This is a genomic window from Conyzicola nivalis, assembly GCF_040548875.1.
Taxonomy (GTDB): Bacteria; Actinomycetota; Actinomycetes; order Actinomycetales; family Microbacteriaceae; genus Conyzicola; species Conyzicola nivalis_A.
This window is the reverse complement of the sequence record NZ_JBEPSJ010000005.1, coordinates 1-54,799: the sequence shown is the minus strand read 5'-3', so window position 1 is coordinate 54,799 and position 54,799 is coordinate 1. Positions and strand designations below refer to the sequence as shown.

At 65.7% G+C, this 54,799-nt stretch carries 58 protein-coding genes and 1 tRNA gene (1 of these 59 cut by a window edge); 23 read left to right on the top strand and 36 right to left on the bottom strand.

Going from position 1 to position 54,799, the window contains the following annotated elements; all coding sequences use genetic code 11:
* From pknB to ABIE21_RS16460, 7 genes are all read right to left on the bottom strand, one after another.
* Nucleotides 1-650, bottom strand: the 5' end (the start) of a protein-coding gene (pknB, locus tag ABIE21_RS16490; RefSeq protein ID WP_354025946.1) for a Stk1 family PASTA domain-containing Ser/Thr kinase. It extends 1,063 nt beyond the left edge of the window; the window shows 650 of its 1,713 coding nt (coding positions 1-650); the start codon lies at nt 648-650; its stop codon lies beyond the left edge, outside the window.
* Between the two features lie 63 nt (nt 651-713).
* On the bottom strand, nt 714-2,396 hold the full coding sequence (locus ABIE21_RS16485) for a protein kinase domain-containing protein (protein WP_354025945.1): 1,683 nt from the start codon (nt 2,394-2,396) through the stop codon (nt 714-716).
* Nucleotides 2,393-3,847 carry a peptidoglycan D,D-transpeptidase FtsI family protein gene (locus tag ABIE21_RS16480; RefSeq protein WP_354025944.1) on the bottom strand — a complete coding sequence of 485 codons (1,455 nt, stop codon included), beginning with the start codon at nt 3,845-3,847 and terminating at the stop codon, nt 2,393-2,395. The genes ABIE21_RS16485 and ABIE21_RS16480 overlap by 4 nt, the downstream gene beginning before the upstream one ends.
* The gene (locus ABIE21_RS16475) at nt 3,844-5,277 is read right to left on the bottom strand and encodes an FtsW/RodA/SpoVE family cell cycle protein (RefSeq protein ID WP_354025943.1); all 1,434 of its coding nucleotides are present in this window, start codon (nt 5,275-5,277) and stop codon (nt 3,844-3,846) included. The genes ABIE21_RS16480 and ABIE21_RS16475 overlap by 4 nt, the downstream gene beginning before the upstream one ends.
* Complete coding sequence (locus ABIE21_RS16470; RefSeq protein WP_354025942.1) at nt 5,261-6,502, bottom strand: Stp1/IreP family PP2C-type Ser/Thr phosphatase; 1,242 nt, start codon at nt 6,500-6,502, stop codon at nt 5,261-5,263. Before ABIE21_RS16470 ends, ABIE21_RS16475 begins: the two co-directional genes overlap by 17 nt.
* Before the next feature lie 4 nt (nt 6,503-6,506).
* Entirely contained in the window at nt 6,507-7,025 is a 519-nt protein-coding gene (locus ABIE21_RS16465; RefSeq protein WP_354025941.1) for an FHA domain-containing protein FhaB/FipA, read from the bottom strand.
* On the bottom strand, nt 7,022-7,738 hold the full coding sequence (locus ABIE21_RS16460; RefSeq protein ID WP_354025940.1) for a DUF3662 and FHA domain-containing protein: 717 nt from the start codon (nt 7,736-7,738) through the stop codon (nt 7,022-7,024). Before ABIE21_RS16460 ends, ABIE21_RS16465 begins: the two co-directional genes overlap by 4 nt.
* Before the next feature lie 164 nt (nt 7,739-7,902).
* Between ABIE21_RS16460 and ABIE21_RS16455 the strand changes: the two genes are divergently transcribed.
* A tRNA-Leu gene (locus ABIE21_RS16455) sits at nt 7,903-7,986 on the top strand.
* Between the two features lie 231 nt (nt 7,987-8,217).
* Here the strand turns inward: ABIE21_RS16455 and ABIE21_RS16450 are convergent.
* On the bottom strand, nt 8,218-10,170 hold the full coding sequence (locus ABIE21_RS16450) for a hypothetical protein (RefSeq protein WP_354025939.1): 1,953 nt from the start codon (nt 10,168-10,170) through the stop codon (nt 8,218-8,220).
* Nucleotides 10,167-11,147, bottom strand: coding sequence for a hypothetical protein (locus ABIE21_RS16445; RefSeq protein WP_354025938.1), 981 nt, complete (start codon nt 11,145-11,147; stop codon nt 10,167-10,169). The genes ABIE21_RS16450 and ABIE21_RS16445 overlap by 4 nt, the downstream gene beginning before the upstream one ends.
* A gap of 38 nt (nt 11,148-11,185) precedes the next feature.
* On the opposite strand from ABIE21_RS16445, the gene ABIE21_RS16440 reads away from it, so the two are divergent.
* The gene (locus ABIE21_RS16440; RefSeq protein ID WP_354025937.1) at nt 11,186-11,467 is read left to right on the top strand and encodes a helix-turn-helix domain-containing protein; all 282 of its coding nucleotides are present in this window, start codon (nt 11,186-11,188) and stop codon (nt 11,465-11,467) included.
* Nucleotides 11,468-11,683: 216 nt separating this feature from the next.
* Complete coding sequence (locus ABIE21_RS16435) at nt 11,684-12,040, top strand: hypothetical protein (RefSeq protein ID WP_354025936.1); 357 nt, start codon at nt 11,684-11,686, stop codon at nt 12,038-12,040.
* A 173-nt stretch (nt 12,041-12,213) separates the two neighbouring features.
* Here ABIE21_RS16435 and ABIE21_RS16430 read toward each other — a convergent pair whose 3' ends face one another.
* Nucleotides 12,214-12,723, bottom strand: a complete 510-nt coding sequence (locus tag ABIE21_RS16430; protein WP_354025935.1) for a hypothetical protein — start codon at nt 12,721-12,723, stop codon at nt 12,214-12,216.
* 198 nt (nt 12,724-12,921) lie between these two features.
* Complete coding sequence (locus ABIE21_RS16425; protein ID WP_354025934.1) at nt 12,922-13,824, bottom strand: hypothetical protein; 903 nt, start codon at nt 13,822-13,824, stop codon at nt 12,922-12,924.
* Between the two features lie 404 nt (nt 13,825-14,228).
* Between ABIE21_RS16425 and ABIE21_RS16420 the strand changes: the two genes are divergently transcribed.
* On the top strand, nt 14,229-15,554 hold the full coding sequence (locus ABIE21_RS16420; RefSeq protein ID WP_354025933.1) for a hypothetical protein: 1,326 nt from the start codon (nt 14,229-14,231) through the stop codon (nt 15,552-15,554).
* Between the two features lie 255 nt (nt 15,555-15,809).
* Here ABIE21_RS16420 and ABIE21_RS16415 read toward each other — a convergent pair whose 3' ends face one another.
* Entirely contained in the window at nt 15,810-16,646 is an 837-nt protein-coding gene (locus ABIE21_RS16415; protein ID WP_354025932.1) for a hypothetical protein, read from the bottom strand.
* Between the two features lie 147 nt (nt 16,647-16,793).
* On the opposite strand from ABIE21_RS16415, the gene ABIE21_RS16410 reads away from it, so the two are divergent.
* The 5 genes from ABIE21_RS16410 (at nt 16,794) to ABIE21_RS16390 (ending at nt 18,915) form a co-directional block, all read left to right on the top strand.
* Nucleotides 16,794-17,273, top strand: a complete 480-nt coding sequence (locus ABIE21_RS16410) for a hypothetical protein (protein ID WP_354025931.1) — start codon at nt 16,794-16,796, stop codon at nt 17,271-17,273.
* Nucleotides 17,274-17,361: 88 nt separating this feature from the next.
* Nucleotides 17,362-17,751: a helix-turn-helix domain-containing protein gene (locus ABIE21_RS16405; protein ID WP_354025930.1), complete on the top strand. Its 390-nt coding sequence runs from the start codon at nt 17,362-17,364 to the stop codon at nt 17,749-17,751.
* The gene (locus tag ABIE21_RS16400) at nt 17,748-18,197 is read left to right on the top strand and encodes a metallophosphoesterase (RefSeq protein ID WP_354025929.1); all 450 of its coding nucleotides are present in this window, start codon (nt 17,748-17,750) and stop codon (nt 18,195-18,197) included. Before ABIE21_RS16405 ends, ABIE21_RS16400 begins: the two co-directional genes overlap by 4 nt.
* A gap of 5 nt (nt 18,198-18,202) precedes the next feature.
* Complete coding sequence (locus ABIE21_RS16395) at nt 18,203-18,532, top strand: hypothetical protein (RefSeq protein ID WP_354025928.1); 330 nt, start codon at nt 18,203-18,205, stop codon at nt 18,530-18,532.
* Between the two features lie 17 nt (nt 18,533-18,549).
* On the top strand, nt 18,550-18,915 hold the full coding sequence (locus ABIE21_RS16390) for a hypothetical protein (protein WP_354025927.1): 366 nt from the start codon (nt 18,550-18,552) through the stop codon (nt 18,913-18,915).
* A 14-nt stretch (nt 18,916-18,929) separates the two neighbouring features.
* Here the strand turns inward: ABIE21_RS16390 and ABIE21_RS16385 are convergent, their stop codons facing one another.
* The 5 genes from ABIE21_RS16385 to ABIE21_RS16365 form a co-directional block, all read right to left on the bottom strand.
* Nucleotides 18,930-19,634 carry a hypothetical protein gene (locus ABIE21_RS16385; protein ID WP_354025926.1) on the bottom strand — a complete coding sequence of 235 codons (705 nt, stop codon included), beginning with the start codon at nt 19,632-19,634 and terminating at the stop codon, nt 18,930-18,932.
* Between the two features lie 224 nt (nt 19,635-19,858).
* Nucleotides 19,859-20,554: a hypothetical protein gene (locus tag ABIE21_RS16380; protein ID WP_354025925.1), complete on the bottom strand. Its 696-nt coding sequence runs from the start codon at nt 20,552-20,554 to the stop codon at nt 19,859-19,861.
* A gap of 1,369 nt (nt 20,555-21,923) precedes the next feature.
* Complete coding sequence (locus ABIE21_RS16375) at nt 21,924-22,379, bottom strand: hypothetical protein (RefSeq protein WP_354025924.1); 456 nt, start codon at nt 22,377-22,379, stop codon at nt 21,924-21,926.
* Nucleotides 22,380-22,910 (bottom strand): hypothetical protein, encoded by a 531-nt coding sequence (locus tag ABIE21_RS16370; protein WP_354025923.1) that lies wholly within the window; start codon nt 22,908-22,910, stop codon nt 22,380-22,382. It lies immediately after the preceding gene.
* A gap of 375 nt (nt 22,911-23,285) precedes the next feature.
* Complete coding sequence (locus ABIE21_RS16365; protein WP_354025922.1) at nt 23,286-23,738, bottom strand: hypothetical protein; 453 nt, start codon at nt 23,736-23,738, stop codon at nt 23,286-23,288.
* A gap of 329 nt (nt 23,739-24,067) precedes the next feature.
* Between ABIE21_RS16365 and ABIE21_RS16360 the strand changes: the two genes are divergently transcribed.
* The 3 genes from ABIE21_RS16360 (at nt 24,068) to ABIE21_RS16350 (ending at nt 28,312) form a co-directional block, all read left to right on the top strand.
* The gene (locus ABIE21_RS16360; RefSeq protein ID WP_354025921.1) at nt 24,068-25,111 is read left to right on the top strand and encodes a hypothetical protein; all 1,044 of its coding nucleotides are present in this window, start codon (nt 24,068-24,070) and stop codon (nt 25,109-25,111) included.
* A gap of 108 nt (nt 25,112-25,219) precedes the next feature.
* Nucleotides 25,220-27,565, top strand: a complete 2,346-nt coding sequence (locus ABIE21_RS16355; RefSeq protein WP_354025920.1) for a glycoside hydrolase domain-containing protein — start codon at nt 25,220-25,222, stop codon at nt 27,563-27,565.
* A gap of 132 nt (nt 27,566-27,697) precedes the next feature.
* The gene (locus ABIE21_RS16350) at nt 27,698-28,312 is read left to right on the top strand and encodes a hypothetical protein (protein ID WP_354025919.1); all 615 of its coding nucleotides are present in this window, start codon (nt 27,698-27,700) and stop codon (nt 28,310-28,312) included.
* A gap of 343 nt (nt 28,313-28,655) precedes the next feature.
* Here ABIE21_RS16350 and ABIE21_RS16345 read toward each other — a convergent pair whose 3' ends face one another.
* The 5 genes from ABIE21_RS16345 to ABIE21_RS16325 all read right to left on the bottom strand — a co-directional run bounded on the left by ABIE21_RS16345 (nt 28,656) and on the right by ABIE21_RS16325 (nt 32,916).
* Complete coding sequence (locus ABIE21_RS16345; RefSeq protein WP_354025918.1) at nt 28,656-29,171, bottom strand: hypothetical protein; 516 nt, start codon at nt 29,169-29,171, stop codon at nt 28,656-28,658.
* A gap of 270 nt (nt 29,172-29,441) precedes the next feature.
* Entirely contained in the window at nt 29,442-29,756 is a 315-nt protein-coding gene (locus ABIE21_RS16340) for a hypothetical protein (protein ID WP_354025917.1), read from the bottom strand.
* A 338-nt stretch (nt 29,757-30,094) separates the two neighbouring features.
* Complete coding sequence (locus tag ABIE21_RS16335; RefSeq protein ID WP_354025916.1) at nt 30,095-30,499, bottom strand: hypothetical protein; 405 nt, start codon at nt 30,497-30,499, stop codon at nt 30,095-30,097.
* Between the two features lie 282 nt (nt 30,500-30,781).
* Nucleotides 30,782-31,366, bottom strand: coding sequence for a DUF7255 family protein (locus tag ABIE21_RS16330; RefSeq protein ID WP_354025915.1), 585 nt, complete (start codon nt 31,364-31,366; stop codon nt 30,782-30,784).
* A gap of 41 nt (nt 31,367-31,407) precedes the next feature.
* Nucleotides 31,408-32,916, bottom strand: coding sequence for a 5-methylcytosine restriction system specificity protein McrC (locus tag ABIE21_RS16325; protein WP_354025914.1), 1,509 nt, complete (start codon nt 32,914-32,916; stop codon nt 31,408-31,410).
* Between ABIE21_RS16325 and ABIE21_RS16320 the strand changes: the two genes are divergently transcribed.
* Both ABIE21_RS16320 and ABIE21_RS16315 read left to right on the top strand, forming a co-directional pair.
* The gene (locus ABIE21_RS16320) at nt 32,889-33,155 is read left to right on the top strand and encodes a hypothetical protein (protein ID WP_354025913.1); all 267 of its coding nucleotides are present in this window, start codon (nt 32,889-32,891) and stop codon (nt 33,153-33,155) included. The two genes, ABIE21_RS16325 and ABIE21_RS16320, sit on opposite strands and share 28 nt — an antisense overlap.
* 301 nt (nt 33,156-33,456) lie before the next feature.
* Nucleotides 33,457-34,092, top strand: coding sequence for a ScbR family autoregulator-binding transcription factor (locus ABIE21_RS16315; RefSeq protein ID WP_354025912.1), 636 nt, complete (start codon nt 33,457-33,459; stop codon nt 34,090-34,092).
* A gap of 14 nt (nt 34,093-34,106) precedes the next feature.
* Here ABIE21_RS16315 and ABIE21_RS16310 read toward each other — a convergent pair whose 3' ends face one another.
* The 3 genes from ABIE21_RS16310 to ABIE21_RS16300 form a co-directional block, all read right to left on the bottom strand.
* Nucleotides 34,107-34,430, bottom strand: coding sequence for a zf-TFIIB domain-containing protein (locus ABIE21_RS16310; protein WP_354025911.1), 324 nt, complete (start codon nt 34,428-34,430; stop codon nt 34,107-34,109).
* 74 nt (nt 34,431-34,504) lie between these two features.
* Nucleotides 34,505-34,825, bottom strand: a complete 321-nt coding sequence (locus ABIE21_RS16305) for a DMT family transporter (RefSeq protein WP_354025910.1) — start codon at nt 34,823-34,825, stop codon at nt 34,505-34,507.
* The gene (locus tag ABIE21_RS16300) at nt 34,825-35,181 is read right to left on the bottom strand and encodes a DMT family transporter (RefSeq protein ID WP_354025909.1); all 357 of its coding nucleotides are present in this window, start codon (nt 35,179-35,181) and stop codon (nt 34,825-34,827) included. The genes ABIE21_RS16305 and ABIE21_RS16300 overlap by 1 nt, the downstream gene beginning before the upstream one ends.
* A gap of 91 nt (nt 35,182-35,272) precedes the next feature.
* On the opposite strand from ABIE21_RS16300, the gene ABIE21_RS16295 reads away from it, so the two are divergent.
* Complete coding sequence (locus tag ABIE21_RS16295) at nt 35,273-35,914, top strand: ScbR family autoregulator-binding transcription factor (protein ID WP_354025908.1); 642 nt, start codon at nt 35,273-35,275, stop codon at nt 35,912-35,914.
* Between the two features lies 1 nt (nt 35,915).
* Here the strand turns inward: ABIE21_RS16295 and ABIE21_RS16290 are convergent, their stop codons facing one another.
* Both ABIE21_RS16290 and ABIE21_RS16285 read right to left on the bottom strand, forming a co-directional pair.
* Entirely contained in the window at nt 35,916-36,947 is a 1,032-nt protein-coding gene (locus ABIE21_RS16290; RefSeq protein ID WP_354025907.1) for an NADPH:quinone reductase, read from the bottom strand.
* 35 nt (nt 36,948-36,982) lie between these two features.
* Nucleotides 36,983-39,013 (bottom strand): transglycosylase domain-containing protein, encoded by a 2,031-nt coding sequence (locus tag ABIE21_RS16285; RefSeq protein ID WP_354025906.1) that lies wholly within the window; start codon nt 39,011-39,013, stop codon nt 36,983-36,985.
* A gap of 134 nt (nt 39,014-39,147) precedes the next feature.
* Between ABIE21_RS16285 and ABIE21_RS16280 the strand changes: the two genes are divergently transcribed.
* Nucleotides 39,148-40,395 carry an APC family permease gene (locus ABIE21_RS16280; RefSeq protein WP_354025905.1) on the top strand — a complete coding sequence of 416 codons (1,248 nt, stop codon included), beginning with the start codon at nt 39,148-39,150 and terminating at the stop codon, nt 40,393-40,395.
* On the opposite strand, the gene ABIE21_RS16275 is transcribed toward ABIE21_RS16280, so the two are convergent.
* The 4 genes from ABIE21_RS16275 to ABIE21_RS16260 all read right to left on the bottom strand — a co-directional run bounded on the left by ABIE21_RS16275 (nt 40,392) and on the right by ABIE21_RS16260 (nt 45,531).
* Nucleotides 40,392-41,816, bottom strand: a complete 1,425-nt coding sequence (locus tag ABIE21_RS16275; RefSeq protein WP_354025904.1) for a flavin-containing monooxygenase — start codon at nt 41,814-41,816, stop codon at nt 40,392-40,394. The genes ABIE21_RS16280 and ABIE21_RS16275 overlap by 4 nt on opposite strands.
* Entirely contained in the window at nt 41,813-42,220 is a 408-nt protein-coding gene (locus ABIE21_RS16270) for a hypothetical protein (protein ID WP_354025903.1), read from the bottom strand. The genes ABIE21_RS16275 and ABIE21_RS16270 overlap by 4 nt, the downstream gene beginning before the upstream one ends.
* Nucleotides 42,217-44,628 (bottom strand): 7,8-didemethyl-8-hydroxy-5-deazariboflavin synthase CofG, encoded by a 2,412-nt coding sequence (cofG, locus tag ABIE21_RS16265; RefSeq protein ID WP_354025902.1) that lies wholly within the window; start codon nt 44,626-44,628, stop codon nt 42,217-42,219. Before cofG ends, ABIE21_RS16270 begins: the two co-directional genes overlap by 4 nt.
* A 177-nt stretch (nt 44,629-44,805) precedes the next feature.
* Nucleotides 44,806-45,531, bottom strand: a complete 726-nt coding sequence (locus tag ABIE21_RS16260) for a GNAT family N-acetyltransferase (RefSeq protein WP_354025901.1) — start codon at nt 45,529-45,531, stop codon at nt 44,806-44,808.
* A 335-nt stretch (nt 45,532-45,866) separates the two neighbouring features.
* On the opposite strand from ABIE21_RS16260, the gene ABIE21_RS16255 reads away from it, so the two are divergent.
* The 5 genes from ABIE21_RS16255 to ABIE21_RS16235 are packed head-to-tail and all read left to right on the top strand — an operon-like array spanning nt 45,867 to nt 49,476.
* On the top strand, nt 45,867-46,514 hold the full coding sequence (locus tag ABIE21_RS16255) for a hypothetical protein (protein ID WP_354025900.1): 648 nt from the start codon (nt 45,867-45,869) through the stop codon (nt 46,512-46,514).
* 53 nt (nt 46,515-46,567) lie between these two features.
* Nucleotides 46,568-46,831: a hypothetical protein gene (locus ABIE21_RS16250; RefSeq protein WP_354025899.1), complete on the top strand. Its 264-nt coding sequence runs from the start codon at nt 46,568-46,570 to the stop codon at nt 46,829-46,831.
* Between the two features lie 31 nt (nt 46,832-46,862).
* The gene (locus ABIE21_RS16245) at nt 46,863-47,924 is read left to right on the top strand and encodes a type III polyketide synthase (protein ID WP_354025898.1); all 1,062 of its coding nucleotides are present in this window, start codon (nt 46,863-46,865) and stop codon (nt 47,922-47,924) included.
* Nucleotides 47,912-48,445, top strand: coding sequence for an isoprenylcysteine carboxyl methyltransferase family protein (locus ABIE21_RS16240; protein WP_436232358.1), 534 nt, complete (start codon nt 47,912-47,914; stop codon nt 48,443-48,445). Before ABIE21_RS16245 ends, ABIE21_RS16240 begins: the two co-directional genes overlap by 13 nt.
* The gene (locus ABIE21_RS16235) at nt 48,442-49,476 is read left to right on the top strand and encodes an NAD(P)/FAD-dependent oxidoreductase (RefSeq protein ID WP_354025896.1); all 1,035 of its coding nucleotides are present in this window, start codon (nt 48,442-48,444) and stop codon (nt 49,474-49,476) included. Before ABIE21_RS16240 ends, ABIE21_RS16235 begins: the two co-directional genes overlap by 4 nt.
* 3 nt (nt 49,477-49,479) lie before the next feature.
* Here the strand turns inward: ABIE21_RS16235 and ABIE21_RS16230 are convergent, their stop codons facing one another.
* Nucleotides 49,480-49,926: a MarR family winged helix-turn-helix transcriptional regulator gene (locus tag ABIE21_RS16230; RefSeq protein WP_354025895.1), complete on the bottom strand. Its 447-nt coding sequence runs from the start codon at nt 49,924-49,926 to the stop codon at nt 49,480-49,482.
* Nucleotides 49,927-49,979: 53 nt separating this feature from the next.
* Here ABIE21_RS16230 and ABIE21_RS16225 point away from each other — a divergent pair, with 53 nt between their 5' ends.
* Nucleotides 49,980-50,195 carry a hypothetical protein gene (locus ABIE21_RS16225; RefSeq protein ID WP_354025894.1) on the top strand — a complete coding sequence of 72 codons (216 nt, stop codon included), beginning with the start codon at nt 49,980-49,982 and terminating at the stop codon, nt 50,193-50,195.
* Between the two features lie 16 nt (nt 50,196-50,211).
* On the opposite strand, the gene ABIE21_RS16220 is transcribed toward ABIE21_RS16225, so the two are convergent.
* From ABIE21_RS16220 to ABIE21_RS16205, 4 genes are all read right to left on the bottom strand, one after another.
* A complete protein-coding gene (locus tag ABIE21_RS16220) occupies nt 50,212-50,868 on the bottom strand; it encodes an HAD hydrolase-like protein (protein ID WP_354025893.1) in 657 nt (218 codons plus the stop codon).
* A gap of 29 nt (nt 50,869-50,897) precedes the next feature.
* A complete protein-coding gene (locus tag ABIE21_RS16215; RefSeq protein ID WP_354025892.1) occupies nt 50,898-51,290 on the bottom strand; it encodes a winged helix-turn-helix transcriptional regulator in 393 nt (130 codons plus the stop codon).
* Nucleotides 51,291-51,541: 251 nt separating this feature from the next.
* Complete coding sequence (gene nucS / locus ABIE21_RS16210) at nt 51,542-52,237, bottom strand: endonuclease NucS (protein ID WP_354025891.1); 696 nt, start codon at nt 52,235-52,237, stop codon at nt 51,542-51,544.
* A gap of 72 nt (nt 52,238-52,309) precedes the next feature.
* A complete protein-coding gene (locus ABIE21_RS16205; RefSeq protein ID WP_354025890.1) occupies nt 52,310-53,569 on the bottom strand; it encodes an MFS transporter in 1,260 nt (419 codons plus the stop codon).
* A 70-nt stretch (nt 53,570-53,639) separates the two neighbouring features.
* On the opposite strand from ABIE21_RS16205, the gene ABIE21_RS16200 reads away from it, so the two are divergent.
* Nucleotides 53,640-54,704, top strand: coding sequence for a LacI family DNA-binding transcriptional regulator (locus ABIE21_RS16200; protein WP_354025889.1), 1,065 nt, complete (start codon nt 53,640-53,642; stop codon nt 54,702-54,704).
* Nucleotides 54,705-54,799: the final 95 nt, after the last annotated feature.

Here is a 54,799-nt window from a genome sequence, read left to right as displayed (position 1 = left end):
TCGAAGAGCACGATGCCGGTGGAGTACAGGTCGGTGCGGGCGTCGACTGCCTCGCCGCGCGCCTGCTCCGGGGAGAAATACTGCGCCGTGCCGACGATGGTGCTGGTCTCGGCGATGCTCGCCGAGGAGTCGGAGATCGCGCGTGCGATGCCGAAGTCCATGACCTTCACCTGGCCGTTGGAGGTCACCATGATGTTGCCAGGCTTGACGTCGCGGTGCACGACTCCTGCACGATGCGAGTACTCGAGGGCGGTGAGCACCTGCGAGATGATGCGCACGGCTTCGGCGGGGTCGAGCGGCCCCTCGGCGATCATGTCCTTGAGCAGTCGGCCGTCGACGAACTCCATGATGATGAACGGAACCTGCACCTCGGCACCGTCGTCTTCGACGACGGTCTCCTCGCCGGCGTCGAAGATTCGGACGATGGTCGGATGCGCCATCTTGGCCGCTTCCTGCGCCTCGCGTCGGAAGCGGCTGCGGAAGGCGGGGTCGGTGGCGAGCGTGGGCTTGAGGAGCTTGATCGCCACGCGCCGACCGAGACGGGAGTCGGTGCCGACGTGCACGTCGGCCATGCCGCCGCGGCCGATGAGGTCGCCGACCTGATACCTGCCTGCGAGCAGGCGTACAGTCTGGGCTACGCCTTCAGTCACGAACTATCTCCCGGTTGGCTAATTTTCTCTGTCAGTGTATCCGCTGGAACCTTGGCAACCGCCCTACGGTGCGGCTACGACCGTGATGTTCGTGGCGGCCGACGGGGGCGACTGGATGTCGCTGCACTGGACGAAGTAGCTGACGGTCACGGTGCCCGGGTTGTCGGGCAGCTTGATCGACATCGCGGTCACGCCGGCACCGACCGGGTTGGCCGGAGGGCTGACCATCGTTCCGCCGCCGCCCACCGTGAAGGTATATCCGGTGAGGTTGTGACCGGCGGGGCATCCCGCGTACTGCGACCACGAGACGTTCACCGTCGTGCCGGCGACCTGGTCGCCCTGCGGGCCGGCGACGGGCGACGGCTGCGGGGCGGTGGGCGGTGCGGCGACCGGACCGTAGAAGGTGACGGCGACGGTGGACTTTGCGGGCACCGGTCCGGTCGGGCTTACGGCGTAGGAGAGTCCGACCTCCGAGGCCGACGGTGCGGCGTCGCCGAGTCGGGTCTCGAGCAGGAGTCCGACGGCGGTGAGACGCTCGCGCACCTGCGACTCGGTGGCGCCGATGAGGTCTGCCTCGTTCACGACGACGGGCGGCGCGGCGGAAGGGGTGGTGGGAGCAGCCGACGTCGGAGGAGCGCTCGACGATGTCTTCGTCTGCGTCTCGACCGGCTTCTCGTCGTCGGGGCTCGCGACGAGGGAGATGATCACGGCGATGAGCGCGACGGCGAGCACCGACACGATGATGATGAGCGGCCACATCCATGGGTTGCGCTTGGAGCTCTGCTCCGGGATGGCGGCGGTCGTCGCCGGGTCTGTCGCATCGAGCAGACGGGTGGTCGCCTGCGTCTGGCCGTAGTTGGCGCCCGCGGTCGCGGCGAGAGATCCGCTGCCCAGGATGCCGGGCACGGCGACGGCGGCCGCCGACACGTCGCCGCGGCGCAGCGCCGTGGCGGCGCGTGCGAGATGCGCGGCCGAGGAGGGACGGTCGGCGGGGTTCTTCGCGATGCACGAGTACACGAGGTTGCGCACCGGCTCGGAGATGGTCACCGGCAGCTCGGGGGGCGTCTCGTTGATCTGCGCCATCGCGATCGCCACCTGCGACTCGCCCGTGAACGGACGTCGGCCGGCGAGGGCCTCGTAGGCGACGATGCCGAGCGAGTAGATGTCGGTGGTGGGAGACGCGGAGCGGCCGCTCGCCTGTTCGGGCGAGAGGTACTGCACGGTGCCCATGACCTGACCGGTCGCGGTGAGCGGCACCTGGTCGGCGATGCGCGCGATTCCGAAGTCGGTGATCTTGACGCGGCCGTCGGGTGTGATGAGCAGGTTGCCCGGCTTGATGTCGCGGTGCACGAGCCCCGCTGCGTGGGCGGCGGAGAGTGCAGAGGAGGTCTGCGCGACGATGTCGAGAACGCGGTCGGTCGACAGCACGCGCTCGCGCTCGAGGATCGCGCTGAGCGCCTCGCCGGGGACGAGCTCCATCACGAGGTAGGCGCTGCCCTCCTCTTCGCCGTAGTCGAAGACATTGGCGATGCCCTCGTGGTTGACGAGGGCGGCGTGGCGCGCCTCGGCGCGGAAGCGCTCGAGGAACCCGGGGTCGCCGAGGTACTCGTCCTTGAGGATCTTGATCGCGACGGTACGTCCGATGACGAGGTCGGTCGCCTGCCAGACTTCGCCCATACCGCCGATCGCAACGCGACTCGACAGTTGGTATCTGCCCCCGAAAGTGAGGCCACTGGTGGGTCTCATTTGTTTAGCACCGCCTCTAGTACTTTCTTTGCGATTGGAGCTGCGACCGAATTTCCGAACCCGGACTGGCCGAGGCCACCACCGTTCTCGACGACCACCGCGACGACGACTTCTGGATCTTCCGCTGGCGCAAACCCTGTGAACCAGAGGGTGTACGGCTCGCCCGGACCGGTCTCTGCTGTGCCGGTCTTGCCTGCAACGTTGACTCCGCTAATTCTTGCATTTCCGCCGACACCGTTGGACACCGCACTGGTCATCATCTGCGTCATAGTTTCCGCCGTTTCGCTCGTCATCGGAGTGTTGTAGACAGTGGGCTGCAGGGTCTCTTTGACTGTCAGGTCGGGAGCAAGGATGCTCTCGATCAGCGTGGGCTGCATCAGCGCCCCGTCGTTCGCGATCGCGGCGGAGACCATGGCGATCTGCAGCGGCGTCACGCGCACGCTGGCCTGTCCGAACGACGACAGCATCAGCTGGGCGTCGCTCTCGGTCTGCGGGTAGACGCTGGGGGTGGTGCTCATCGGCACGTCCATGCTCGAGCCGAAGCCGAACAGGGCCGCCTGCTTCTCGATCGCGTCGTAGCCGAGTGCCAGGCCGAGCTCGGCGAAGGGGATGTTGCAGGAGAGCCGGAACGCGGTCGCGATCGTCACCGTCGGCGCGCCGCCGCAGGCGCCGCCCTCGGAGTTGGTGATGACCGAGCTGCTGCCGGGCAGGGTGAGGCTGGGCGGGTTCGGGAACTCGCTGTCGGCCGTGTAGCTGCCGCTCGCGAGGGCGGCGGATGCCACGACGAGCTTGAACACGGATCCGGGCGTGTAGAGGTCGCCGGCTATCGCGCGGTTGGCGAGGGGCTTGGCCGGGTCTGCGGTGAGGGCGTCGTAGGTCTCGAGCACCTGCGGCGTGTTGTGCACGGCGAGCAGGTTGGGGTCGAACGACGGCTTCGACACCATGGCGAGGATCGCGCCGGTCTTCGGGTCGAGGGCGACGACCGAGCCGGCGTTCTCGCCGAGCGCGTCCCACGCCACCTGCTGGAGGCCGCCGTCGATGGTGAGCTCGACCGCGTCGCCGGTGGGCGTCGCCCCGGTGAAGAGCCGGTTGATCTGGTCGAAGAACTGCGCGTTGGAGGTTCCGCTCAGGGTGTCGTTGAGGGCGCCCTCGATGCCGGTGGTGCCCTGGTTCAGGGTGAAGTACCCGGTGACGGGCGCGTACAGCGGCCCGTTGGAGTAGACGCGCTGGTATGGCACGTCGCCGTCGACCGGGTCGGACTGGGCGATCGGCACTCCGTCGACGAGGATCGGCCCGCGCTTGGTCGAGAAGCTGTCGAGCGTCGTGCGGGTGTTGCGGGCGTCGGCCCGCAGCTCGTCTGCCGCGACGACCTGGATGACACTGCTCGAGGTGAACAGCGCGACGAACATCAGCAGCACGACGATGCTGACGCGTTTGAGTTCCTTGTTCATTCTTCGATCACCGCCCTCGGTTGGTTTCGTACAGTGTCGGACAGCCGCAGCAGCAGCGCGGCGATGATCCAGTTGGCGACCAGCGACGATCCGCCGGCCGCGAGGAACGGCGTTGTCAGTCCCGTCAGCGGGATCACCCGCGTGACACCGCCCACGACGATGAACACCTGCAGGGCGATGACGAACGAGAGCCCGATGCCGAGAAGGCGACCGAAGTCGTCCTGACCGGCGAACCCGATGCGGAAGCCGCGCGAGACGAACAGCAGGTACATCGCGAGAATCGCGAAGAGCCCGATGAGGCCGAGCTCCTCACCCAGGCTGGCGATGATGTAGTCGCTCTCGGCGAGGGGCACGATGGCCGGCCTGCCCTGTCCGAGCCCGGACCCGATCAGCCCGCCGCTCGCCAGGCCGAAGAGCCCCTGCACCAGCTGGTAGCTGCCGCCGTTCTGCTCGAAGATCTCGGGGTTGAAGGCGTCGAGCCAGGCGGCGAAGCGCCCGTTGACGTAGCTGAGTGTCTGGCTCGCGACCAGAGCACCCGCCAGGAAGAGGGTGAGGCCGAGGATGATCCAGCTCGCCCTGCCCGTTGCGACGTAGATCATCACGAGGAACAGCCCGAAGTAGAGCAGCGAGGTTCCGAGGTCGCGTTGGAAGATGAGGACGCCCATCGAGGCGACGAAGACGATGAGGATGGGGCCGAGGTCGCGGGCGCGCGGGAAGGTCATGCCGAGGAACTTGGTACCGACCATTGAGAGCGAGTCGCGCGCGGTGACGAGATAGCCGGCGAAGAAGATCGCGAGGGCGATCTTGCCGAGCTCGCCCGGCTGGAACGAGAAGGGGCCGACGTCGATCCAGATGCGGGCGCCGAAGCGCTCGGAGCCGATGAACGGAAGGAGCGGGAGCAGCAGCAGTGCGATGCCCGTGAACATGGACACGAAGCGGTACCGGAGGAGCACCCGGTGGTTGCGCACGACGAGCAGCACGACGATGGCGAGGATGATCGCGATCGCGGTCCAGACGATCTGCCGGATCCCCGCCGCCTCCCAGCCGGTGAGGCCGTCGGCGATGTCGAGGCGGTAGATCATGGCGATGCCGAGGCCGTTGAGCACCGTTATCACCGGGAGGATGAACGGATCGGCGTCGGGCGCCACGAAACGCATGACGGTGTGCATCGCGAAGGTCAGAACGGCGAGGCCGAGGCCGAAGGTGAGCAGACTCGAGTCGATCTCGCCGAGCGCACCCAGCTGCACGAGGCAGATGGCGCTCGCGTTGATGAGACTGGCGAAGATCAGCAGCAACAGCTCGAGGTTGCGCAGCCGCGCCGGCACGCGCAGCTTCAGCCGGATCGTGTTCGTGAAGGTGGCGCGTTGGCCCGCCTCGATCGGGTGGCCGATCGCGGCGGTGGGCGCGGTGGGGCTACTGGGAACTGACATCGGACAGCTGGTCGACGATGCGCTCGGCATCGCTCAGATCGGAGGTGTTGATGGTGGCTTCCACGGTGTCGCGCATGTAGCTCGGCAGGTCGTCGAGGTCGATGGAGGTGGTGCGGTACACGGTGGACAGGCTGATCGGCCCGATGCCCTGCTGCACGCCCTGGAAGATCGCGACGTTGCCCTCGCTCTGTCCCACGTAGAACCGGGTCTGCGTCCACTGGTACGCGGCGAACGCACCGGCCAGGGTTGCGAGGATGATCAGGATCAGACCCACCAGCCAGATGACCTTGCGGCGCTTGGCGCGTCGCCGGTCTTCGAGGATCAGCTCGTCGAGATATCCGTCAGACTCCGGTTCGAAGTGCGAGTCGTCGGGCTTGGTGACCTTGAGCGGGTGCAGCAGCAGCGCGGGAAGTCGCAGCGGCTTGCGCGCGGTGTCGCCGTCGAAGACGAGCGGGCTGGCGGCAGAACCGACGGTGAGCGGCGGCACGTGGGCCGAAGTGCCCGACTCGTCGATGTCGACGAGCACGACGGTGACGTTGTCGGGGGCGCCCTGGTCGAGGGCCTCTTTCACGAGGCGCTCGGCGGCGGCGTCCGCATCGTCGATCGTGCTCATCGCGGCGAAGATCTTGTCGTGCGAGACGTAGCTGCTGAGGCCGTCGGAGCAGAGCAGCCAGCGGTCGCCGGGCTGCGTGGCCATGATCGAGGTGTCGATCTCGGGTGTGGCGTCGACGTCGCCGAGAACGCGCATCAGCACGGAGCGGCGCGGGTGCACCGCGGCCTCCTCCTCGGTGATGCGGCCGCTGTCGACGAGGCGCTGCACGAAGGTGTGGTCGGCGGTGACCTGGGTGAGCTCGCCCTCCCGCAGCAGATAGATGCGGGAGTCGCCGATGTGGGCGATCACCACCTGGCCGTTGACGAGGATCAGCCCGCTCACCGTCGTACCCATTCCGGTGAGCTCGGAGTGGTCGAAGACCGTCTCGGCGAGCTGCGCGTTCGCGGCGGTGAGAGCCGTGTGCAGCGCGAACTCGGCGTCGCTGCCGGAGACGAACTGACGGTCGGTCTCGATGATGCGCTTTACAGCGATGGCGGATGCGACGTCGCCGCCTGCGTGGCCGCCCATCCCGTCGGCAACAACGAACAGGTATTCACCGGCGTAGCCGCTGTCCTGATTGTTGGCGCGGATCTTCCCCACATGGGAGACCGCGGCGCTCTTGCCGGGGGCCACCGCGCTACCGCCGGAGTTCGAAACTGGTTGTGCCGATCGTGACTGGCGTGTTGAGGGGGACCTGCGTGGGCACGATCACCCGTGTGCCATCCAGGAAGGTGCCATTCGTTGAGTCTAGGTCTTGGATGACCCAGCCCTCGTTCCAGTTGAGCAGGCGCGCGTGGTGGGTCGACGTGTAGTCGTCGCGAATCACGAGGCCCGAATCGCTCGACCGGCCGATGGTGAGCTGCTCGGGCGGGAGCTGGATCTCGAGTCCCTCCTTCGCGCCGCCCGTGATGACGAGACGGCTGGCGCCGGAAGACGAGACGGATGCCGCGGCGGGAGCACGCTGCACGGCCGGGGTCGCCGCAGCCATGGGCATCGGGGCGGGAGCGGGAGCCGCGACATCGCCACCGGCGGGCAGTTTGCGCACCTTCTGGCCGAAGAGGTCGGTGCGCAGCGCGTAGACGACCGCGAACACGAAGGCCCACATGAGGCCGAGGAAGGCGACCTTGAGGACGAAGAGGGTCAGTTCACTCGTCATCGTCGGTTGCCCCTGTCATCGCGCAGATCAGAATACTGGTCTACGTCGGCCGCCTGTGCAAGCACGCGGAAGACGATGTGGGTTCGACCGATGTCGATGACCGAGTCGGGGGCGAGCGGCGCCCGGTCGACGCGGTTGCCGTTGAGCAGGGAGCCGTTGGTGGATCCGAGGTCGTTGACCTCGGCGCGCTTGCCGTCCCAGAGCACTTCGACGTGCTTGCGGGAGATGCTCGAGTCGTCGACGGTGATGTCCGCATCCGACCCGCGTCCGATCACGGTACGTGACTTGGTGATGGGGTACCGCTTGCCGGCGACATCGAGCACGGGGGTCCAGGCGACGGTGCCCTTCACGTTGACCGAGGTGACCTCGATGATGCCCTCGCTCTGGCCCTGGACGTTCTCGAGCGTGATGGAGATGCCGCCGGAAAAGGAGTAGTGCTGGGCTGCGGCGTGGCGCTGCACCAGCTGGGTGAGCTCGTCGATGAGCGCCGGGCCGATCGCGTTCATGCGGTCGTAGTCCATCGGCGCGAGGCGCACGGTGAAGCGGTTGGGCACGAGAATGCGGTCGCGGGAGACGACTGCCGCCTTGGTGTCGAGTTCGCGTCGGAGCGCGCTCGTGATCTCAACGGGCTGCACGCCGCTCTTGAAGGTCTTGGCGAAGGCACCATTGACTGCCCGCTCAAGCCCTCGTTCGAAGCTGTCAAGAAGCCCCAAGGATTTCCTCTTCCGCACCTAGTGAATATGACGATGTTAGCTGGTGGGCTTGGGAGTCACCGCGAACGCTCACTTTTTACCCCCGGAGGATGACGCCGCCTGGGACCCGGGGAGGACGGCCGCGCACTCGGACCCCTCCGCGCTGTGATAATCTCACTGGGTTGGCGCGAGTGGCGGAATTGGTAGACGCGCACGGTTCAGGTCCGTGTGTTGGAAACGACGTGGGGGTTCAAGTCCCCCCTCGCGCACAGGGGGTCAATTGCATAACCGGCACCAATGGTTTGCAAAACCCCAAGAAAGCGAAAAGGCCCCCGGGAAACCGGGGGCCTTTTGTTGTTACTTCAGCTGATCTGTGGACCAGTGCTCTGTCAGCAGCCATTCGCGTGGGCCGGGGAGGGCGTCTGTGTTGCCAGTGGCGGCGTTAGGGCGCGCCGAACAGTCCTCTCAAACGGTGAATCGAAGTGGGATCGCCCAGCGCGCTACGTGGTGAGAGGCGGAGGCACGACACGCTTGGGCGTTCGTGTCCGCTTCGGCTTCACAGGCGCGGCGTCTTTATCGTCCGGCTCAGCTAACGAAAATTCGCCCCATGGAGCGATGCGATCTTCGCGGCTGCGTCGTTTTTCTCGTCGTGCTTTCTGACGTTCGATACGTACTTCTTGGTCTGCGGCTGATTTGGCGAGCAGTTGCTTGTCGCGGAAGCTTTGGATCCGGCGCAGGTTTGCTGTCGCGACCGTGAATGTGATGAGGAGGAACTGTGCGGCGTATCCGCGGAGGCGTCTGCGGGCGGCGTTCTCGAGGTCTTCCTTCGCGCCGTCTTTGGCGTAGGCGTTAGTTCCTTCGATTCCGTTGCGGTCGACCGCGTACTCGCGGGACCATCGTTCGCTTCCGTATTGGAGGTCTTGGGCTTGTTTGGCGCCGGCCGTCGCGGGGATCGTGACGGAGGTCTTGTTTGTGCAGATCGCTCCGCGACTGTTCTCGTCGGGGTAGTTCTCGATGGTGACGGCGCCGTCGCTGAGTTCGGTGGTGGAACAACCCTCGGCGAGGGGGCATCGCGCGGTCGCGCCGGGGCCACGAGCGGGGCACATCATGGCGACGCTGCCCTTAGCGTCGGGCTTTTCTTTCGCCCTGAGCATGTAGTTGCGGCGTTCGGCGATCCGTAGACGCCACGTGTGCGCGTCGATCTCGCCGGCGCGGAGGAGAATCGTCGCGTTGACCAGGTCTTCGCGCATCGACGGGCAGTACCAAGCGCCTTCGACCTGCATCGCGCCAGCGTATTCTTCTCCGCTGCCTCTTCCGAGCTGCTCTGTCTTGTAGTCCATCACCATCGTGTGACCGAGGGCGCGGACGGGGAGCTGGAAGTCGGCAGCTTTGGCCGAGGCGCCGTAACCGCGGTCGCCGACAACACGGCCTACCTTGAGCTGGCGGCGGGATATGTCCGTGTAGATGTCGGTGGCGGTGCGAATGAGGTTCGTGGCCGGGACGGTCATGCCGATGCCGGTGATCAGTTTCGGGAAGCTCGCGATCTCGTCCGGCTCGTGGTTGGTCTGCACGACGATGGTGAGATCCCAGCCGAAAACGGCTTTCTTGATGCTCTTCTTCGACCCTTCTTCGACGACGTTGTGGTCGTGATCGCGACGGTACCAGCCGGCGCTCGGGTCGTTCGGACCGTGGGTTCCGCCGAACGGTGCTCCGCGTTTGCCATAGGCGGGGACGACGGTCGCGTCGATGCAGGTGTCGCCTTCCCAGAACTTTGCGTACTCTTCGGGCACCATGTCGATCGTCGCTTGGAGGAGGTCGTTGTTCACCCGTTCCAATCGACGCTGCTTCACGCCGAGCTCGTCGGCGGTCCAACGCTCCTTCATTTCGTCGACCTCCTTGTTCGTCGGGAACTTGCCGCGCTTTGTGGAGGTGTGAGGTTTCGGGTCGATGGTGCCGAGGGCGCGGCGGAGCGACCTGTAGATCGGGCTGTACCACTGCGACTTGCTGCGTCTCTCACCGTTGACGTCTGCCATGGCACCGTCGAGGCCCAGGTAGGCCGCCGATTCGGGAGACAGCCGGGACATGGCGACGACCGCCATTTCGTCGACAAGCTGGGACGAGTGCTCGACTGTGAGGAGCAACAGAAGGATGAGGGCAGTCCGGGTCGTGACCGTCGCGGTTCTCGGTCGCCCGCCCGGTCCCTTGACAGTCGCGACGGCATCTTCCGCCTGCCACTTGTCGATGAGGATGGCTATGCCCGCGCTGTCGATAATTGACGCGATGAAAAGGACTTGCTGGTGAGGAAAGACGCTGGTGTTCCCGACGAAACGTCCGTCCGGGACCCCGGCCCACAGGGCCTTGATCGACTCCTGATATGCGGTGTCAACTCTCACCGTTGCCTTGACCGATGCCTTCTTCCCCGTTCTGACGACCGGCCCCAAACCCGACTTCATGCTCGTGCCATACGGAACGCGGCGGTCAGCGTTGCGTCGTCCGGAACGGCGGCAAAACGCTCGAGGCGCTCGAGCGAGGATAGAGATTTCGATCCGAGCGCGTGCATGAGCGCGAACACGGGTGTTCTGGCGTTGATGTGTTCGACGATCCACGTGGATCGGAGTCGTTCGACCTTGAATGCGGCTCCTTCGTTCGCGACCGTGTTGATGAAGCGTGCGGCGTACAGCGCCGGAGTCGTCGGTCGCTCGTCCTTGTGGAAAAGATGCTGGCCTGCGAGCGGCGACTCCAGCAGCCGTCGGACGTCCTCTTCCCAAGACGCCAGGCATGTCACGGTTCGTGGTTTCTTTCCCCCGACGCGGACGTGGAGACCATTCGGGGTCGATTCAATTCGGGAAGCGGGGAGGTCGATGATCTCGGTGGTGTTCAGAGCGAATCCGGCGCCGAGGGCGAGCAAAGTCATCCAGTTGTGGCGACGGACAGCTGTGCTTCTGGTGGCACCCTGATTGCGGAAGCGGGCGAGCTCGCTCGGCTTATACGGCGCAAACGTTTCAGCGCGGAACTTCGGACCGGCGTCGCGACGTTCTGGGTCGTAGTCAACTAGCTGAGCGCTCACGCGAAGTAGTCGGAGTCTCACAAGGCGCTGGGTGACCGGGCTGATGTTCGATACGCCCTTGCGGATGTACGCGTCGATGTTGGACCCGATTAGAACCGACTCTCTCGTCAACGGAAGACAGGCGATGTTCACGGACCAGATGACGAGACCGGAGAGCGTGCTCATATAGAAGCGGGCCTCCTGCTCGCTCTTGGTTTGCATCTCCGTCACGGCGGACCGCGTGAATTCCTGCACTGCCTCATTCCAAAGTCGCGGAGGAGCAAGCGGCGTGAAGTTGCGGATTACTCCATCGATGTCATCGAAAACGTGTCGATAACTATAAACATCTGTTAGGGTGCTTTCAAGAGGTGCTGGCGTCGTCATTACTCTGCGGCGCCTTCCGTGTCGTCTACGCTCGAGTCATGTCCCGGCCGTTCCGCTCCTCGCCCAGCGAACGCACGAAGAAATGGCCCGACGTGCCCTCCGACGACACCAGCGGCGAGGTCGCCCGGCAGTTCGTCTTGAACCTGCAGGCTGCCATGGACGGCATGAGCCTCCGCGGTGCTGAAGAACTCACTGGCGTTGACCACTCGAGCATCCAAGGGATCCTGCAGGGCCGCACCTGGCCGGATCTCGAGACGATAGCGAAACTTGAGAACGGGTTTCGGACGGTCCTCTGGCCGGGTCTGGTTGACCTGGACTGAGCGCATCGGTTCGCCGAAATACGCTCGGTCGACGCTTGTCTCGGACTGATGGATTTGGTTGCCGTAGAAGGCTGAGTAGGTTTTCACACTAGAACCACGCGCGGCACTAGATCGTATTCTGCTCTAGAGCGCTCGTTGAGTGCGCTGAAGACGCACATCCGGGAATTAACTTCGTCAAGAGAGAGCTAACAGCGCACACTCGACTATGCTCAACCAGTGGCCGACTCGCGATACGTACCGCGCGACTACGCGCTCAACCCCCTCCATTTCGGCAGTCTGACGAAGCTCGTCCAGTGGCGCGAAAACATGACTTCAGTCGCCGATCTCGACCGTCTGAGGGCGGCTCAAGCTCAGCATAAGTACGCCCATCTGATCCGGTCGTCGATACGTTCGAGCGGCCCGGGTACGACGAAGGCATTCGCCGAGGTGAATCGGCTGAACTACGCACGCTTCTCGCGAATGTTGCGCGGCGAGATCATCATGCGACTCGAAGACGTGGCGACGGCTGAGCGACTGCTGCCCGGGGTGTTTGCCCCCGCGAGCCGGCCGAACGGGCTCGTCGAGAGCTATTGAACGTCTGGCGCTAGCGCCGCGCTTGGGTGAACCCGCGGATGGCTCCCTTCGCGGTGCCCCGCCGGCATCCGTGTCGAGGACAACGATCGATGCGATCCGGCGAGGCGCAAGCGCGGATGTCACGTGACCGAACGCGCCCCGGCATCCACCGCGTGGCTGCCGGGGCTGATAGGTCAGGCTCGAACGAGGCCTGACCTCGCAAAGTAACTCTCGAACTCAGAGTTGCCCGACAACTGATTGATGAGCTGAGCAAGCAGGAACTCCCACTTCGAGACCCGGTGTTCCCAAGTGGCATTGTCGAACTCGAACGGTCCGCCATCGTCGGTGCGGACGGTTCGGTAATTGGGGAGGATGGCGCGGTGGCCGTCGACGACGTAGAGCACGTTTCGGTCGACGAGCGAGCCTGCGTAGAACACATCCACGAACATCGATCGGACTTTCTTATCGGGGAAGTCCGACCATGGGTAATCGCCGTCTTCGTTGGTCTCGTGCTCATAACCCCACTCGAGCGATACGTTCACGTCACTGTGTAGAACTGCTCGGTTGTAATGGCTGTGACTAGTGCCCGTGTAGTTGTCACCTTCTACAAATGGGCGATCGTGGTAGTAAGGGCCGACCACGAGCTGGTGCCAGTATTCGTCGTTCGTTTCGGTGACGGTTTCGCGCAGCTTGCTGAGTTCCATTGAGTGCCTCTCGGGTGATCCGGGCCGGGTGCCGGTGTTCCGACGGTAGGGGTAGGCACCGACACTTCCGGTTACCGGGCGAAAGAACTCTAAATCGCTTGGCACTTGTTTCTGGAGCCAGCTTTCGAGCAAGTCAGCAGGCGCCGGCGACTTCGAGAAGGTTTACCGTTGCGCCGGCTCCAGCGCGCGTAATCAGTACTACCTCCGGAGGTCCTCCATGTCGGTTTCCCCTTCTCTCACAAATCTCACGTACCTGGTGAACGCCTCGAGGGAGTCCACCCCGGCTGCGCGCATCAGCGCCACTACCGGAACGCCAGTGCTTAGATGGTGGACGATCCAGGTGGCGCGGAGTCGCTGGCTCGTCGGCCGCACTTGCATTGTGCCGCTGCGGACGACGAAGCTCGAGATGAGGTTCGGATAGTTGGCGGTATGGTTTTCACGGAACGCGTAGCTGTCCGCCGGCGACGTCCGAACGCGATCTATGAGAGCTGGCTCCCAGATCCTTCGAACGGGCACCTCACGCCTACGCTCGCCGGCGACCGTCACCGTGACACCTTCGTCCAGTACTGCCAACTGTTCTACACGCAGCTCGCCGATCTCAGAAGCGGAGAGCCCAGCCCCGGCGCCAAGAGCGAGAAGCACGGCAGCGTTCGTCCGTCGGAACAGCGTCGACTGCGACGACGCCCAAATCCGCAGCTGGATCAATTCCGCCCGCGTGTACGGCCTCGACGGGTCCGACGGAGGTAGCGCTCCGAGCCTGCGGAGCGAGACGGTCCTGCCGAGAAGCACCTCGGACATCCTCAGCAACTGCGACCTGAGGTTGCCACGGGCCGCCGGCTTCCAATCTCCGCAGCCGACGGCGATGAACCTGGCGATCGTGTCCCGGTTGAAGATGGTCGGGCGCTCCAGAGGCAGGCCCGCAGTCTGCCACGCCCAAGCCGCCAACCGGGTGGTTGCTACGTTCAGCGTGGCCTCTTTGTATGGCGTCTTCCCTAGGGCGTCGGCCACGGCTTCAGTCACGAACTCCCTGACGGCGAGCCAGACCGCCGTATCGATCGACGGCTCGTACGGCCGATCCGCCTCGCCGTTTGCGCTCGCCACGTCGATTAGAATAAACGCGGTCGACCATCTGTACAAGTGGTCCTTGAAGTTCCGCGCATTGAATAGGAATCGCCGTCTTAAAGTTGCGAGCATCGGCGCCTCAATTGGGACAAACGCGGGGGTCGGGTGCACCTCGAGACCGGCCGTTCAGCACCTGTAAGACGATTGACCTGCGGAACGGTCTGCGAATCAGCAAACGGAAGCCGCTACGGCCGAAATCTCCCCGGTTTGCGACCGTCTTCGGCTCCGTCTCCATCCCACCAATATGGCCGGAGCGCCAGAAATGCGTTCCCGAGTTCCGAGATAGCGGTGCAAGTCCGACGCGACACACAGGGCATCTATCCGTAGGTGCTTCCGATACCGTTGGGGTGCGTCGTTTGGGGCGACTTCGGCAGGGGGACTAGATGATCCACTTTGATAAATTGGGGTCCAAGCTCGTTTCACGACGCTCGGAAGAGCCTGATGTTGAGTGGGGTGTCAGCTACGCCGATGCCAACCACATGGGTGAGGTAGATAGTGCGGGACGCGACCTCATAACTACGCCGCAGCGGCAGATACTGCTCGTGCCGGTCGTCATAATGCATCCCGCAGCCCACGGATACCTCCGCACCCGTGTCGATTTCACCACGGTGCAGGCCGACCAGATCCGGCTTCCGATGGTCCAGACCGTTGATCCGACAGTGGTCGTCCGCATGCAGGACACGCGGCTGACGGTGCTGGACGGCAATTCCAAGCCCTTCTTCACGGTTGATTTGGACGAGCGCACGGCCTGGTTCATCAGGCATCTGGGGAACGTGGGGGTCGTCTTGGTCGGCGAGTCGGGGAAAGCAATTCAGGTGGCAACATTAGCCCTCGGCAGCACGATGCCTTACGCGACGGTCGCCCTCCACAAAGGGAGCGTCGGCGCCAAAGGCCGGGACAATATCTTGCGCGTGTCGGAGGACTGGAAAGCTATCGTGCCTGGCTCGTCCCATCCGTTCTCAGGGCCCGGTCTCGATGCCGACGACCGCCTGTGGGTGTACTACGGCGACCGCAAAAAGATCTTCTTCCCCGCTACCTTTCCACAGTCATGTTTCATCTGCGGCTCGCATGACGTCAATCGGGAGCACTGCACCCCCAAATGGCTCGCGGATAAGCTCCAACTGATGCCGGTCGTGGCCGGGGTGCTCTGCGAGCCCTGCAACAGCAGGCTGGGCAAGTCGCTCGAAGCTCCGGTCAGCCAACTTTTCGACAGAGGAAAGCTAGCGGACCCTGCGAACGGTGCGCTAGTGAATCATTGGATGGCAAAGACAGCCGCCACCCTAGGTGCCGCGGCCAACATCAAGGTTCCGGAGACCTTGCGGCAAAGCGTCGACACTGGCGACTTGGATCCCGGACTCATGATCTGGGCGCGAGCGACCGCGATCGTCACGGAAGCCTTCTTTCGATTCCGCGTCATTAGCTTCACCGCCGAACGCGAAAATCGAGACTGGTTCATTGCGACCTTCGAATTCAACGGCTTCGCGTTCGCCGTTGCTCATCTCCCCGGCGCCGACATAGATGCACCTGACTGGTTCCCTATGACTCATCCGAACCGCAAGGACTTCTCTGCCGGTTCCGCTGGGGTAGAGAAAGTGTTGGCCCATCTGATGACCAGCATCGGGACTCCCATTGACGTCTACGCCGATGCCGAGGGACGCGTACCTCCGCCGCGCACGGCAAAGGGCCCGCGCGGTGTCGGCAAGGCGTGATCGACTTCTGACCGTCTCCCCGCTAGGGAGGAGTCGGTGAAGCCGAAACAGGTGACCTGCCGCCTGTTCAACTCGCCCGACGGAGTTGCTCGCGAGGTGTCCGACCGCAACCCGACCGGCGCCGAGATCCACCCGCCTATGAACCTCGCGGACCCCTCCAAAGCGTGGGCAGTCCGCCCTCGAAGCGCACTTGTCGCGCTACTCGCTATCCGCTACTCGTTCACGAGTCGGTGAAGGCGGCCTGCGTCCGCGACCCTATGCCGCATCCACAAAGGGCACGAACCTGCTGAGCGCAGTCATGCGGCTGACGCCGGCATCCCGCATCAGCTGGACCGCGGGGGCGCCTTCCCGCAGCTGTCGGACGATCCAAGTCGCTCGCATCCTCTGCACGTTGACGGCCGCCGAGCGGTCGGGCGCGAGGAAATTCGTGACCATGTTTTTGCCGCCGGTCGTGCGGTCGGGGCAGAAGATCCAATCCCCAGCACTACCGCCGTCGATCGCTTCTCGGACAGCCTCGGCCCATTCCGGGGAGATTGTGACGGTTCTGGCACGCTGCCCGCGGACGGAGATCGTCAACCCGGATTCGGTCTCGCGGACGTCGGCGCACAGCGCGGCCGTGATCTCGCCGGTGGAAAGGCCCGCGCCCACCCCGAGACCGAGGAGAGCGAACGCCCGCGGTCGCCGTGACGTGGACGAACGGAGGGCCCAATCACGCAGACCCCGCAACTCCCGATCCGAGTACGGCTTGCTAGGCGTGGAGGACGGGAGCGACTCCAACCGCACGCGCGATGCCCGTTCACCCAGGATCGCCTCCGACATCCGCAAAAGGATCGAGCGCCGGTTGCCTCGCGACGCAGGCGAGTATGCCGGAAGACCCCGACGCACGAAGTCCTCGATCGCGCTTGGCGCGAAGAGCTCCTCGGACAGGGGTAGATCAGTTGCCGATCGTGCCCAAGACGCCAAACCTGTGCTCGCCTGGTACAGGTCGTGATCCGCGTAGGCGGTCTTCCCAGCGCATGCCGCGACCGCCGTGTAGATGAAGTCTCTGATGGGTGTCCAGGCCTGCTCGTCGATCCTCGGCGTGTAGTTCATGGTTGTCTCGTTCCGCTCGGGAGGGAGTGAAATTTTCACCTCCCCCTATACATGCGCGGACAACGCCCGAACTCTGGCGCGGGAAGGCCGGGAGCCTACTTCCTGACCCCCGTTGACACAGCAAAATTGTCTATTACTATCGACGCTATGAACTCGCCGACTGAGCCCACCGGCGCCGCGACCCGCGCTCTTCTTGCCGCTGCGGTCGGCGAGCGGCTGACAGAGATCGACTTCAAACGCGCAGGAGAGCTCTACGCGACGCCCGAAGCCCTCGCCGCCCGCATGCTCGAAGCCCTCCCCGACACCCCGGTCACCGACCCGCCCATCGGCTCGTGCTACTCCGCGCCCGCCCTCGCCCGGTGGAAGCAGCTCTCCCGCCAAGCGATCGACCAACAGAGGAAAGCAGGCCGGCTCTTCGGAGCGATGGTCGACCGGCGGTGGCTATTCCCTGCAGTGCAGTTCGACAAATGCGGCCGGCAGTCCCGCGCGTTCGCGGAGCTTCTCTACAGCCATCCCGGCCAAGACCCGGGTCGAGTTCGCAGTCTGGCTCGAGACCGAGGATCCTGCGACGGGCGTCTCACCGCGTCTCGAGCTGCAGCAGGCGCCGGATACACGCACCCCGGATGAGTGTTTCTTTGACGACTTCGTCCCCACCATCATCGAGCCGCCCCGCCGCTCCGCGGACGCACAGGCCTGACTGGTCAAGGACGCGCGGATGAACGTCACAGCGGCTCGCCTTGCGGAGGTCAAAGCTGTCGCGATCGCCGAGTCGCTCACCTCAGCGCAGGCCGCTCGGACCCTCGGCGTGAGCGTGAGCACCGTCCGGCGCATGCGTGAGGACCTGAAATTGTACGCGTTTCCGTACGGGCGCCAGTGGCGGTATCCGGCTTGGCAGTTCCGAAGCGGCGCCGTCATCCCGGGCCTTGAAAAACTCGTCCCTGCGATCACGCTCTCGATGCATCCTGCTTTCGTCCGCGGAATGATGCTGGCGCCGCGGCCAAGACTCGCCGACGGCGAGACGTGGACGACCCCTCGTAGCTTTCTCGTGAACGGCGGCGACCCCGCTCGGGTCGCTTCGATCTTCGAGGAGCTCGCAGCGCTATGACCGATCTCACCTTGCCCGGAGAAACCCGCGTCGCCGTCGCTGGTGACTGGCACGGCAACACAATATGGATTCAAGAGATGATCCCTGCTCTCCACGCTGCGGCGCCGGAGGTCGGGACGATCTTGCACGCCGGTGATTTCGGAATCCTGCCGGGCCCGCGAGGCAAAGGTTTCCTGGCGGCCGTCGACGCGCAGTGCGAGGCGTCAGTGATCGAGCGGGTCCTCGTGACACCGGGAAATCACGACGACTGGACTCGGATGAATCACCGATTCGTATCTCAGCCCGGTGAGGCGATCCGCTTGTCCGACAGGGTCTGGGTTCTACCACGCGGCTTCCGATTCACTCTGGCCGGACGGACGTTCCTTTCGTTTGGGGTGCCGCCTCGCTCGACTACGCCTACCGGAGGGCTCGGGGGACGTGGTGGCCAACCGAAATGCCGAGCCTAGACGAGGTGACGGCGGCGGTCGCCGGCGGGCCTGTCGATGTGTTGATCACCCACGAGACGATAGACGGCGGCACCGCGAAAGTGGAGGCGGTGCTGCGTTCGAATCCTCAAAGATGGGACGAGGCGGCACTCGAGTATTCAAGACGATCTCGTCGCCTCGTCACTGCGCTCTGGGGCGGTGTCATCCCCGACCTCTTCATTCACGGCCACCTCCACACAGCGGATCGCGTTGAGTTGCCGACCGGCCAGAGAATCGTGTCGCTCGGCAGCGACCGTCAGAAGAAGAACATCGGCGTGATCCACCTCGGCGACCTGGCGTGGACCTGGATCGACTAGCTGCAGGGGAGGACGACATGCAAGCTGAAGATGATCGCGCGGCGGCGCAGCTCGGCAAACTGACCGGGACGGGGCGACTCGGCGAAGACCGAAGCGAACTAACTTTGAAACAACGTGGTCAATGGCTGGTCCTGAGCGCCACCAGCGCTCACTTCTTCGATCTCGACGGGCGAACGGTGAATCGGATGCCGGGTCGGCTCGCAGTCGCGATGATTACTGACGAGGGCCGCCCGATCCGGACGATCGAAAGCTGCCGGGTTGGCGAAGTCGGCTATTGGACGATGGAGCCGTTTGGTCACGAGTACGATCTGGTGCTCAGATGGCACCAGAGCACCGAGATCCGGAGGATCGTGCAGGTGCTCGGGCTCGAGCGTCCCTCTTAGACGGTCTTTCGGCCTCAGTCAGGATTCCCGAACGCTCGCAGGCTCAACCGTTCCCGCCGCCTTGTCTGCCACCAGAACTTTAGGAACCGCCACCAGTCCCGTAAGAACGGCGGCCGCAACGTGCCCAATTCGGAGACGGGACGGTAATAATCGCGGCCGTTGGGTCCGAACGCGACCGGCACCCCCTCCTTGTACGTGACGAAGTTGTAGGGTCGGCGACCGGCGGCTCTATGGTTGACGAAGACGATGGGCGCACCGTCGAACCCGTCGCCTTCAGGGACGATGTCTTCGATCCATTCCCACGGGATGTGGCCGACTTCGATGACATTGGGCGCCTTCTGGTCAGTGACGGTAAGGGTGCGACGCCCGTCCGTGGCGTAGTAGCTGGATACGCCCTGGGTTATCACCTCGATGCCGCCGTGGACGATTTCAATGATCTCCGCGCCCGAGTAGGCGCCGCCGCGCAGAGTGACGTTGTTGCTGCCGTTGTAGCCGCGCCTGTACCGGGCGACGTTCATCACGATGATCTTGCTGTTCAACCCCTCCAGCCGGATGGGACGGAGTATCTTCCACGCCTGTGCTTCCATCTCGCGTGCGCGGTCGCGTTGCTGGCGGAACGACAGTCGTCGTCCGACGAAGAAGATCGCGGCGGTGACGCCGAGGGAGACAAGGGCGACCAGGAGTGAGACGAGGTCCACCCAGGAGAATGCGCTGGTCACCCGGCAAGTGTACTGAGCGCGACGGGCATTCTGCCTCCTGTGTGCGCCGGTGGGGTTCGGGGTTGGAATGGCAATGCTGTGCAATGCCGGTACTGTTCGTACCTCCGCGGTCCGGACTCAGGACGGCTACTACGGGTCGGAGATCACGATGGTGCGCGGCGTCGACCACGTCCACCTCATGGCGAGGAACATCCCCCGAGAATACGATTGACCAGCCTCGACGCTCAGGGGGCGGGCGACGTGTCGACCTCAACAGCGGGTGCACGCTGGGCGGCGTGGACGCTGTCTACGGTCCATTGCTCGAGGACAGAAGTCCATCCCGGGTAACGGAGGCGGTCCTCAACTCCGACGAGACGGCTCACCGCGGCCTCGACCTTTGCGATATACCCGCTTCGATGGTTTTTGCGGTCGAAGCGTCGCTCGTCGTCGACGGGGAACGGCTGCCACTTGTAGTGAAGGAAGTCATTCCTGAGGTGTCCCAGATCCCGGAGCAGCCCGACGTCGTCCAATGGTTCGCCGAACATGCTTCGCCAGGAGCTGCCAGTCTTCGCATGAAAGTTGGTAGAACGGATCAACTCGGTGATCGCCGCATCGTCGCTACCGTCCTCCCGTGCGCGCCACGCAATCATCATGTTCAACCAGTGCTCGACCCAAGTGGCGTAGAACACGATCGCGTAATCGAAGTCGTCCTCGCGTGCGGCGGCGCGCGCCCGTCCGAGCAGTGTGTCCAAGTGGTCAAGTTCGACCAGGACCGGCTCGAAGGCTCCCGCGTCCTGCAGATCGCGCAGCTTCGAGCTCAACGCCGCGATGAAGTCGCGCTCTGAGAGGTTGCGAACGTCCAGTTCGCCCGAACCCACGAGGTCCTTCGCAACGCCAGTCACCAGGCTGGTGAAGAAAGGCAGGTACGGCTCGTCGATCATGGCGTCAGTCTAGGTCGCCGCAACTTGGCTGCCAGATCGCCGGAATCACCCCATCAGTCGTCGGCACTGAGAGAGTCAAGCAACTGGTCCTTCGACTCGCCCGACAACCCGTCACCCCGACCCGCCCGCCGGACCGCCACCTCGTCAGAAACCAAGCCCTTCCCGATCACGCTGTCCGATCCGAACGCCGGGCGTGACGGTACTGCGACTCGTCAGTCGAGCCGCGCCCAGCGGTGCCCGGCCTACAAGTAAGTTGTCGAAGTCGTAGTCGCGCTCGGTGCATAGGTCGGCGATCGCACCGACCGGGTAGTCGTTACGGTGGGCGGATCCCATGATCTTGTCCAGTTCAACGAATCACGCAATCCCGAACGAATTGAGGGGGGACCAAGATTCACGAGGACTAGTCGGTGTTGCGTCGTAGACTTCCGGGTATGGAAAAAGCGGCACGCAGATGGGCCGTCGCTCTGTTCGCAACCGGGATGCTGGCAATGGTATCGGGCTGCGCTGCGGGTGAAACCGCGGGCTGGCCTGAAACTGCCGAACCGACGTCGACGCCTACCGCATCGGCGACCCCGATCGCATGGCCAGACGGGGCCGATGCAACCACGCCCGCGTGTCAAAACGCGTCATCGGCCACAGTCGGCGTGGTGAACGAGGCCCTCCGTGCCGTTTCTGCGGAAGAGGGCACACTTGAGAACTCTGTGTCATGGCTGAGCGCCCGCCCAGACGGAGAACTGGGAGTGTGGACTCTAACCGGTATCGTGGTGAACGAGCGGACCGGCCTCAGCACCGAAGGCGGGCCCCTAGTTGTCTGGGCCACACGTTCGGATCCGACCTCGGCCACTTTCGACGGTCAGGTCTACTGGATGAGCGGGGCCGCCAGTAAGCTCACGCACTTTGATCCGCTTCTGCCGGCGTACGTCGGCCTCTCAGCCTCCGAAGACGCCCCTCCCGCAGCACTGAGGTGCGGCATGGAAAGCGCGACCACGCCGTGATGAATCCCGTCTGACGATGTTCCCCTGAAATCCTCCACTAGAGGTCGAAGCCAGCTGGCTCTAGCCCTGGCCGAATCGAGGCGATCAGAAACGTCGCGGACGGCACAGCCACCGTCGCCGATCATGCAGCCGCTTACCGCTCCAGAGCATGATCGTCACATGGCAATGGGCGAATACGCGAGCGGACGCATCTAAAACGAACGAGCTCTGGCGGCGCCCTTCCGGGACCGCGGCGCTAACGGCGAGACTGCGTCGTCAGCACCACGAGGGGATGAGCCCGTCCAGCGTCAATCGAAATACCTACCGACGATCCCTCGCATAGAAAAAAGCGAGCCCGGCCATAGCCGGGCTCGCTTTGCCTGTTCTCGCGGTTCCTAGATGTACTTGACGTTCCACTGGAGGTCGCCACTGAACGTGACCCACCCGCAGCCAGAGCCACCACATTGCCCCGGGAAACGCGCGTTCATATAGAACGTCCCCGCCCGGACGCCGGGGGCCCCACCGTCGGAGATGTCGGCCCAAGTCATGTACGCGCTGGAGAATGTCGCGAACGCCACGTTGGCGGCGTTTCGAAGCTGCAGCTCTACGGGAGCGCCGGTCCCGCCATCGCTATGCATTCTCCAGGCCATGAAGTTGTTCCCGTATGTGTTGGTTCTCGGGGTGGAATACGCGTACCAGGTCGTACTGGCGTTCTGGGAACCCGAGATCAGCGCCTGATCGGCGGTGGCCACTGACGGGATGCCGATGAGCAGCCCGAAAAGAGCTGCCGCGACGTAGGCGGTAATCCAGCGACGCAGCGGCCGACGGCTTGAAGCAATGTTGGCACTCATCTACTTAGCTCCTTCTTCGGTGTAAATGCCGCAATCGAGGTCGAACTCAGCGACGCTCTCGTCCAGACCTTCGGCGGCTGCGTAGTCGGAGATGCCCTCGCTGTATTCGTAAACGTCGAGCTGGACATCGGGCAGGTCTTGCCAGGTCGACGTTGCTAGTTCGTCAGTGAGGTCGACGGATTCCGAGGACCGCCCGGAAACTGCGGCAATATCTTGATCAAGCCAGGCGCAGCGCCAGTATCGGGCAGCGATCTCACCGATCAATTCGGTTTCAAACATCCACTTTTCCCCGGCAGGCCGCTGGAAGAACGCCGGGGCGGAACTAGGGAACTCGATGCCCGCCGGAAGCGCTTCGGGATAGTTGGCGGTGATGTCGCGCCAGGCGCCGTCAACCTCCTCTTCGGTGAGAAAACCTGCTGCTGCTTCCTCGGCAGACGGTACGGCAGCGCTCGCAAAACTTCCGGCGAACACCGCCAATGCGGTGGTTGCGACAACGCCGAGGCCGGCGAGTGCCGTGTTGCGTTTCTTCATGGATTCCCTTTCGCGTTCCGACAAAATGAGTAATTGTTGTGGACGCTATCGGCAAAGGTAAGCGAATGTCAACACTTCCGGAACGAAGCCTAAAGTCGCGCTTGAGTCGCCTAGGAGTGCACCATTCGAAGGCGATGGTCCGCGCTATACGAACCCTCGACCAGCGCGAAGCCAGCTTGGAGGGAGTCGCACGATCAAGCTCAGCACCGCGAAACGACCGCGAACGCGCCTCGCCGCAGAGCGCGTGAAGGCTCACCCCGAGGAGCCGATCGGGCTGACACGGTCCGCGCGAATCGGCATCGCTACGGACCGGGGGTGTCCGGAAGACTGCGGCTGACTCCATAGCCGAACGCTACAACTGCGAATTTGGGCCGCTTAGCCGCCGGTGTTGCTCCGGATCGTGAGGCTGCTACCCGCGTTCTCGCAAGCCAGGCCGACATCGCTGATCAGGTTTGCGTAGTCGTTCAACGTGATGGGAGCAGACCCATCCGCGGACGGGATCTTTTCGTAGGAGAGCAGAGCGCTCACAGCCTCCGACAGTTCAGTATCCGGCTCAACCGGTACCGCCTGAAGTCCCTTTTCTGCATCACTCAGGGCGGCGGAATACGCAGTGATGTCGAGTTGTCCTGATTCGAACTCCGTGGTCGAGTTGTGCTCAGAGGAAAGTGGGTCCGTAAGAGCCGCGCACGTTTCGGCGGCCTCGATCTGCGCGGGCGCTTCAGCTTCCGCGTCGGGTTTGGACGATAAGAAGCCAGCGCACCCCGCCAGCCCGAACGCTGCCACCGCAATGATTGCGCTCGTGATGAATGTTCCCGATCTTATTGCCACCAATGCTCCACCCTCTCAATTCGAAGTAAACCTCACTCTATTGAGGGCAAGTGGGTGGCGCAAGCCGGCCCATGAGCGCTGACGAGCGCCACAAACTGGGTACCCGACAGGCGGCACATTCACGCGAACGGTATCGCTCAAGGGCTTGCGGGTGCAGCCTTTGTCCCCCGTTATGCCGACTTGTTGAAACTGAGGAAAGAGCACAAAATCGACACGACATTAAATCAACTCTTATGTCGCGTAGCAGGTCAGGACATGTCTATCGGGGATCGGCATACGCCCCCGGACCGCCGCGTGAGCGAGTGCGGATTTTGATAGGAAGCAGCCCAATGACCGTGACGAGACGCAACCTAATGGCAGCGGGAGTTGCCACTGCCAGCCTCATCTTCTTGGAAAGCCACGGATCGCCGGCGCGAGCGCGGGCGGCGAACGGTCCCACGCATGCGGTTGTGGAAGCTTTTGGGACGACAGGGACTGCCTTCACTTCGGACTTTCTGGCAACCGTTCCCTTCGGTGTATTGCTCGGTGCTTCACTGACCGGAGACAAGGGCGCTTTCTCCTCTGCACGACTCAGCGTCATCTTTGACGCGCGAGTCCAGAAATGGAATGGAAATGACGTCGTTCTTCAATCGGGCTCGACGTCCGAACGCATACCTGTCGAGCTGACAACAGCGGGCAGTACCCACACGCTCACGTTCGGCTTACCGTCGGCGTCCGTCGCGACGAAGCTTGTTCTCGCCTTGCCGCTTGATCAAGTGATTCTGTACCCGAACGAAAATATCGGACTGATTCCAGCGCCGACAGTGCAACTGATTCCGGCGGTGGAAAGCATTGCTCCTATAACTGTCGCCTTGGAATCCACCGTGCCGTCGGTATCAGGGACGGCATGGGGAGCTCAGACGACCGCCACATGGACGCGGGTCGAAGCAGTATCAGGAACCGGCGGTGACGCGTATTCCTATCCAGACACAATCGAGGTCGCCAGCATAGGCCCGGGCCCGATCCCGCAAGGGTCACGGGTGGCAATCATCGTCGACGGCAACATCGCTGTCTCGATCACACCCGTCGACGCGGCGCTTCCAGAGGAACCACCGCGCGCCCGGCACTTTGAGTTAGCGGCGATACCCGCTCAGGTCGGCGGAACAATCGTGCTGGACGAACCTGTCCCAGCTGGCGAAATCATTCGCGTGCGCGTACAGACCCAATTGCATGAAGTCACCCGCGTAGGGGACGGAGTGACATACGGTCGCGCGACGTTCGCGCCCGCCGCCGATTTCGCGGCAACCCAGCGCCGAACCGGACAGGAATCGGCTGTCGCCGTCTCCGGATCCGGGGTTCCACTAATCCCAGACGCGGTTCGTTCCAAGAACTGAAGTCATTAGAGCCTGTCATTGAACGCTTCGCGTCGGACACGATTCGCTGTGCAAGCCAGTCTCAAAATCCGCGAATAGATTTACGAAACAAACACGAAAGACGAAACGATGGCAGATCTCTGGGTGTCAAACGCGCAACTCTGGCTGAATAACAATTACCGGAATGTTTCCGGCTTCACTGAAGTGACGGTCGACGGGTCATCCGGATGGCAGACCATGTACGCCTTGACTCGGGCACTACAGCACGAACTGGGGATCACCGCACTTTCGGACAGCTTCGGGCCCGGAACAACTGCCGCATTCACAGCTCAGATTGGATCGATCACGAGTTCGACGACGAAACCGAAGGTAATAGGAATCCTTCAGGCGGCACTTTGGTGCAAGGGATATTCTGGTGACGAGGTTTTTGGAACGTGGACCTCCGTGGTTGCATCTTCTGTATCGACTTTGCGCGGTCATGCGGGGCTTACTGCGGTTGCGAGCGTAGACGTGAAGCTGATGAAGTCGCTGCTTTCCATGGACGCTTACGTTGTCACGCCGGGCGGCACCGAAGTGGTCAGAGCCGGTCAGCGCTGGCTGAACTCTCGATACGTAGGCCGGGGACCCTGGGTAATCATCCCCTGCGACGGACATTTCACCCGCGATGTGCAACGAGGCATGCTGTTCGGAATTCAGTTCGAGATCGGTTTGTCCGACAGCGTCGCCAACGGAAACTTTGGCGACGGGACGAAGAGCGGGCTGCGAACTCAGGGAGTCGTCACGAGCGGTTCCACCGACGGGGCGAAGGCGTTTGTTTCGCTCTTTCAACTCGCTCTCGCATTCAACGGCTACGACGTCCCGAGAACCGGCACGTTCGCCGCGCCGACCAGGCTTGCAACTCTCGACTTCCAGCGTTTCCTCGAAATCAATGACACAGGAAACGGGGATTTCGGCACATGGGCGGCGCTGTTGGTCAGCACAGGCGACCCGGATCGAACTGTGGGAGTGAGGATGATCGACCGGACCACCGCTCTCACCAATGACTTTGCCGTCCAGATGCGAACGGCTGGATACAACATCGTCGGACGATACTTGACAGTCGCTGGCAAAGCGCTCGCGCGAGGCGAACTCGACATCATTTTCAACAACGGTTTCGCCCTGGTGCCCATTTTTCAGAATTTCAACAACGCGGCGTCATACTTCACCCGGGCCATTGGGCTTGACCACGGATGGCAGGCGGCGCGTCGTGCACGACAACTCAATTTCAAAGAAGGCGTCGTTATCTTCTTCGCTGTCGACTATGACGCCTTCGCCTCGGAAATCGAAACGCTTCTCCGGCCGTATTTTGAAGGTGTGGCGGAAGGCCTGAAGCGGTCGGTCTCGGTCGAATACAAGATTGGGATCTACGCCACGAGGAACGTTGCAGCGCAGGTTGTGAATAAAGGTCTCGCCGAAGCGATCTGGGTGAGCGGAATGTCCACAGGATATTCGGGAAACCTTGGTTTCCCGATGCCCGCTAACTGGTGGTACAACCAGATTCAAGAAATTAGCTCCATCAATATCGACCGCAACTCGGTTTCGTCTAACGCGCGCCCAACCCCGCGCACCCAAGTCGGACGGATCCCAGAGAGGAACGATCAGGAGAGGCAGCTTTACTTCTATCTTGTGGAGCAAATCCTCCTGGCGGAAACAGAACTGGACAAGCGGTTAGCGTCGGGCTTGAACGTGCCTGCATTCGTCATGCATTTCCTGATGAGTGAGATCTACCACTACGGCCCGTTCCTGAAGTATGTGCCTTACCAAGGGCTTGTGATCGGACAACCGGAGGCTGTCGCAACTCGAGTTCTGTCGTCCCTCAACGCATACCTCGGCATCGCTGGCAGCCCAGTGCCCCTACGGTCGGTCTACGAAGGAGATATTGAACATTTCGGAGTAGTCGTACAGGGAATAATCTACTGGGGGGCATGGGCGGGCAACGGCGCCATCGGGATCGGCGATCTCGGCGGATGGTCGCTCGATGTTGTCCAGTTGTGGGCGAACTACAAAAAATTCGTCGGACCTACGACTATCGAACACTTCGTGTCTACGAATTTGGGTGCCGGATCAGAAAACACATCGGAATGGCGTCTACCCGATTTGATCGCCGATGCAGATGGCTGGCTGGTCGGGCGAGACGTATATGACGCTGTCCGCCTGGCAGATTCACTATCAAAATGGTGGGCCGAAGTTCCCCGCTGGCAGGATCGACTGAAAGCCTTCATCGAAGGAAGATTCCGACAGCCCGGCAAGAGTCTGAATCAATCCATCCAAGAGAACATTGTCACGATCTTCGCCAATAGCTGGCCTTGGCCCGACGAGCCGCGGGATGGATTCCAAGAGGGACAGCCCGATCCGACTCCTGAGGAGCTTGCGTCATTCGCAGCCGCGTGTGCTAACACGCTATTGATTAGAGCGGAGATGCCGACGGGTTCTTGAACACAGCGCGGTACGCTCGCTGATCACCCTCATCATTAGAAAGAAGGAGTGCGTGCGCTTGTCGAACCGGACCGCGAGCCCAACCGTAGCGATTCGGTCCTGTTGTGGACGGATGCGGTGTAAACCACTCGAATGCGGCGGTTCTCGGTGACGGAAGATGTGCGAGAGAGCGTGCCGGAGGAGTTGTCCGCAGCCAAGATCGCTATTCAACTTGGAGCTTCCATAGTGGTATCGGCAGCCATTCTTCCGATTCTGTTGTGGATCTCTGGACTCGGAAGAGATAGCGCTTATGAATTCGCGATTAGCCGCGGTGACATCGAAAGTGGTCTCCGTCTGGGGGTGGCGTATGCCATCGCTCAGGGTTTTCTACTCTTCGTGGCCGGCTACTTGTGCTTAGCGCGTGTCGCCAGGGGCCGATTCGTTCTCCCTCGCTGGGGCGCGGCAATCGTCGTCGCGTTAGTCGTCGGGTTGGCGTTCGTCGCGCTGTTCTTGAGCGGTCTCGGAGATCTGGGCGGTCCGCAGCCGGTGCCGCCGGAGGCTCAGCAATTCGGTCGCACCCTTGGTGACATCTATCCTGCCGTGTCGACTCTGACCGTTGCAGGTCTCCTCGTCACAATGCTCTTCCTCAGACAATACGACAACCGCGCCGTTCGCATGTTGTCCTACTTTCTTCCCGGTCTCATCGCGGCAGCCACGACTGCGACACTTCTCTATCTCACTTTGGCGGCGCACGCCCTGCACCTGTAAGTTACGGCCCAGACTGCCGCGAGTCCCACCGACAAGATGCCGACCCACAACGCCCACGTCTCTCTCGCCATCCAGGAACAGGCGAAATGGTCGGCGGGACGTCGGGTCGTTGCGGATGGCGAGCCGGCGGCCAAGATTCGTGTCCTCAAGGATCCTATGGGCACGGGAGGACCGCCGCGGGGAATACCTCGGCCCTCAGCGAGTTGTACCTAACGTGATGTTGCGGGGAAGATAATCCCCGAGTATCGTGTCAGGTGAAACAACGGTAGGTGGGAAAGCCGAAGGGTCCTCTCGCCAGCCGGGTTCCTCGGGTATCAGCTGCGGCCCCCGAGGGCTGTTTCTTTTAACGGCCTATTTTGTTCATCGCGTCTACCCGCGATCCCTCGGGCCGATACATCTTGACCACGTCGGTAAACGGGTCGAACCAGGATTCTCTGGCAATTATTCGGCGCCGAAGTGTCCAAGCGATGACATCTGGGCCGGCCAGAAGAGGTTCGGCCCGGGCCCCGGCGTCCTGCACCACGAGCGAGGGCAGAGCAACTCGAACCGCTGCAGCGCTCGCGTCGTCGAGTTTCTGCACCAAACCTGGACGGCGGCGTTCGTACACCAGCAGGTCCACGCTATGGATTTCGTGCAGGATTTTGGCCAAAGCCATGAAGGAATGGCGACGCACGTCTTCCTTGCTGCGCCTCATTATCGCTTGGTCTGTTTCGAGTACCACGATTAGAGGGTCCGGATGGTCGGCGAGGTAGTCAACGAAGTTGTGGATAGCCTCGATATCTCCAACCTTCGCGCGATCGGTGGTGTGCCAGCGGATGCCGCCGGCGATCTGTGCGTAATGCGATCTGACTAGATCCACCTCATCGGTCGGGATTATCACAGCAGTGAAGACGTAGAACTGTCGTGGTTCGGCGGAGTTGTTAGGGAGGTCTCGTCGACGAAGGCTGCCAATCGACTCTTGCCCTTATACAGGCGTGCCGACACGGAGTCGGTAGTGCGTTCAAGATCGGACACCCACCAAACCTAGTGGGCGGCGCAGACGTCTAAAGCATCGATGAAGCGCTCCGTGATCGTTCGCCGTAAGGGTAAAGTCAGGCTCGCTCGACAACCCGCCACCCCGACCCGCCACCTACTGCACGCCGTGGCCTTCGGAATCACGTAGTCCGGTTGGAATGCCGGGCGTGACGGTGTTGCGTCTCGCTAGCCGCGCCGCACCCTCGAGGTCGCCGACCTGCGGGTAGCTGTCGAAGCCGTAGTCCCGCTCGGTGCGCAGGTCGGCGGTCGCGCCGACCGGGTAGTCGTCACGGTTGGCGGGTCCCACGATCTTGTCCCACAGCTCGTGCCCTCCCATGGTCTGAGGTCGGGCTCCCGTGTGTTCGAAGCGCTCAGCCTCATCGCCGCCCAGGTTCCGCGCGTTCATCCGGTCGTCCGATGTCAGTTCCATGCGGCAACCCCGCCGACGGGTTCCGACGTGTTGCCTGCGCCGCCGACGAGGTCGTCTCTTCTCGCGCGGTATCGGCGTTCGCGGGTCCGATTCACCGTAGGTGCGGATCCTCGCTCCAGCCGCGCATGCTTGCGTATGAAGCCTATGAGTGAACCAATCCCGTCCAACGACGAGCCAGCGGGCGCCGCCGAAACCCTTCTCGGAATCGGCGAGCTGATCGCCGCAGTATTCGCGATGCAACCGAGCAGCGGCACAAGCCCGCATGTCGCCCAGCCGGCGCCCCGTCGGATACTTTCTGACGCAGAAGCCAGAACGGGCTGGTGCTACCGAGGCAACTGCTACTTGGTTCCTAAAATGAAGCCTCCGATGACGCCCGGAACTGCGAGCACGGCGCCGACTATCAGCAATCCGGGTGCAGCTTGTATCCATTGAGGGTTCGCGGTAGCCACCGCGGCGGCGAGAACCAAGAGTGTCCCCAAGCCCATTAGGGCAATCACCCATCTGCCTTCGCTTGTCTTGTACGAGTCGCTTCCGAGAATTCCCACGATACGTTTGCGTTCGATTTCGAAAATCTTGCGGATGTCTACGTCGTTGGGATCGAGTTCTGAGATTGCCGTAGACAGCTGTGCGACCCGGTCGAAACGCCGCGAGCGAACGCTCGCAAGCCGCTGAAACCCAGCTAATACCGAACCACACACTGTTAGAACGAACGGCAGCAGGTTCACCACGTTGTCTATGGTCATTTGAAACTCCCCTACACGCGCGGATGTGCTTTACGCACTGCGCTGCCTTCCCCGCGAGTGCAGCGCAAAGCAACAATCTAGCCGGTATTCTTTACCCGGCTTCGCAGCCTGGGCGGTGACTCCGATTCTGCGCGCGTTGCGGGAAGCCTCAGAGACGTCAGGGGATGACGGTGATCTGGCGGTAGCAGGGCCGGCGCGTCCAGGGCGGTAGCGGGAACCGTTGGTTGTCGCTCAGTCGCATTCCGCCGGCATGCATGGATGCATGCATGCATGAGCCGTAGATCAGTTGGAGGCGAGACGATTGTGGACCAGAGTTGCCAACCGAGCTGGCTTGTAGGTTGCTCGACCGGCCAACACTTTCCCCAAACTCACGCTCCCGAGATTGTCAGACACTGAGAGGCGGCATAGTCGAACGTCGCCGGCCAAATCCTTCATCGAGTCGTATAGCGCTCTCTGTTTCCATCGGGGAGCTCCCCGGTCGCCGAGCTCACCGACTGGATCCCCGGCCCCCATCAAGCGTTCGGCTGAGTTGGTGGTCCAGCGCTTACTCCAGGTTCCCGCTTTGAGGCAATCGATTTCGAAGTCTTCGCAGTACTGCCTGTACCTGCGGTCCCAAGGCCGCCGATCTCCAGCGGACAGGGTGAGAAGCCGGAATCGGTTGAAGTGGAGTTCGTCATCGAGCTCGACGACTAAACCTTTCGTGAACGTCAGGTCCCAAGCGCCCGGGCGAAGCTGCGGTTCCTCGAGCTGACCGCCGAGTGAGCGATACGTGTCGAGCACCTCAGCTTGGTGGGTCGGTGAAAGAGTGGAAAGGCGCGGGGCGGCGAGAGGGGTGTCGGCGATCTCGAGCCCGAGCTGTGTGAGCATGGTCGCGAGACGACCGACCCGCGCTTCGCTGCTGACCACGCTCAGGTCACCACGGTCGGGACGTTTTGGTGGCCGGCGAGGTGTGGGGACGGTTGTTGAGAAAGCATCTCCAGCCATTCTCGCAACTGGCGCGACGTAGTTTCCTGATATTGACGCCAAGCCTGGTTGGTGCGCGCGGCCCGAGACGGCGGGAAGTCGATCTCGATCGGCGCTAGTGACATGTCTTTGGTGGGCGCGCGAAGCAAAAAAGACTTCGACCGGGGTATGGCTGGCGAAGGGTAGATGAGTGCCACATGGGTGACCGGGACGTTTTGGAGACTCGACAGATGACTGTAGGCGAAGAGCTGGTTGGCATCGTCGGATCCGAGGGAGCGTGAGGACTTGTACTTCGCGTCCAAGACGAGGGTCGCTTCCTTAAAGCTTGCCAAGTAGTCGGGGTATCGATCGCGCGGGTCCTTTGACTCCCGCGTCCAAGGTTCTTGCACCGCGACGCCGGCAGCCAAACTGTTGTCGTTGTTTTTCTGGACATCGGTGGCTACGCTGGCGAGCAGCCCGAACACCAGGTCCTCCCACATCTTGTTCGTGTCGACGCGGAGTACGAATCCCGCGTCGATGTCACCAGCCCGAGTCGGCAGCGACGCCTCACGGGATAGAAGTTCGACGGCTCGGTCCAAGCCCTTTTGCCAGGGCGTTTCGAGACGAGAAAGCCGAAGGCTGCGGCCGAGCCGGAGAGCGGCGGACGGCGAGATCGAGCTGACAGCTGACAGCTGGCGGGCGATTTTCACCCCGCGGTCATTGACTTGGAGGGGAAGTCGATCGAGTGGAGCGCGGATGTGAAGTCCGGCAGCGACCTTTGTCGCCGCCAGGATCACTCGCAGCAGCGCCGTGTCCATCGACAGATCATCGAAGTGGCAGAGGACGTAGGGGGAGCTCTCTGCTGCGGCGCGCGCCATAGACCGGTCGTCGACCCGTCCCCGTACGGCCGGGAGGACCTCGTCCCGCTGCTGGTATCGAGGTCTCGCTGACCCGAGCCGAGCTTCGGCCTCGGTGAGGAAAGCATCCGCAGTCAGAACTAGCTCGTCCGAATGCGACTGTTTGGCCGAGGAAGTAGAAGGCCTATACAGAGCAGCGACGCGGTCTGTGATCTTTAGCAGGTCCAGAAGCGCTGCGAATCCGACGTCGCGAGTGGGTTCTTCGGTGCCGGTCGCGTCTTTCAAATTTCGCCTGGGCTGGCTGCGAACGGTGAGAAGTGGTGTCTCCACGTCGTCATCGAGAGTGCTGATTCCCAAGGCGATGTCGGCTACCGCCGAGCGAGGGCCGGCGACCTTGATGACGTCAAGCTCGTGGACGAGGATCGTGTCGTCGGACGTCCCGTCCCACTCGAGTTGATGTTGGACTGCGGACGGGGAGTCTCGCCAGATTTTAGGGAGGACGATTGTATTCAGCCGCGCATCGGCGGTGACGACGCTGGCGAGGCCCGAGCATTTTCCGCGGTCGCTGGCGCCGATCCACAGCTCACCCCGTGGCCCGATCGCTGTCGGAGCTGCCACTGTCAGACTCCAGCGTCGGAATCAGTGGTCTCATCTTCCGTGGACTCCGTCCCGGACGCCTCATCATCCTCGACCTCGTCGGATTCCAACGAAACGGGGATTTTGAGGATGGGCACGTCTTCGACGGACAGCAGCTGACCGAGACCGTGCCCGCGGGAAGCGAGCTTGAGGCCGAGGCCTGCGAGGAATTCGGCGAACTCGGCGATGCGTTCCGCGGATTCAGGATCGCGAAGGTCTGAACTCGCCGAGTAGGGACCGTGTACCGATTGCGTGGAAGGATTCTCGACAATCCTGCGGAGGATCGACGTTTCTCAACGCTCGCACCCATGAAAAGAGCCCAATCTTTACAAGGGTAATCGCAGCGTAAACGAGTTATGCAAACGACCCACAGGGAAGTATCTGCACAACTAGCCGGGTCCGTCCGGGGAGTGGATACGAAGGAAAGGCCCGCTGGAATCCAGCGGGCCTTTCGTCGTTCCGGGCACCCGAGGAGTCAAACGGGGACCCGATATTGTTTGTCCTACCCGAACCTGGAGACCAATGGCCAAGCAAGCACGCGCACGCGCGACGCGAGAACTCATCGTTCAGGCCGCCGGGGTCGTGTTCTCCGGACAGACCTATGCCCAGGCGACGCTCGCAGATGTGATCAGCGAGGCCGACGTCACGCAGGGTGCCTTCTACTTCCATTTTCCGTCGAAGAAGGCGCTTGCGCTCGAGATCATCGACCGGCAGCACGACTCGTTCATCACCGCGGGGCAGTCGCTGCTCGAAAAGGAGATGCGCGGACTGCACGCGATGATCGTGCTGTCGCGTGAACTGGCGCTGCAGATGACGACGAACCCACTCGTCCGCGCCGGCCTGCGGCTGAGCACCGAGTCGGCGGACGTGTTCGTCGAGACGGCAAGCAAACCCTACGAGGACTGGATTCGCACCAGCGAAGCGCTGATCCGACGCGCGGTGCTGGAGGGCGACATCACGCCCGACCAGGATCCCGGACGCCTAGCCGCCTACGTGATCGCTACCTTCACCGGCGTGCAGTCGCTCTCGCAGGCTCGAACCCAGTGGGCAGACATCCTCGACCGCCTAGAGGAGATGTGGATCTTCCTGCTCGCCGGAATCGCCTCGTCGGACGAGCGCGCTCAGATGCCCGAGATCCGCGCGCTCCTCCGCGACTGACCTCGATCGCCGCTCTAGCCGAAGAGCTCGCCCAGCCAGTTGTCCTTCTTCTTCGGGCGGTAGCCGTCGCGGTTGCGGTCGTCGCGGTCGTAGCGGTTGCGATCGTCGTACTGCTGTCCGTAGGTCGGCTGGCTGTACGGCTGCTGCTGCGGGGGCGCGACGGGCGGCGCAGCGGTCGGCTGCGGTGCCGCCTTCGCGAACTCGGCCTCGGCGCGGTCGAGGATCTTGTCGAGTTCTCCGCGGTCGAGCCAGACGCCGCGGCATTCGGGGCAGTAGTCGATCTCGACGCCGCTGCGCTCGCTCATGACGAGAGTCGCTGAATCATTCGGGCACTTCATGGCATCCTCCAATGTCGTGATTGCCTTCCGATAGTAGACGGGGGTTCCCGCGACATCCTGAGAGAACCGCAGCGTCAGTGGGCGGCACCCAGTTCGACCAGCAGAACCCCGCCGACGATGAGCGCGATGCCGCCGGCCATGATCAGGGTGAACGGCTCCTTGAAGATGAACTTGCTGAGCACCGCCGTGAGGGCGACGCCCGCCGCTGCCCAGATCCCGTAGGCGACACCCAGGGCGACGCCCTCGCGAAGGGTGAGGGAGAGCAGCCCGAATGCGGTGACGTAGCCGGCGGTAACCGGTATGTACCAGAGCCTGCGCCCGGTGATGCTCGCGCGTAGAGACAAGGTAGCGCCGACCTCGCTCAGGATGGCGCCGGCGAGGAAGACCCAGCCCATCACAGCACCTCGTCCGTCGTGCGCAGCCGGTCGTGGGCGCGCTGCGAGCCGAGCTCGACGACCAGCACCCCGAGGATGATCAGCACGAGGCCGATCCCCATGACGATCGTCAACGGTTCGCCGAAGACGACGAACGACATGATGGCGGTGAGTGCCACACCGAGCGCGCCCCAGATCCCGTAGGCGACGCCGAGCGCCAAGCCCTCCCGCAGCACGAACGACAGCAGGACGAAGGCGGCGATGTAGCCGGCCACGACCACGACGTAGAAGACCGGGTGATCGAGTGCGGCCTTGAGCGACAGAGAGGCGGTGACCTCCGTCGCGATGGCGCCGGCCAGAAGCATCCACTTCTTCATATATCGAGTTCTCCTATCGGGCGAGAGGCCATGATGGCATGCCCGTGTGGCCGTGCGGCTACCATGTGGCTACGGGCAGACGGGATGGATCGTGGTGCAGCAACAGCGGGCGCAGGCCACGCGCGAGCGGCTCATCGACGGTGCCGCCCGGGCCTTCTACAAGCTGGGCTACGGAATCGCCACCACGGCCGACATCGTCACCGAGTCGGGAACGACGCGCGGTGCCCTGTACTTTCACTTCCCGTCGAAGGAAGACCTGGCGCGGGCGGTGATCGCCAAGGAGCACGAGCTCGCGATCACGGCGGGCACGCGCATCATGGAGCTGCGCCGGCCGGCCTTCGAGACGATGCTGCTCATGTGCATCGACCTCGCCGAGAGGCTCACGACCGACCCGGTGGTCAAGGCGGGCATCCGACTGACGACGGAGAACACGAACTTCGACCCGCCCCTGCGGGCGCCGTACGACGACTGGCTGCGGGCGTTCGCAGACATGGCGCAGCTCGCCATCGCCGAGGGCGATTTTCGCGACGACGTGGATGCAGAGGCATTCGCCCGGTTCCTCATCCCGTCGTACACGGGGATCCAGCTCGTCTCCGACCTCTTCACCGCCCGTGAAGACCTGCTGCCGCGCATCCGCGACCTGTGGACGTTCGTCATGCCGGCAGTCATCGCCCCTGACCGCATGCCGGCCTCGCGCGAACTGCTCGACCGGCTGATCCCGCCAGCGCCGTAGCTCAGGCGTCCGGTGTCACGTCGATGAGCACCTTGCCCACCACTCCGGCCTCGACGGCGGCGTGGGCCGCGGCGGTGTCTTCGAGGGCGAAGCGGTGCAGCGGCAGCCCCGTGTCGTCGCCGACGCCGAGCGCGCCGTCGACCAGCGCGGCGGTGATGTCGGTCGCGGCCGTCCGCAGCGCGGCGGGGTCGACCGTGTAGAGCAGCACGAACTGCAGGCGGGCGTTCAGCTCGAGCAGCGGGCGGAACTCGAGCGCGAGCTTGCCGCCGCGGTCGTTGCCGTAGATCGCGACAGTGCCGCCGGTGCGCAGCACGGAGGCGTCGAGGTCGGCGTTGACCCCCGCGGCCACCTCGACGACGATGTCCACTCCGTCGGGTGCCAGCTCGCGGATCGTGGATGCCGCGGCCGAATCCGTGTAGCGAAGGGAGTGGTGGGCACCGGCCGCCGTCGTCAACGCGGCCTTCTCGTCGCTGCTGACCGTCGTGATCACCGTCGCGCCCGCCCAGCGCGCCAGCTGGATGGCTGCGTGGCCGACGGCGCCGGCGCCGCCTGAGACGAGCACGGTCGCCCCGGAGAGCGAGCCGGGGGAGAGGCGGGCGGGCCATGCGTCGGAGACGGTGAGGGCGCGGTGGGCGGTGATCGCCGGAACACCGAGGCTCGCGCCCACGTCGAACGAGATCTCGGCCGGGAGCACGGTGACCCGGTCCGCGGGCAGCACGGTGAACTCCTGCGCGGTTCCCCACCCGGCGCGTTCGTGCGCCGCGAGGTGGATCCAGACCCGGTCGCCCACGGTCAGGCCGTCGACTCCGTCGCCGATCGCGTCGACGACGCCCGCTCCGTCCTGGTTCGGCACCGAGTCCACCTCGGTCGAGGCTTCATCGCCCGCGCCGACGCGCTTCTTCCAGTCGGTCGGGTTCACGCCGGAGACGACGACGCGTACGCGCACCTCGCCGGCTCCCGGCTCGGGCAGTGCTCGTTCGACGAGGTGGAGAACGTCGGGGGAACCGTGGCGGGTGTAGACGATGCTCTTCATACAGTCGAAACGCGGGCGAGCGGCCTATTCATTCCCTACCCGGGGAAGGGCACTGCCGGTACGCCGGCGTGGATGTCGGTCATGATCGACTTCCAGATGCGGCCGGCGATCGCCGACCCCGTCGTCTTGAACAGCGTCCGTCCATAGGCGACGACGCGGGTGAGCGGATAGGCCTGGCCGCCCCGCGGGTCGCCGACCCACACCGCCGTGGCGAACTGCGCCGTCATCCCCACGGTCCAGTTGGCGGCGCTGTCGTCGGTCGTGCCCGTCTTGCCCGCGGTCTCGCGGCCGGCCACAGCGCCGACGCCCGAGAGCGTGCCTCCGCGGAACGTGCCCTGAAGCACGTCGGTCATCTGCGCAGCCACCGCGGGGCTGATCTCCTGATGGCAGTCGGCGGGCGGAGTCGCGATGGCCTCACCGGTGGTCGTGCGCACGCCCGCGATGATCGAGATGGGAGTGCACTTGATGCCTCCAGAGGCGAAGGTCGCGTAGACGTTCGCCATCTCGAGCGGCTCCACGTCGGAGGTGCCGAGCGCGAACGAACCCGTGCGCGCGCCGACCTCGCCGAGGGTCGTGAGCCCGAGCCGCTTGCCCATCTCGACCACTGCGGGAACCGTGGTCTTCTCGATCAGCTTCACGAAGTAGACGTTGACCGACTGCTTGATCGCCGTCCGGGCGTCGATGGTGCCGGGGTTGCTGTTGCCGAAGTTGGTGTACCCCTTCTTCGGGCTGTCGACGACCCGCGAGATATAGGGCCCGTTGGCGTTGAACGAGGTCGTGAGCGGGAGGCCCTGCTCGAGGGCCGTAACCAGCGTGAGAGGTTTCATCACCGAGCCGGGCTGGAACTTGCTCGCGGCGTAGACGACCTGCGTCTGGCCCCACGTGCGGTTCTCCGCGACTGCGGCGATGTGACCCGTGCCGGGAACCACTGTGGCGGTGCCGGTGGCGACGCGGTTCTCGTAGCCCAGCGCTCCCACCGCCGCGTTGAGTGAGGCGTCTGCGACCGCTCGGTCGAGGGCGGTGGTGAGGGTTAGCCCGCCGCGGCGCAGGGTCTCCTTGCGCGCCTCGAGGGTGTCGCCGAACGCCGGGCTGGTGAGGATCTCCTCGTGCACGAGTGCGCAGTAGTAGGGGTACGGCGATGCCGCGCAGCCCGACGGCGTCTCGCCGCGGGTGAGCACGATGGGCTCGGCGGTCGCGGCCGCGGCCTCCTCGGCCGTGATGTAGCCCTCGGTGAGCATCCTGTCGATCACGATGTCGCGGCGGGGCTGCGTCGCCTCGGGGTAGGCGTACGGGTCGAACGCGACCGGGCTCTTGAGCAGCGCCACCAGCATCGCCGCCTGCGGGATCGTCAGCGACGCGGCATCCGTGTTGAAGTAGACCTGCGACGCCGCCTGCACACCGTATGCCAGGTTGCCGAAGTAGACCGCGTTCGAGTAGGTGGCGAGGATCTCGTGCTTGGTCATCGCCTTCTCGAGGCTGATCGCGTACTTCGCCTCGCGCAGCTTCGCCTGATAGGTGTCTCCGACGGCGACCGCCTTCTCGTCGTCGTTGCGGGCGTTCGTTATCAGGATGTTCTGCACCAGCTGCTGGGTGATCGTCGAGCCGCCCTCGGTGCGCTTGTTTGACGCCATGTTGGTGATCGCGGCGCGGGCGATGCCCGGCAGGTCGACGCCGGAGTGCTCGTAGAAGCGCGAGTCCTCGGTGGCGACGAGGGCGTTGGTGAAGTTGGGCGAGATCTGCTCGAAGGCGACGGGGATGCGGTTCTCGCTGTAGAAGCGGGCGAACTCGGCGCCGTTCTTATCGAGCAGGATCACGTGCTGCGGGAGGGCAGCGGCGATCGGCAGGTCGGAGGGCAGCGCCTCCCAGTAGTCGGTGAGCTTGGTGGTGCTCGATGTTGCGGCGATGACGGCGGGAGCTCCGACGGCCGCGACCGCGGCGCCGAAGAGCACGGAGATGGCGAGGATGCCGGCGACCGCCTTGGCGAGCGTGTGGCCCGGCCGCAGCTCGAAGTCGCGGGCCCCGGACGCTATCTCGTCGAGGGAGACGATCTCGTAGCGCTTGCTCACGTGATACCCCCCCTCGACGTGTGACCAGTAGTCCGACCGACGCTACGGCAGGGTCACACGGAAACAAAGCGCACGCAACGTTTTGTGGCCGGATTGAGAGCAAACCGTTCACCCGCACCACGTATCCTGCGGGGGTGTCGACCCCTCCCCAGCTCTCCCGCCGCCTCGGACTCACCGACGCCGTCTTCATCGGTCTCGGTTCGATGCTCGGAGCCGGTGTGTTCGCCGCCTTCACCCCGGCGGCGCAGGCGGCCGGAAACGGGCTGCTCGTGGGCCTCGTCGTGGCGGCGATCGTGGCGTTCTGCAACGCGACGTCGACCGCGCAGCTGGCTGCGGTGTACCCGGAGTCGGGCGGTAGCTACGTATACGGCCGCGAACGCCTCGGCGCGTGGTGGGGCTTCGTCGCCGGCTGGAGCTTCGTCGTCGGCAAGATCGCGAGCTGCGCCGCCATGGCGCTGACCTTCGCGGCGTACGCGGCACCCGCCGGCTGGGAACGGCCGGTCGCGGTCGCGGCCGTGCTCGCGCTCGCCGCGGTGAACTACCTCGGCGTGAGCAAGACGGCGCGACTGACCCGGGCGATCGTGGTGGTGGTGCTGGTCGCGCTCGCGATAGCCGTGGCCGCGGCATCCGTAGACGGCCTGTCGATGGACCTCGGGTCGGACTCGCTGGTGGCCGGCGGATGGCACGGCATTCTGCAGTCGGCCGGCCTGCTGTTCTTCGCCTTCGCCGGGTACGCCCGGGTGGCGACCCTCGGCGAGGAGGTGCGGGACCCGGCGCGCACGATCCCGCTCGCGATCACCATCGCGCTGTCGATCACCGTCGTGATCTACGCACTCGTCGCGGTGGTCGTGCTCGGAGCCCTCGGCCCGGAGGGGGTGGCGGCCACGGCCACGCCGCTGGCCGACGCCGCCTCCGGTGCGTGGGCCTGGGCCGAGCCGGTCGTGCGCGTGGGGGCCGCGGTCGCCGCGCTCGGCGCGCTGCTCGGTCTCATCGCAGGCATCGGGCGAACGAGTCTCGCCATGGCCCGTCGTCACGACCTGCCGCACTGGCTGTCGGCGGTGCACCCGCGGTTCCACACGCCTCACCGCGCGGAGGTGGCGGTGGCGGTCGTCGTGACGGCGCTCGTGCTCACCGTCGACCTGCGCGGCGCGATCGGGTTCTCGTCGTTCGGCGTTCTGCTCTACTACGTCGTCGCCAACGTCGCGGCGTTCACCCAGCCGGCGGACGAGCGCCGCTACCCGCGCGCTCTGCAGGTCGCCGGGGCGCTCGGGTGCCTCGCGCTCGTGGCCACGCTCCCGCCGCTCGCGATCGGGATCGGTGTCGTGGTGCTGGCCGTGGGCGTCGGCTACCGGCTCGTCACGCTGCGGATCGTCGCCCGCTAGAGGTACGCGTCGCGGTCGAACTCGGCGAGCCGGTCGCGGAAGGCGTAGGCCAGGTCGGGCCAGAGCAGCGTGAGACGCCGGGTCGTGGCATCCACGTACCAGCTCTCGCACCCGCCGCCCAGCCAGACGGTGTCGGCGGCGCGGGAGTCGAGGTCTGCCGTGTACCGCCGCTGGGCCGCGAGCGACACCTCGAGCACCCGGGCGTCGTCGTCGATCGCGCCGAGCACGTAGCCGATCTGCGCCTCGATCATCACGATCGCCGAGTTGTGGCCGAGGCTCGCGTTGGGCCCGTCGATGACGAACAGGTTCGGGAAGCCGTGCACCGTGGTCGACGCGTAGGCGACCATGCCGTCGCGCCAGGTGTCGGCGAGGTTCGCGCCGTCGCGGCCGAACACCCGCGCGGCGAACGGGGGATGGGTGGTGAGGAAGCCCGTGGCGAAGACCAGCACGTCGAGGTCGTGCGTCGCGCCGCCCTGCGCCGTGACCCGCGCGCCGTCGATCGACGCCAGCGCCGAGGGCTCGAGGGTCACCGCGGGGCCCGCGAGCGCCGGGTAGTAATCGTCCGAGAGCAGCACCCGCTTGCAGCCGATCTCGTAGTGCGGTGTCAGGGCGGCGCGCAGGCCGGGGTCGGCCACCTGCGCCTCGAGGTGGTCTCGCGCGCTGCGCCGCAGTGCGTCGAGGTGGCCGGGAACGCCGACGCGGGCGGCGAACCCCGTCTCCATGCCCCAGAAGAGGTCGGTGCGCAGCGACTCGCGTGATGCAGGGTCGTCGGCGAAGCCGCGGATGTCGTCGGCCGAGTACTCGAAGTCGGGGCGCGGCAGAACGAACGGCGCGGTGCGCTGGAACACGACGATGCCCCGTGCCTCGGCGGCGAGCCGGGGCACGAGCTGCACGGCCGAGGCGCCGGTGCCGACGACGCCGACCCGCTTGCCGGCGAGATCGCGATCTCGCCAGTCGGAGGAATGGAACACCTCGCCCGTGAAGGTGTCGATGCCGGGGGTCGGGGGCATCCGTGGTTCTGACAGGCGGCCGACCGCCATCACCAGCGTCACGCAGCTGAAGTCGCCGCCGGTGGTCGAGACGTGCCAGCGCTCGCCGGTCCATCGTGCGTCGAGCACCTCGGTGCCGAGGCGCAGGTGCTCGGCGATCTCCAGCGCGCAGTGGCGCAGGTAGTCGAGGATCTCCGCGCCGGGCGCGAAGAAGCGCGACCAGTCGTGCTTCGGGGCGAAGGAGAAGGAGTAGAGGTGGGAGGGGATGTCGCACGCGACACCCGGGTAGGTGTTGTCGCGCCAGGTGCCGCCGACGTCGGCCGCTCGCTCGAGCACCACGAACGACTCGTCGCCGCGGCGCGCGAGGCGCATGCCCATGCCGATGCCGGCGAATCCCGCGCCGACGATCACGGTGTCGACCACGAGGGTCATCGCGGGACCGGCTCTCGGGCGGCGTCGGTGGTGGCTCTTGCGGTGGCGGTTGCGTTTGCGTTCGCGGTGGCTTTTGCGTCGCCGACGGGGAAGCGGGCGGGGTAGCGCAGGAAACCGTCGATGAGGCTGAGCAGCTCGGCGGGGTGTTCGGTGGCGAGGCCGGCGTGGCTGGCGCCGTCACCCGACGGCGCGGCGCCGATGACGAGCGTTCGCGCGCTCAGCGGGACCGGCGGCCGCACCGCGACGAACACCGCGAGCTCGACCGAGTCGGGCACGGCGGCGACGGGCCCGAAGGTGACGAGCGCCTCGGGGGCGTCGTCGACTCCGACCAGGTCGTAGTTGCGTGCGAGCAGCGGGCGCACGAAGTCGAGCGCGGGGTGGGTGCCGTGCAGCGCGATCCTCACGCGGGACGCCTCTCGAGGTGAAGGCGCTCGATGCGGGCGCGCTGGCTCGTCGTCGCGTGCAGGATCGATGCCGGCGGGGCATCCGCACGGCGGGCGAAGGCCAGCTGCTCTGCGGTCGGCGTGCCGTAGTCGGTAGTGCGCTGGCGGGCAGTGCGGCCGATCTCGGCCGCGATGCGCTCGACGTCGGCGATCGTGAGCGAGCGGTGCGCCTCCGGCCCCGCCTCGGGCATGATCACCCCGTCGAGCAGCAGGCCGCCGAGGTCGTCGGCGCCGCCGCGCAGCACCGCCTGGCTGGTGGCGACGCCGAGCTTGGTCCACGCGGCCTGCACGTGGTCGATGCTCCCGGCGAGCATCAGCCGTGCGACGGCGTGCACCGCGCGCGACTCGCGCACGGTAGGTCCGAGGCGGGCGCCGGGCACGTCGGGATTCTCGAGCGGCACGAAGGGCATCGCGATGAACTCGGTGAACCCGCCGACGCCCCGGTCGACGGCCAGCTTCTGCACGGCGACCAGGGCGCGCAGGTGCGCCACGACCTCCGCCGGTGTCTCGACGTGGCCGTAGACCATGGTCGCGGTCGAACGCAGGCCGACCGAGTGCGCCGTCGCTACGGTGTCGATCCACGCGGCGGCGGGCGGATCTGTCTGCCGGCTGAGCAGCGCGCGGATGCGGTCGTCGAGGATGCGGGCACCCGTGCCGGGCACCGTGTCGACGCCCGCGTCGCGCAACAGCTCGTAGAACTCGCGCACGGTGACGCCGAGCCGTGCGGCCCCGTCGGCGACCTCCGCGGGCCGGAAGGCGTGCAGGTGCAGGCCGGGCTGGCGGGCCCGGATCGCGGCGACCACGTCGAGGTAGGCGGTGCCGGGCAGGTGCGCCGCGACGGCGCCCTGCACGCAGATCTCCGTGGCGCCGAGGCCGGCCGCCTCGTCGGCGAGCTCACCGAGCAGCGCCGGGTCGGAGACCACCGACGCATCGATGTTGCGGTTGATGACGTAGCTGACGTCGTCGCCCACCGCCGCGACCCGCACGGCGTCGCCGAGCGAGGCGAGCGCCTCGAGCTCGGTGCCGTCGGCCTCGAGCAGGGCGACGTATTCCGCGTCGCTCAGGCCGGACGGGTCGGCGGCCGCGCGCTCGATCAGCGGGGTGCGCGTCTCAGTCGGCGCGGGCGAGCGCCACGGTCGGCCCACGACGGGGGCGTCCTCGCGGGCGAGCCCCGAGGGCAGCGCGAGCGCGTCGACGTGCGGCCGGATGCGCGCGTCGATCCAGTCGCCGCCGTCGGCCGCCTGTGCTGCCCCGGTGACGAACTGCGGATGCGCCGTGAGCCGCTCACGCAGCTCGAAGCCCGCGTCGGCGGTGAGCCGGGCGAGGTCGTCGAGCTCGGGCCATGGACGCTCCGGGTTGACGTGGTCGGCGGTGAGCGGGCTGACCCCGCCCCAGTCGTCGATGCCCGCGCGGATGAGCAGCCCGAGCTCGTGCGCGTCTGTCAGGTTCGGGGGCGCCTGGATCGTGGCATCCGCCCCCAACACGATTCGGGCTATCGCCACGGCCGCCGCGTACTCCTGCAACGCCAGGTCGTCCTCGTTCTGCATCGCGGTCTTCGGCTTCGCACGGAAGTTCTGCACGATCGTCTCCTGGATGTGCCCGTGGCGCTCGTGCGCGGCGCGGATCGCGAAGAGGGCCTCGGCGCGCTCGGCGTCGTTCTCTCCGATTCCGAGCAGCACGCCGGTGGTGAACGGCACGCGCGAACGCCCGGCGTCCTCGAGCACGCGGAGGCGCAGCGCCGGATCCTTGTCGGGGGAGCCGTAGTGCACGCCGCCCTTCTCGCTCCACAACCGCGTCGCCGTGGTCTCGAGCATCATGCCCATCGACGGGGCGACGGGCCGCAGCGACTGCAGCTCGGAGAACGACATCACGCCGGGGTTGAGGTGGGGGAGCAGCCCGGTCTCCTCGAGCACGAGCTTCGCCATGGCGCGGATGTAGTGCATCGTCGACGCGTAGCCGTGCTCGTCGAGCCAGGCGCGGGCGGTGGGCCAGCGGTTCTCCGGCCGGTCGCCGAGGGTGAACAGCGCCTCCTTGCAGCCGAGCGCGGCGCCGGCGCGGGCGACCTCGAGGATCTCGTCGGGCGACATGTAGCTCGGTCGGCCATGACGCGCCAGCGCGCCGGGGGTCTCGACGAAGGTGCAGTAGTGGCAGCGGTCCTGGCAGAGGAAGGTGATCGGGATGAACACCTTCTTCGAGTAGGTGATGACCCCGGTGCGGCCCGCGCGTTCGAGACCCTCGTCGCGGATAGCGGATGCCACGGCGAGCAGCCGCTCGAGGTCGGCGCCGCGCGCTGCGCCGAGGATCGCGGCATCGCTCTCGGTGACGGAGCGGTCGCGCTCGATGCGGTCGAGAGCAGCGGAGATGGGCATGGCAGGCCTTCGTGACGAGCGACAGGGACGGTGCTCGACGGAGCACCCCGAGCCCAAATCCAGGCTCGCACGACTGACTGCTGCCGATTCTACGCCGCCCACGCCGTGCCGCGCCGCCCGGTGCGCGGCATCGCGCGCGGCTGAAAACGAAGGAGAAACGCTCGCTGCGGCACGGTTCTACGGGGCGAACTGGCCCTTCCCGTCGAATTCTCCTTCGCTTGGCAGCAGGGCGGCGCGCAGGCGCGGCGGAAGACGCAGCGCCACGTCGGGGCGCTCGGCGAGGGCGGCGACGATGGCGGCGGTCGCGTTCTCATCGGCGCGGGGGCCGATCGCATAGTCCGCCTCGATCAGCGGCTGGTTCTCGGCGAGGCGCATCCAGCCCTGACGCGGGCGGGTCGGCCGCACGTCCATCACGAGCAGCGGCGAGAACGATCCCGACCGCGCCTCGGGAAACCACAAATCGTCGCGTGGGATGAACGGCTCGATCCACGCGCGGGCGAAGCCCTCGGGGCGCAGCTCGAACCCGCGCTCGGCGAACCAGGGTGCGACGGCGTCGTCGAACTGGGCGACGACGCGGGAGTAGCCGAGCAGGCGCAGCGTCTTCGCGGCGCGCTCGAGCAGCGCGGTGCCGACTCCCTTCGAGCGGTGTTCCTGTGCGACGGAGAGATCGACCAGCTCGGCGACCTGGCCCTCGGGGCGCGGGCTGGTCTCGACCTCGTTGGGCCGGGCACGGGCGAACCCGGCGAAGACACCGTCCGGCGTCCGGGCGACGACGGTCGGCGACTTCTGCTGCTGCCAGCTCGTCACCTCGGCGAGCAGGGCGCCCCGGCTCGCCGACGAGGGCGAGAGGGCGAGGATGTCGTCGACGTCTGCTTCGGCCAGGGGACGGATGCGCACGGTCATTGCCTCATTCTCGCCCGGATCGGGCCACGACGCCCGGAGCGGCGCCGCCGGTGGCACCGGCCGGTGCGCTGACGCACAACGAAGGAGAAGTCGCGTTGAGCTGGGGTTCACGGCGACACGAGACCGAATCGCAAGGGATGTCCTTCGTTTTCGGCGGGGTGACGGGCGGGTGGCAGGCCGCGCGAAAAAGTTTTTAACACCTGTTTAAACACCTGTGGATGAATCTTTCGTACCTGTTATTAACCCTGTGAATAACTACAGTTGTGTAATTCGAACTTAACCACTGAACTGCATATTTGCGTTCGAACGTGTGTGTGAATGAAAGGAGCGACCCGATGCCCCACGCCTACGCGCTGCATGTCACGGTGACCGCGCCGTGCCTGTGCTGCCGCGCTCCTCGCGAATTCGTCTTCTCGTCGCCGAGCGACCAGGTCGTCTGCGCCGCCTGCGTCAACCACCTCGGATCCGACAAGGCAGAGCGCCGAGACCTCGAGCACGTGGCCATGTGGGAGCGCCTGCACGCTGACCTGCTGTTTAACCATCAAGGTGAGGTTGAGTCTCTTCGCTCCGCCGCGCGGGCCGACGCCGAGGAGATCGCCAGGCTCGGCGCCCAGGTCGCGCAGCTGACCTCCGTGGCGGCCGGCGAATTCGCCGCGGACGACGTCGGGGGAGTGCGCGGGCTGATCCAGAACGACGTCACTCGTCGGGCCGAACGCAACACCGAGCTGGCCAATCGGCGAATCGACAGGATCATGGCCGTGCTGTGGCGTTTCGATCGGCTGCACCACGAGAATGACAACAAATCCGCGCTGTGCACCTGTGGAAAACCCCTGGCGAAGTGCCCGGAATACCTCGCCCTCGAGCCCGAGCGGCAGGCGCTGCGCGACTGGGAGCGTAAGAATCTCGCCCTCGCTCGTGATAACAAGCGGCACGGATTGCCCGCGGAGCATCCGGAGCTCGAAAAAAATCCGCCGCGGCGGTGAATCGGGGAGATAGTGGGAGTGCATAACTCTGCATCGGGCTTCGGAGGAGCGACATGGCACAGGTGGAAGTGGGAATCGTCTCGTACACGGTCTCGGCCGACTACTTTGCGGAGGTGGGCGCCGACTTCGATACGCAGGCCGTCGACGACGCGGTTCTCGCGCAGCTCAACCTGCTCGCGCCGGCCGGCGTGACGGTGCACCGCAACGGCACGGTCACCGCAGACGAAGGGGTGGCAGACGAGGCCCGCGAGGTCGACTGGCCGGCGCTGCTGCAGAGGATAGACCTCGACCAGATCCTCGCTGACAACGGTAGATAGGCCGCCCCGTGCGGCGTGCTAGGTTCTGACGATGACCCGCATCGCAGCGGTCGCCCCCGTGCTTCCGGCCTTCGTGTACACCCAGTCCGAGATCACGGCCGAGCTTGCACCGCTCATGACGAAGGTGCCCGCGCGCCAGGCCGTCATCGAGCGGATGCACGCGGCGAGCGGCATCGGAACCCGGCACACGGCGCTGCCGCTGGAGCGCTACCGCGACCTCGGAACGTTCCGCGAGACGAACGACATCTTCATCCAGGTCGCGGCCGACCTGGGCGAGCGCGCGGTGCGGATCGCCCTCGACGACGCCGGGATCGCGGCATCCGACGTCGACTTCATCCTCTTCACCTCCGTCACGGGCATCTCGGCGCCGTCGGTCGACGCGCTGCTGGTGCCGCGGCTCGGGCTGCGCGCGGATGTGAAGCGTATGCCGTCGTACGGTCTCGGCTGCCTGGGCGGCGCGGCGGGCATCGCCCGGGTCAACGACTACCTCGTCGGTCATCCGACCGAGGTAGGCGTGCTCGTGAGCGTCGAGCTCTGCTCGCTCACCCTGCAGCGTGACGACGAGACGATGGCGAACTTCGTCGCGACGGGGCTGTTCGGCGACGGGGCGGCGGCCGTCGTGCTGCTGGGCGACGACCACCCCCGTGCCCGAGGCCCGAGGATCACCGCGACCCGGAGCGCCATCTACCCCGACACGAACGAGGTCATCGGCTTCAACGTGGGCGGCACGGGGTTCGAGATCGTTCTGACCCCGGGCGTAGCCGAGGTGATCGAGCGGCATTTTCCGGCGGATGTCGCGGGGTTCCTGTCGGCGAACGGGCTGTCGCTCGGCGACCTGGGCTGGTGGGTGGCACACCCCGGCGGCCCGAAGGTGCTCGAGGCCTTCGAGGGCTCGCTCGGTGTCGACCGCTCGGTCTTCGCGCGCAGCTGGGCCTGTCTCGACCGCGTCGGAAACCTGTCGTCGGCGGCCGTTCTGCACGTGCTCGCCGACACCCTCTCGCTCGGCTCGTTCGACCCCGACTCGCCCGGCCTGCTGTTCGCCCTCGGACCCGGTGTGAGTGCCGAGTTCGTTCTGATGGAATGGGACGCGTGATCGCCTACCTTGTACTGATCCTGTTCACCGGGGCGGAGCGCGTCGTCGAGCTCGTCGTCTCCAAACGCAACGCCACCGCCGCCTTCGCGCGCGGGGGCATCGAGTACGGGCAGTCGCACTTCCCGTGGATGGTCGCCCTGCACACGGGGTTCCTCGTCTCGTGCATCGCCGAGGTGTTCCTGCTCGACCGCCCGTTCATCCCCTGGCTCGGCTGGCCGATGCTCGCGATCGCCCTGCTCTGCCAGGCCGGCCGGTACTGGTGCATCGCGTCGCTCGGACCGCAGTGGAACACCCGGGTCATCGTGGTCCCCGGGGCCGGTGCGGTGCGGGCCAAGGGGCCGTACCGGTTCGACTGGCTGCCGCATCCGAACTATCTCATCGTCGCGGTCGAGGGAGTGGCGCTGCCGCTCGTGCACACCGCGTGGATCACCGCCATCGTCTTCACCGTGCTCAACGCGATTCTGCTGCTGCGCTTCCGCATCCCCACCGAGAACGAGGCGCTGCGGAAGCTCAGCGCGTGACCGACTCCTCGATCGACGTCGACCTGATCGTCGCCGGCGGCGGACCGGTCGGGCTCGCGGCGGCGATCGAGGCACGTCTCGCGGGGCTCAGCGTCGCGGTCGTCGAGCCGCGTGCCGGCGAGATCGACAAGGCCTGCGGAGAGGGGCTCATGCCCGGGGCCGTGCCGATGCTCGCCCGCCTCGGGGTCGACCCGGTCGGCGTGCCGCTCCGCGGGGTGAGCTACCGTTCGGGAGCGCGCCGGGCAGACCACCGCTTCACCGGCGGCGAGGGCCGCGGGGTGCGGCGCACGACGCTGCACGCCGCGATGACCGCGCGGGCGGCCGAGCTGGACGTCGAGCACCTGGCCGACAAGGTCACGCTGGTCACGCAGGACGCCACCGGCGTGAACGCGGCCGGGCTGAGGGCGAGATGGCTGTTCGGATGCGACGGCCTTCACTCACGCGTTCGGCGCGAGATCGGCGTGGAACTGCCGCCCGGCCGCCGGCGCCGCCGGTACGGGGTACGCCAGCACTTCCGGGTGGCGCCGTGGACGGACCTGATCGAGGTGCACTGGAGCAGGCGCGTCGAGGCGTACATCACCCCCGTCGCCGAGGACACCGTGGGAGTCGCGCTGCTGGGCCGGCCAGGGCTCGACTTCGCCGCCGAGCTCGCGGCGATCCCGGCGCTGGCGTTTCTCGGCGAGGCTCCTCCCGCCAGCACCCTGCGCGGAGCGGGCGCGCTGCGCCAGCGCACCTCGCGCCGACACGTCGGTCGTGTGCTGCTCGTCGGCGACGCCTCCGGCTACGTCGACGCGATCACGGGGGAGGGCCTCCGGCTCGGCTTCGCGCAGGCGGAGGCCGCCGTCGACGCGATCGTGCACGGGCGGCCCGGCGGGTACGAGGACGCGTGGAACACGATCTCGCGCGACTTCCGGGTGCTGACGACGGGGCTCGTCGGGCTGGCGTCGTCTCCGCTGCGGCCGGCCATCGTGCCGATCGCGGGTGCGCTTCCCGGGGTGTTCGGGGGCGTGGTGGACCGGCTGGCCCGCTGAGAGCTACTCGACCGGCGTGGACGTGGCCGCGGCGATGAGCCGCGTCAGCGAGTCGCGCATCTGCTCGAGGTCGGCCACCGGCAGCCCCAGTTTCTCTACGATCGTGCCGGGCACGGCCTCCGCCTGGGTGCGCAGTTCGCGCCCATCCGACGTCAGCTCGATGTCGAGAGCGCGATCGTCGAGCGCGTTGCGCGAGCGCGTGACGAGCCCGGCGGCCTCGAGACGCTTGAGCAGCGGCGAGAGAGTCGCCGGCTCGAGCAGGAGCGTGTCGCCGATGTCGCGCACGGTGCGGGGGCTGCGCTCCCACAGGGCGAGCATCACGAGGTACTGGGGGTGGGTGAGGCCGATGCGCTCGAGCACCGGACGGTAGACCGCGATCACGCTGCGGTTCGCCGCGGCGAGGGCGAAGCAGACCTGGCGGTCGAGTGCGAGAGGGTCGACAGTTCTCATGTAGCGAGTATACTCATCATTAGTGCACTAACCATTAGTGCAAGGAGGAAATGATGAAGGCCAAGCTGCCGTGGTGGGACCGCCTGAACGGCGCCCTGTTCCCCTACATCGGACCGCCGCCGCTCGGGCCCTACAACGAAGCGCCCCTGCAGGCGCCGGCCGAGAAGGCGTGCCCGCTGTGCGGACGCCCGATGAGCGAGCACCGCTTCGACCGCAGCACCGACCACACCGCGACGCGCATGTACTGCCCGACGAGCGACGCCGCCTAATCGAGACCGGCGTGGCTCAACCGAGCAGCAGCGCCTGCAGCTCTGCGGGAGTGGAGACGGTCGCGATCGACCCGGCCTGTTCGGCCACCGAGCCGTAGCCCCACTCGACGAAGATCGTCGGAACGTCGTTCGCCGCGGCGCCCAGCACGTCGTGCTCGCGGTCTCCGACGAGCACGGGTCGCGAGACATCCGCCCCCATCGCCGCGAGCCGCAGCAGCGCCTCGGCCACCACGTCCTTCTTGGCGCTGCGCACCTCGTCTTCGGAGGCGCCCGTGATGATGTCGAAGTAGGTGGCCAGGTTGAAGTGCTCGAGGATGAGCGTCGCCGGCAGCTCGGGCTTCGACGTCGCGAGCGACATCGGCAGGGCGCTCTCGGAGATCGCCTTGAGCACGAGTCCGACGCCGGGGTACTGGGTCGCGTCGTACGCGCCGACGTCGAGGTACTTCTCGCGATAGATGACGAGCGCCTCGGCCGACTGCTCGACCGTGAACCCGGCGAGGTCGCGGAACGAGTCGAGCAGCGGCGGGCCGACATACTGCAGCAGTTCGCTCGGCGAGGGGATCGGAAGCCCCATGCGCTCGAACGTGTAGGCGAGCGTCGCGGTGATGCCGGGCGCGGAGTCGACGATGGTACCGTCGAGGTCGAAGAGTATGCAGCTGTATGTGGTGCTCATTGGGCCCAGTGTAGGCGTCGCGGGTTTCGTCACCGCTTGGCGTCGTAGCGGTTGCGGCTGGAGGTGAACTCCTCCTGGTGGGAGTACGCCCACTGGGCGAGGGCGTCGATGGGCCCGCGCAGGCTCTCGCCGAGGGGCGACAGCGCGTACTCGACGCGGGGCGGGATCTCGGGGTAGCTCGTGCGCTCCACGAGGCCGTCGCGCTCGAGCCGTTGCAGGGTGACGGTGAGCATGCGCTGGGAGATGCCCGGGATGTCGCGGGCGAGATGCCCGTAGCGCTGCGGGCCGTCTTCGAGCATGCTCACGACGAACATGCTCCACTTGTCGCCGACACGGTCGAGGATGTCGCGCACGTGCACCGCCGCCGTCTCGTCGTTGCGGCACACGTCGCCGAGGTTGCTCGGAGCCTTCTGTTCATCCATTTCGCACTCCCGCGTTCGTGGCGGACCCGCCCGCTATAGACACTATTCGTGCGTAACGCACTCAACGGAACTGTACCGGAGAGCGCGGTCGCCGGAGCAGAGGGGCAAGCTTCCGCTGTCCAACGGCCCGGTGAACGGCGATTGCTTGCCCCGCCGCAAGCCGGTCATTCGCGAGGGGCAAACTTTCGATGCTCGAGGGCGCTTTCAGGGTCGAAACCTTGCCCCTCGGGTCGGCGGGCCGGCAGCCGGCGCTAGAACAGGCGCGAGTGACTGTCGTCCATGCCGCGCATGGCGTCGTAGTCGAGCACCAGGCAGCGGATTCCGCGGTCCTGCGCGAGCGTGCGTGCCTGTGGCTTGATCTCCTGCGCGGCGAACACCCCGACGACCGGCGCGAGGTGCGGATCGCGGTTCATCAGCTCGAGGTATCGCGTGAGCTGCTCGACACCGTCGATGTCGCCGCGCCGCTTGATCTCGACGGCGACACTCGCGCCCGTGGCATCCTTCGCCAGAATGTCCACCGGACCGATCGCCGTCATGTGCTCGCGGCGCACCAGGTGGTAGCCGTCGCCGAGCAGTTCGATCTGCTCGGCGAGGAGCTTCTGCAGGTCGCTCTCGACGCCGTCCTTCTGCAGGCCGGGGTCGATCCCCAGGTCGTGGGTCGAGTCGAGCAGGATCTCGTGGATCGAGATCATCAGCTGGTCGGCGGTCTTGGCCTGCGTGACCTTCCAGATCTCGGTGACGCCGGCATCGAGCTGCGCCTGGTCGGGGTCGACCTGCGAGAGAGCGCACGGCGGGCTCATCCAGTTGAGCGGCTTGTAGCTCAGCGAGTCGGAGTGCACGAGCACGCTTCCGTCGGCCTTCACGAGCAGCAGTCGGGTGGCGACGGGCAGGTGGGCACTGAGCCTTCCGGCGTAGTCGACGGAACACTTGGCTATAACGAGGCGCACCCGGCAAGCCTACGGGAGCGGGGCGGATGCCTCGGCTCCGCTCAGGCGAGAGAGCGGGGCGGATGCCTCGGCTCAGGCGACCGGAGAGACGACCTTCTTCGGCTCGCGGGCTGCCCCCGACGCGAGGCCGGCGGCGACGACGAGCACGAGCACGACGAGCAACGCCCGCAGGATGCCGAACTCCTCGCCGAGCACCCCGATCAGCGGCGGCCCGACCAGGAACGCGCAGTAGCCGATCGTGGCGACCGCGCTCACACGCGCCGCCGCGGTCTTGGGGTCGTCGGCCGCGGCCGACATCCCGACCGGGAAGCCGAGAGCCGAGCCGAGCCCCCACAGCACGATGCCCACGACGGCGATCTCGGCGTTGGGCCCGAAGATGACGATGAGCAGGCCGATGATGGCGAGCACGGCCGAGCCGCGCAGCACGGGAACGCGCCCGAAACGGTCGAGCAGGAAGACGCCGCACAGGCGCCCGACGGTCATCGCCGTCACGAACACCCCGAACATGATCGCGCCGCCGGTGCGGCTCACGTCGTGCCCGTCGACCATGGCGAGGGTGAGCCAGTCGTTGGCGGATCCCTCGGCGAAGGCCATGCCGAGCACGATCACGCCGATGAGCAGCGTGCGCGGGTCGCGCCAGATGCTCAGCCGGCCGCGCCAGCTCTTCGAGTGGTCGTCGTCGGCGACCGCCTCGTCGCCCTCGGCGACGAAGTGCTCGGACTGCAGGAACCGCAGCGACAGCTGGGCGGCGACGACGATGAGCAGCGCGATGGCGGCCATGTGGGCGAACACGGGAACGTGCAGCGCCTCGGCGAGGGCGCCGAGGGCGGCGCCGGCGATCGTGCCGAAGCTGAAGAAGGCGTGGTAGATCGGCATGATCGCGCGACCCAGGGCGCGCTCGTTCGCCGCGCCCGACACGTTCATCGCGACGTCGCAGATGCTAAAGGCGGCGCCGAAGACGGCGAGCCCGATGAAGATGACGACGAAGCTCGGGCCGAACGACGCGGCGATGCCGGCGGTCGCGAGGCCGACCGGCGCGATCGTGAAGCACCACGTCATGATGCCCTTCGCGCCGAAGCGTGCGATGAGGTGGCTCGAGATCAGCAGGCCCATGATCGATCCGAGCGACAGCCCGAAGATCAGCACGCCCATTTCGAGCGTGCTCGCGCCCAGGGCGTCGCGGGTCGCGGGGAGGCGGGCGACCCAGCTGGCGAGGGCGAGCCCGCAGAGCGCGAAGATCACGAACATGGCGTTGCGCCACGCGGTGATCTGTCGGCGGCTGAGTGCACCGTTCTGGGTGGCGGGATGGGCCGACGCTGGCGATTGTGACAAGAGAGATCCCGGGGACTAGCAGGTGGTCGAATCGATTCGATTCGAATCGATTCGACTAAGCTACCAACTCATGAGGCACGAGGCAACCGGAGATCGAGGCACACCGCGACCGAACCTCGCCGCCGTGGCAGCCCTCGCGGGCGTGTCCGCGTCGACGGCGTCGCTCGCCTTCAGCGGCGCCGGACCGGTGTCGGATGCCACGAAGGCCCGGGTTCTCGCGGCCGCCGAGACGCTCAATTACGGCGGACCGGATCCGCGAGCCCGCTCTCTCCGACGGGGCCGCTCCGGGATCGTCGGCGTCGTGATCGAAGACCGGCTGAGCGACGCCTTCCGCGACCCGATGAACATCGCCATGCTCGACGGCATAACCGACGAGACCGGCTCGGCCGGGCTTGCGCTGTTGCTGCTCACCGACACGGGGGAGGCCACCGACATCTCGGTCGCCCCGATGGACGCGGTCGTGCTCATCGGCTGCAGCACGCGGCTCGACCAGTCCGTCGTGACTCTGCGCCAACGCGGCATCCCGATCGTGGCGATCGAGGCGGCGCACATGCCCGACGTGGTGGCGATCGACCTCGATAACCGCGACGCGACGCGACGCGGTGCCGAGCACCTGCGCGACCTGGGCCACACCCGCGTCGCGATCGTCAGCCTCCCGCTCGACCCCGAGCACACCCGCGGACCCATCACGCCCGAGCGCGTGGCCGCGAGCTCCGCCTTCACGGCGACCGAGCGCATCCTGGGAGCGCGCGACGTGTTCCCGCACATCGGCGGCCTGGTCGCCGCCGGCAGCCTGATCGAGGAGGGCGAGATCGCCGGCCTGGCGCTGCTCGCCGAGGCCGACCGGCCCACCGCGGTCATCGCGCAGAGCGACCTGCTCGCGGTCGGCGTGATCCGCGCCGCAGAGTGGCTCGGCCTGCGCGTGCCCGACGACCTCAGCGTGCTCGGCTTCGACGGTGCCCGCATCGACGGGCTGGCCCCGCACGAGCTGACGACCCTGCGGCAGCCCGCGGTCGAGAAGGGACGCGCCGCCGGACGCGCCATCCTCGCCAGCCTCGCGGGCGAGCCGGCGCGCGACGCCCGGTTCGAGAGCGAGCTGCACGTCGGCACGACGACGGGCCGCGCCCCGCAGTGAAGCGGGGCAAGCTTTCGACGTCGAACCGGGGCTTGAGGGTCGAAACCTTGCCCCTCGGCTCGGGCCGCCTTGGGCCTGCGACGAGCGGGGCAAGC

What these genes read in the sequence shown, in the direction of transcription:
- ABIE21_RS16315 (WP_354025912.1), top strand. Translation starts at nt 33,457, where the DNA reads ATGGCCAAGCAAGCACGCGCACGCGCGACGCGAGAACTCATCGTTCAG.
- ABIE21_RS16260 (WP_354025901.1), bottom strand. Translation starts at nt 45,531, where the DNA reads ATGACCGTGCGCATCCGTCCCCTGGCCGAAGCAGACGTCGACGACATC.
- ABIE21_RS16305 (WP_354025910.1), bottom strand. Translation starts at nt 34,825, where the DNA reads ATGGGCTGGGTCTTCCTCGCCGGCGCCATCCTGAGCGAGGTCGGCGCT.
- ABIE21_RS16410 (WP_354025931.1), top strand. Translation starts at nt 16,794, where the DNA reads ATGAACTCGCCGACTGAGCCCACCGGCGCCGCGACCCGCGCTCTTCTT.
- ABIE21_RS16340 (WP_354025917.1), bottom strand. Translation starts at nt 29,756, where the DNA reads ATGGAACTGACATCGGACGACCGGATGAACGCGCGGAACCTGGGCGGC.
- ABIE21_RS16445 (WP_354025938.1), bottom strand. Translation starts at nt 11,147, where the DNA reads ATGACGACGCCAGCACCTCTTGAAAGCACCCTAACAGATGTTTATAGT.
- ABIE21_RS16390 (WP_354025927.1), top strand. Translation starts at nt 18,550, where the DNA reads ATGCAAGCTGAAGATGATCGCGCGGCGGCGCAGCTCGGCAAACTGACC.
- ABIE21_RS16400 (WP_354025929.1), top strand. Translation starts at nt 17,748, where the DNA reads ATGACCGATCTCACCTTGCCCGGAGAAACCCGCGTCGCCGTCGCTGGT.
- ABIE21_RS16360 (WP_354025921.1), top strand. Translation starts at nt 24,068, where the DNA reads ATGACCGTGACGAGACGCAACCTAATGGCAGCGGGAGTTGCCACTGCC.
- ABIE21_RS16475 (WP_354025943.1), bottom strand. Translation starts at nt 5,277, where the DNA reads ATGTCAGTTCCCAGTAGCCCCACCGCGCCCACCGCCGCGATCGGCCAC.
- ABIE21_RS16405 (WP_354025930.1), top strand. Translation starts at nt 17,362, where the DNA reads ATGAACGTCACAGCGGCTCGCCTTGCGGAGGTCAAAGCTGTCGCGATC.
- cofG (WP_354025902.1), bottom strand. Translation starts at nt 44,628, where the DNA reads ATGCCCATCTCCGCTGCTCTCGACCGCATCGAGCGCGACCGCTCCGTC.
- ABIE21_RS16290 (WP_354025907.1), bottom strand. Translation starts at nt 36,947, where the DNA reads ATGAAGAGCATCGTCTACACCCGCCACGGTTCCCCCGACGTTCTCCAC.
- ABIE21_RS16370 (WP_354025923.1), bottom strand. Translation starts at nt 22,910, where the DNA reads ATGAAGAAACGCAACACGGCACTCGCCGGCCTCGGCGTTGTCGCAACC.
- ABIE21_RS16250 (WP_354025899.1), top strand. Translation starts at nt 46,568, where the DNA reads ATGGCACAGGTGGAAGTGGGAATCGTCTCGTACACGGTCTCGGCCGAC.
- ABIE21_RS16355 (WP_354025920.1), top strand. Translation starts at nt 25,220, where the DNA reads ATGGCAGATCTCTGGGTGTCAAACGCGCAACTCTGGCTGAATAACAAT.
- ABIE21_RS16465 (WP_354025941.1), bottom strand. Translation starts at nt 7,025, where the DNA reads ATGACGAGTGAACTGACCCTCTTCGTCCTCAAGGTCGCCTTCCTCGGC.
- ABIE21_RS16415 (WP_354025932.1), bottom strand. Translation starts at nt 16,646, where the DNA reads ATGAACTACACGCCGAGGATCGACGAGCAGGCCTGGACACCCATCAGA.
- ABIE21_RS16310 (WP_354025911.1), bottom strand. Translation starts at nt 34,430, where the DNA reads ATGAAGTGCCCGAATGATTCAGCGACTCTCGTCATGAGCGAGCGCAGC.
- ABIE21_RS16350 (WP_354025919.1), top strand. Translation starts at nt 27,698, where the DNA reads ATGCGGCGGTTCTCGGTGACGGAAGATGTGCGAGAGAGCGTGCCGGAG.
- ABIE21_RS16440 (WP_354025937.1), top strand. Translation starts at nt 11,186, where the DNA reads ATGTCCCGGCCGTTCCGCTCCTCGCCCAGCGAACGCACGAAGAAATGG.
- ABIE21_RS16255 (WP_354025900.1), top strand. Translation starts at nt 45,867, where the DNA reads ATGCCCCACGCCTACGCGCTGCATGTCACGGTGACCGCGCCGTGCCTG.
- ABIE21_RS16480 (WP_354025944.1), bottom strand. Translation starts at nt 3,847, where the DNA reads ATGAACAAGGAACTCAAACGCGTCAGCATCGTCGTGCTGCTGATGTTC.
- ABIE21_RS16330 (WP_354025915.1), bottom strand. Translation starts at nt 31,366, where the DNA reads ATGCTCACACAGCTCGGGCTCGAGATCGCCGACACCCCTCTCGCCGCC.
- ABIE21_RS16225 (WP_354025894.1), top strand. Translation starts at nt 49,980, where the DNA reads ATGAAGGCCAAGCTGCCGTGGTGGGACCGCCTGAACGGCGCCCTGTTC.
- ABIE21_RS16275 (WP_354025904.1), bottom strand. Translation starts at nt 41,816, where the DNA reads ATGACCCTCGTGGTCGACACCGTGATCGTCGGCGCGGGATTCGCCGGC.
- ABIE21_RS16450 (WP_354025939.1), bottom strand. Translation starts at nt 10,170, where the DNA reads ATGAAGTCGGGTTTGGGGCCGGTCGTCAGAACGGGGAAGAAGGCATCG.
- ABIE21_RS16245 (WP_354025898.1), top strand. Translation starts at nt 46,863, where the DNA reads ATGACCCGCATCGCAGCGGTCGCCCCCGTGCTTCCGGCCTTCGTGTAC.
- ABIE21_RS16300 (WP_354025909.1), bottom strand. Translation starts at nt 35,181, where the DNA reads ATGAAGAAGTGGATGCTTCTGGCCGGCGCCATCGCGACGGAGGTCACC.
- ABIE21_RS16215 (WP_354025892.1), bottom strand. Translation starts at nt 51,290, where the DNA reads ATGGATGAACAGAAGGCTCCGAGCAACCTCGGCGACGTGTGCCGCAAC.
- ABIE21_RS16220 (WP_354025893.1), bottom strand. Translation starts at nt 50,868, where the DNA reads ATGAGCACCACATACAGCTGCATACTCTTCGACCTCGACGGTACCATC.
- ABIE21_RS16335 (WP_354025916.1), bottom strand. Translation starts at nt 30,499, where the DNA reads ATGACCATAGACAACGTGGTGAACCTGCTGCCGTTCGTTCTAACAGTG.
- ABIE21_RS16420 (WP_354025933.1), top strand. Translation starts at nt 14,229, where the DNA reads ATGATCCACTTTGATAAATTGGGGTCCAAGCTCGTTTCACGACGCTCG.
- ABIE21_RS16375 (WP_354025924.1), bottom strand. Translation starts at nt 22,379, where the DNA reads ATGAGTGCCAACATTGCTTCAAGCCGTCGGCCGCTGCGTCGCTGGATT.
- ABIE21_RS16380 (WP_354025925.1), bottom strand. Translation starts at nt 20,554, where the DNA reads ATGATCGACGAGCCGTACCTGCCTTTCTTCACCAGCCTGGTGACTGGC.
- ABIE21_RS16485 (WP_354025945.1), bottom strand. Translation starts at nt 2,396, where the DNA reads ATGAGACCCACCAGTGGCCTCACTTTCGGGGGCAGATACCAACTGTCG.
- ABIE21_RS16240 (WP_436232358.1), top strand. Translation starts at nt 47,912, where the DNA reads ATGGGACGCGTGATCGCCTACCTTGTACTGATCCTGTTCACCGGGGCG.
- ABIE21_RS16200 (WP_354025889.1), top strand. Translation starts at nt 53,640, where the DNA reads ATGAGGCACGAGGCAACCGGAGATCGAGGCACACCGCGACCGAACCTC.
- ABIE21_RS16430 (WP_354025935.1), bottom strand. Translation starts at nt 12,723, where the DNA reads ATGGAACTCAGCAAGCTGCGCGAAACCGTCACCGAAACGAACGACGAA.
- ABIE21_RS16230 (WP_354025895.1), bottom strand. Translation starts at nt 49,926, where the DNA reads ATGAGAACTGTCGACCCTCTCGCACTCGACCGCCAGGTCTGCTTCGCC.